49 protein-coding genes and 1 pseudogene (1 of these 50 only partly in view) are annotated in these 56,106 nt (G+C 73.0%); 20 read left to right on the top strand and 30 right to left on the bottom strand.

Annotated features, from left to right (window positions below; genetic code table 11):
* Positions 1-460 carry the 5' portion of a TetR/AcrR family transcriptional regulator gene (locus tag H0H10_RS24210; protein ID WP_188183201.1) on the bottom strand. 116 nt of this gene lie to the left of the window's left edge, so the window shows 460 of its 576 coding nt (coding positions 1-460); the start codon lies at positions 458-460; the stop codon falls past the left edge of the window.
* A 155-nt stretch (positions 461-615) separates the two neighbouring features.
* Between H0H10_RS24210 and H0H10_RS24205 the strand changes: the two genes are divergently transcribed.
* Complete coding sequence (locus H0H10_RS24205; protein WP_188183200.1) at positions 616-1,068, top strand: MmpS family transport accessory protein; 453 nt, start codon at positions 616-618, stop codon at positions 1,066-1,068.
* Positions 1,069-1,140: 72 nt separating this feature from the next.
* On the opposite strand, the gene htpG is transcribed toward H0H10_RS24205, so the two are convergent.
* Both htpG and H0H10_RS24195 read right to left on the bottom strand, forming a co-directional pair.
* A complete protein-coding gene (htpG, locus tag H0H10_RS24200) occupies positions 1,141-3,039 on the bottom strand; it encodes a molecular chaperone HtpG (RefSeq protein ID WP_188183199.1) in 1,899 nt (632 codons plus the stop codon).
* An 80-nt stretch (positions 3,040-3,119) separates the two neighbouring features.
* On the bottom strand, positions 3,120-3,764 hold the full coding sequence (locus H0H10_RS24195; RefSeq protein ID WP_188183198.1) for a CatB-related O-acetyltransferase: 645 nt from the start codon (positions 3,762-3,764) through the stop codon (positions 3,120-3,122).
* 186 nt (positions 3,765-3,950) lie between these two features.
* Between H0H10_RS24195 and H0H10_RS24190 the strand changes: the two genes are divergently transcribed.
* On the top strand, positions 3,951-4,937 hold the full coding sequence (locus tag H0H10_RS24190) for an adenosine kinase (protein ID WP_188183197.1): 987 nt from the start codon (positions 3,951-3,953) through the stop codon (positions 4,935-4,937).
* Positions 4,938-5,119: 182 nt separating this feature from the next.
* A complete protein-coding gene (locus H0H10_RS24185) occupies positions 5,120-5,992 on the top strand; it encodes an SGNH/GDSL hydrolase family protein (RefSeq protein WP_188183196.1) in 873 nt (290 codons plus the stop codon).
* 76 nt (positions 5,993-6,068) lie between these two features.
* Here the strand turns inward: H0H10_RS24185 and H0H10_RS24180 are convergent, their stop codons facing one another.
* Positions 6,069-6,995 carry a hypothetical protein gene (locus tag H0H10_RS24180; protein WP_188183195.1) on the bottom strand — a complete coding sequence of 309 codons (927 nt, stop codon included), beginning with the start codon at positions 6,993-6,995 and terminating at the stop codon, positions 6,069-6,071.
* Between the two features lie 22 nt (positions 6,996-7,017).
* The gene (locus H0H10_RS24175; RefSeq protein WP_188183194.1) at positions 7,018-7,410 is read right to left on the bottom strand and encodes a hypothetical protein; all 393 of its coding nucleotides are present in this window, start codon (positions 7,408-7,410) and stop codon (positions 7,018-7,020) included.
* An 80-nt stretch (positions 7,411-7,490) separates the two neighbouring features.
* On the opposite strand from H0H10_RS24175, the gene H0H10_RS24170 reads away from it, so the two are divergent.
* The 3 genes from H0H10_RS24170 to gap all read left to right on the top strand — a co-directional run bounded on the left by H0H10_RS24170 (position 7,491) and on the right by gap (position 13,608).
* On the top strand, positions 7,491-11,309 hold the full coding sequence (locus tag H0H10_RS24170; protein WP_188183193.1) for a CHAT domain-containing tetratricopeptide repeat protein: 3,819 nt from the start codon (positions 7,491-7,493) through the stop codon (positions 11,307-11,309).
* A gap of 240 nt (positions 11,310-11,549) precedes the next feature.
* Complete coding sequence (locus H0H10_RS24165) at positions 11,550-12,506, top strand: GlxA family transcriptional regulator (protein WP_188183192.1); 957 nt, start codon at positions 11,550-11,552, stop codon at positions 12,504-12,506.
* Positions 12,507-12,609: 103 nt separating this feature from the next.
* Positions 12,610-13,608: a type I glyceraldehyde-3-phosphate dehydrogenase gene (gap, locus tag H0H10_RS24160; protein WP_188183191.1), complete on the top strand. Its 999-nt coding sequence runs from the start codon at positions 12,610-12,612 to the stop codon at positions 13,606-13,608.
* Between the two features lie 32 nt (positions 13,609-13,640).
* Here the strand turns inward: gap and H0H10_RS24155 are convergent, their stop codons facing one another.
* The 3 genes from H0H10_RS24155 to H0H10_RS24145 all read right to left on the bottom strand — a co-directional run bounded on the left by H0H10_RS24155 (position 13,641) and on the right by H0H10_RS24145 (position 17,095).
* Positions 13,641-14,540 carry a class I SAM-dependent methyltransferase gene (locus tag H0H10_RS24155; RefSeq protein WP_223180347.1) on the bottom strand — a complete coding sequence of 300 codons (900 nt, stop codon included), beginning with the start codon at positions 14,538-14,540 and terminating at the stop codon, positions 13,641-13,643.
* A gap of 121 nt (positions 14,541-14,661) precedes the next feature.
* A complete protein-coding gene (locus H0H10_RS24150; protein WP_188183189.1) occupies positions 14,662-15,168 on the bottom strand; it encodes a GtrA family protein in 507 nt (168 codons plus the stop codon).
* A 394-nt stretch (positions 15,169-15,562) separates the two neighbouring features.
* Positions 15,563-17,095 (bottom strand): alpha/beta hydrolase, encoded by a 1,533-nt coding sequence (locus H0H10_RS24145; RefSeq protein WP_188183188.1) that lies wholly within the window; start codon positions 17,093-17,095, stop codon positions 15,563-15,565.
* Positions 17,096-17,188: 93 nt separating this feature from the next.
* Here H0H10_RS24145 and H0H10_RS24140 point away from each other — a divergent pair, with 93 nt between their 5' ends.
* The gene (locus tag H0H10_RS24140; protein WP_188183221.1) at positions 17,189-18,133 is read left to right on the top strand and encodes a helix-turn-helix domain-containing protein; all 945 of its coding nucleotides are present in this window, start codon (positions 17,189-17,191) and stop codon (positions 18,131-18,133) included.
* A gap of 45 nt (positions 18,134-18,178) precedes the next feature.
* Here the strand turns inward: H0H10_RS24140 and H0H10_RS24135 are convergent, their stop codons facing one another.
* Positions 18,179-18,706, bottom strand: a complete 528-nt coding sequence (locus H0H10_RS24135) for a DUF2269 domain-containing protein (protein ID WP_188183187.1) — start codon at positions 18,704-18,706, stop codon at positions 18,179-18,181.
* 269 nt (positions 18,707-18,975) lie between these two features.
* On the opposite strand from H0H10_RS24135, the gene H0H10_RS24130 reads away from it, so the two are divergent.
* The gene (locus H0H10_RS24130; protein ID WP_188183186.1) at positions 18,976-19,401 is read left to right on the top strand and encodes a hypothetical protein; all 426 of its coding nucleotides are present in this window, start codon (positions 18,976-18,978) and stop codon (positions 19,399-19,401) included.
* A 16-nt stretch (positions 19,402-19,417) separates the two neighbouring features.
* Here H0H10_RS24130 and H0H10_RS24125 read toward each other — a convergent pair whose 3' ends face one another.
* The 3 genes from H0H10_RS24125 to H0H10_RS24115 all read right to left on the bottom strand — a co-directional run bounded on the left by H0H10_RS24125 (position 19,418) and on the right by H0H10_RS24115 (position 23,857).
* Positions 19,418-20,422 (bottom strand): NADPH:quinone reductase, encoded by a 1,005-nt coding sequence (locus tag H0H10_RS24125; RefSeq protein ID WP_188183185.1) that lies wholly within the window; start codon positions 20,420-20,422, stop codon positions 19,418-19,420.
* A gap of 125 nt (positions 20,423-20,547) precedes the next feature.
* On the bottom strand, positions 20,548-22,182 hold the full coding sequence (locus tag H0H10_RS24120; RefSeq protein WP_188183184.1) for a fucose isomerase: 1,635 nt from the start codon (positions 22,180-22,182) through the stop codon (positions 20,548-20,550).
* Positions 22,183-22,378: 196 nt separating this feature from the next.
* Positions 22,379-23,857, bottom strand: a complete 1,479-nt coding sequence (locus H0H10_RS24115) for an FGGY-family carbohydrate kinase (protein WP_188183183.1) — start codon at positions 23,855-23,857, stop codon at positions 22,379-22,381.
* Between the two features lie 321 nt (positions 23,858-24,178).
* On the opposite strand from H0H10_RS24115, the gene H0H10_RS24110 reads away from it, so the two are divergent.
* The 4 genes from H0H10_RS24110 (at position 24,179) to H0H10_RS24095 (ending at position 28,586) form a co-directional block, all read left to right on the top strand.
* Positions 24,179-25,225, top strand: coding sequence for a glycoside hydrolase family 172 protein (locus tag H0H10_RS24110; RefSeq protein ID WP_309141882.1), 1,047 nt, complete (start codon positions 24,179-24,181; stop codon positions 25,223-25,225).
* 172 nt (positions 25,226-25,397) lie between these two features.
* A complete protein-coding gene (locus H0H10_RS24105; RefSeq protein ID WP_188183181.1) occupies positions 25,398-26,774 on the top strand; it encodes an ABC transporter substrate-binding protein in 1,377 nt (458 codons plus the stop codon).
* Positions 26,771-27,736 carry a carbohydrate ABC transporter permease gene (locus H0H10_RS24100; RefSeq protein ID WP_188183180.1) on the top strand — a complete coding sequence of 322 codons (966 nt, stop codon included), beginning with the start codon at positions 26,771-26,773 and terminating at the stop codon, positions 27,734-27,736. The genes H0H10_RS24105 and H0H10_RS24100 overlap by 4 nt, the downstream gene beginning before the upstream one ends.
* Positions 27,726-28,586: a carbohydrate ABC transporter permease gene (locus H0H10_RS24095; protein WP_188183179.1), complete on the top strand. Its 861-nt coding sequence runs from the start codon at positions 27,726-27,728 to the stop codon at positions 28,584-28,586. Before H0H10_RS24100 ends, H0H10_RS24095 begins: the two co-directional genes overlap by 11 nt.
* 140 nt (positions 28,587-28,726) lie before the next feature.
* Here the strand turns inward: H0H10_RS24095 and H0H10_RS24090 are convergent, their stop codons facing one another.
* Positions 28,727-29,755, bottom strand: coding sequence for a LacI family DNA-binding transcriptional regulator (locus H0H10_RS24090; protein ID WP_223180342.1), 1,029 nt, complete (start codon positions 29,753-29,755; stop codon positions 28,727-28,729).
* A 166-nt stretch (positions 29,756-29,921) separates the two neighbouring features.
* Between H0H10_RS24090 and H0H10_RS24085 the strand changes: the two genes are divergently transcribed.
* Entirely contained in the window at positions 29,922-30,296 is a 375-nt protein-coding gene (locus tag H0H10_RS24085; protein ID WP_188183178.1) for a GvpU-like protein, read from the top strand.
* Here H0H10_RS24085 and H0H10_RS24080 read toward each other — a convergent pair.
* The 4 genes from H0H10_RS24080 to H0H10_RS24065 all read right to left on the bottom strand — a co-directional run bounded on the left by H0H10_RS24080 (position 30,277) and on the right by H0H10_RS24065 (position 33,693).
* Positions 30,277-32,247 (bottom strand): ATP-binding protein, encoded by a 1,971-nt coding sequence (locus H0H10_RS24080; RefSeq protein WP_188183177.1) that lies wholly within the window; start codon positions 32,245-32,247, stop codon positions 30,277-30,279. The two genes, H0H10_RS24085 and H0H10_RS24080, sit on opposite strands and share 20 nt — an antisense overlap.
* A gap of 177 nt (positions 32,248-32,424) precedes the next feature.
* Complete coding sequence (locus H0H10_RS40180) at positions 32,425-32,718, bottom strand: hypothetical protein (RefSeq protein ID WP_223180340.1); 294 nt, start codon at positions 32,716-32,718, stop codon at positions 32,425-32,427.
* Between the two features lie 418 nt (positions 32,719-33,136).
* Positions 33,137-33,361 carry a hypothetical protein gene (locus tag H0H10_RS24070; protein WP_188183176.1) on the bottom strand — a complete coding sequence of 75 codons (225 nt, stop codon included), beginning with the start codon at positions 33,359-33,361 and terminating at the stop codon, positions 33,137-33,139.
* A 128-nt stretch (positions 33,362-33,489) separates the two neighbouring features.
* Positions 33,490-33,693 carry a cold-shock protein gene (locus H0H10_RS24065; protein ID WP_188183175.1) on the bottom strand — a complete coding sequence of 68 codons (204 nt, stop codon included), beginning with the start codon at positions 33,691-33,693 and terminating at the stop codon, positions 33,490-33,492.
* Between the two features lie 465 nt (positions 33,694-34,158).
* On the opposite strand from H0H10_RS24065, the gene H0H10_RS24060 reads away from it, so the two are divergent.
* Entirely contained in the window at positions 34,159-36,795 is a 2,637-nt protein-coding gene (locus tag H0H10_RS24060) for a SpoIIE family protein phosphatase (protein WP_188183174.1), read from the top strand.
* Between the two features lie 33 nt (positions 36,796-36,828).
* On the opposite strand, the gene H0H10_RS24055 is transcribed toward H0H10_RS24060, so the two are convergent.
* From H0H10_RS24055 to H0H10_RS24045, 3 genes are read right to left on the bottom strand one after another with little or no spacing between them, the layout of a single operon-like run.
* Positions 36,829-38,715: an alkyl/aryl-sulfatase gene (locus tag H0H10_RS24055; RefSeq protein WP_188183173.1), complete on the bottom strand. Its 1,887-nt coding sequence runs from the start codon at positions 38,713-38,715 to the stop codon at positions 36,829-36,831.
* Between the two features lie 53 nt (positions 38,716-38,768).
* On the bottom strand, positions 38,769-39,944 hold the full coding sequence (locus H0H10_RS24050; protein WP_188183172.1) for an acyl-CoA dehydrogenase family protein: 1,176 nt from the start codon (positions 39,942-39,944) through the stop codon (positions 38,769-38,771).
* Between the two features lie 29 nt (positions 39,945-39,973).
* The gene (locus H0H10_RS24045; protein WP_188183171.1) at positions 39,974-41,560 is read right to left on the bottom strand and encodes a class I adenylate-forming enzyme family protein; all 1,587 of its coding nucleotides are present in this window, start codon (positions 41,558-41,560) and stop codon (positions 39,974-39,976) included.
* A 149-nt stretch (positions 41,561-41,709) separates the two neighbouring features.
* On the opposite strand from H0H10_RS24045, the gene H0H10_RS24040 reads away from it, so the two are divergent.
* A complete protein-coding gene (locus tag H0H10_RS24040) occupies positions 41,710-42,306 on the top strand; it encodes a TetR/AcrR family transcriptional regulator (protein WP_188183170.1) in 597 nt (198 codons plus the stop codon).
* A 19-nt stretch (positions 42,307-42,325) separates the two neighbouring features.
* On the opposite strand, the gene H0H10_RS24035 is transcribed toward H0H10_RS24040, so the two are convergent.
* From H0H10_RS24035 to H0H10_RS24025, 3 genes are all read right to left on the bottom strand, one after another.
* Positions 42,326-43,657: an MFS transporter gene (locus H0H10_RS24035; protein ID WP_309141881.1), complete on the bottom strand. Its 1,332-nt coding sequence runs from the start codon at positions 43,655-43,657 to the stop codon at positions 42,326-42,328.
* 82 nt (positions 43,658-43,739) lie between these two features.
* Entirely contained in the window at positions 43,740-45,257 is a 1,518-nt protein-coding gene (locus H0H10_RS24030) for an MFS transporter (protein ID WP_188183169.1), read from the bottom strand.
* An 82-nt stretch (positions 45,258-45,339) separates the two neighbouring features.
* Positions 45,340-45,705: a transglycosylase family protein gene (locus H0H10_RS24025; RefSeq protein ID WP_188183168.1), complete on the bottom strand. Its 366-nt coding sequence runs from the start codon at positions 45,703-45,705 to the stop codon at positions 45,340-45,342.
* Positions 45,706-46,063: 358 nt separating this feature from the next.
* On the opposite strand from H0H10_RS24025, the gene H0H10_RS24020 reads away from it, so the two are divergent.
* Positions 46,064-46,582: an SMI1/KNR4 family protein gene (locus H0H10_RS24020; protein WP_188183167.1), complete on the top strand. Its 519-nt coding sequence runs from the start codon at positions 46,064-46,066 to the stop codon at positions 46,580-46,582.
* Positions 46,579-47,076 carry an SMI1/KNR4 family protein gene (locus tag H0H10_RS24015; protein WP_188183166.1) on the top strand — a complete coding sequence of 166 codons (498 nt, stop codon included), beginning with the start codon at positions 46,579-46,581 and terminating at the stop codon, positions 47,074-47,076. Before H0H10_RS24020 ends, H0H10_RS24015 begins: the two co-directional genes overlap by 4 nt.
* A gap of 3 nt (positions 47,077-47,079) precedes the next feature.
* On the opposite strand, the gene H0H10_RS24010 is transcribed toward H0H10_RS24015, so the two are convergent.
* Both H0H10_RS24010 and H0H10_RS24005 read right to left on the bottom strand, forming a co-directional pair.
* A complete protein-coding gene (locus H0H10_RS24010) occupies positions 47,080-48,582 on the bottom strand; it encodes a sialate:H+ symport family MFS transporter (protein ID WP_188183165.1) in 1,503 nt (500 codons plus the stop codon).
* 95 nt (positions 48,583-48,677) lie between these two features.
* On the bottom strand, positions 48,678-49,607 hold the full coding sequence (locus H0H10_RS24005; protein WP_188183164.1) for a dihydrodipicolinate synthase family protein: 930 nt from the start codon (positions 49,605-49,607) through the stop codon (positions 48,678-48,680).
* A gap of 153 nt (positions 49,608-49,760) precedes the next feature.
* Here H0H10_RS24005 and H0H10_RS24000 point away from each other — a divergent pair, with 153 nt between their 5' ends.
* The 3 genes from H0H10_RS24000 to H0H10_RS23990 all read left to right on the top strand — a co-directional run bounded on the left by H0H10_RS24000 (position 49,761) and on the right by H0H10_RS23990 (position 52,689).
* Positions 49,761-50,444, top strand: a complete 684-nt coding sequence (locus H0H10_RS24000) for a FadR/GntR family transcriptional regulator (protein WP_188183163.1) — start codon at positions 49,761-49,763, stop codon at positions 50,442-50,444.
* Positions 50,445-50,552: 108 nt separating this feature from the next.
* Positions 50,553-51,611, top strand: a complete 1,059-nt coding sequence (locus tag H0H10_RS23995) for a right-handed parallel beta-helix repeat-containing protein (RefSeq protein WP_188183162.1) — start codon at positions 50,553-50,555, stop codon at positions 51,609-51,611.
* A 49-nt stretch (positions 51,612-51,660) separates the two neighbouring features.
* The gene (locus H0H10_RS23990) at positions 51,661-52,689 is read left to right on the top strand and encodes a methyltransferase (protein WP_188183161.1); all 1,029 of its coding nucleotides are present in this window, start codon (positions 51,661-51,663) and stop codon (positions 52,687-52,689) included.
* 72 nt (positions 52,690-52,761) lie between these two features.
* Here the strand turns inward: H0H10_RS23990 and H0H10_RS23985 are convergent, their stop codons facing one another.
* The 5 genes and pseudogenes from H0H10_RS23985 to H0H10_RS23965 form a co-directional block, all read right to left on the bottom strand.
* Positions 52,762-53,019 carry an acyl carrier protein gene (locus tag H0H10_RS23985; protein ID WP_188183160.1) on the bottom strand — a complete coding sequence of 86 codons (258 nt, stop codon included), beginning with the start codon at positions 53,017-53,019 and terminating at the stop codon, positions 52,762-52,764.
* Between the two features lie 31 nt (positions 53,020-53,050).
* Positions 53,051-53,488, bottom strand: a complete 438-nt coding sequence (locus H0H10_RS23980) for a cupin domain-containing protein (RefSeq protein WP_309141880.1) — start codon at positions 53,486-53,488, stop codon at positions 53,051-53,053.
* A gap of 69 nt (positions 53,489-53,557) precedes the next feature.
* Positions 53,558-54,709: a SchA/CurD-like domain-containing protein gene (locus H0H10_RS23975; RefSeq protein WP_188183159.1), complete on the bottom strand. Its 1,152-nt coding sequence runs from the start codon at positions 54,707-54,709 to the stop codon at positions 53,558-53,560.
* 149 nt (positions 54,710-54,858) lie between these two features.
* Entirely contained in the window at positions 54,859-55,623 is a 765-nt protein-coding gene (locus H0H10_RS23970; RefSeq protein ID WP_188183158.1) for a class F sortase, read from the bottom strand.
* Positions 55,624-55,739: 116 nt separating this feature from the next.
* A pseudogene (locus H0H10_RS23965) lies at positions 55,740-56,106 on the bottom strand (hypothetical protein); the annotation flags it as partial.

Here is a 56,106-nt window from a genome sequence, read left to right as displayed (position 1 = left end):
CGCCGACGAGGACCAGGTAGAGCAGCCTGGCCATGGGCTCGACGTCGGCCTCCGGGCCGCCGAGTTCGCGCCACAGGGTGCGCAGGTAGTCGATGCGCGACCGGTCCACCCGTTCCTGGAGGGCGTGGACCTCGGGATCCTGCAGGGCCCAGGCCCGGATGGCGATCTCGACCGCGTCGCTGCCGCTCTTGTCGTCGAGGACGAGTCCGAGCAGGTGCAGAAGCCTGTGCCGGGCCGAGGCGCCGGCGCTTTCGGCGTCGGAGACGAAGCGGCTGGTGTGCTCGGTCTCGAAGTGGGTGAGCAGGTCGGTCTTGAAGCCCGCCATGCCCTTGAAGTGGTGGTAGAAGGAGCCCTTGGTCAGGCCGAGTTCACCGCACAGCCGCTCGATGGTCAGGGCCCGCGCGCCGTCCTGTTCCAGCACGGCGAGTCCGGCCTCCAGCCAGTCCCGTCTGCTCGCCATGGACCGACCGTACCATACGGAATGGTATGGAATTGATGCCGCCGTGGACGACCCCGCTGACCAGCAACTTCCCGCGGTTGATAACAAATTGACTTTGCTTCACCTTTACTGTTGTGTGCCGCTTGCACAGTCCGCGTGACCTGGGGGGTCATTCCATGAACCGCATCAGCCGCTCCATCGCCGCCGCGCTCGTCGCGGGTGGTCTCGTCCTCGGCCTCGGCGCCTGCTCGGACGTCGCCGACGAGGCCGCCGAGAAGGTCGAGGACGAGGTGGTCGAGGAGGTCGACAAGCAGCTCAAGGAGGAGTACGAGGTCACCTACGAGGTGACCGGCGCCGAGGTGGACTCCATCGAGTTCAACGCGGGCGGCGGCGATGCGGCGAACCCGAAGCTCGAGACGGTGAAGAACCCCACGCTGCCCTGGAAGAAGACGGTGACGCTGCGGGGCATCGAGGCGCCGACCGTCCTGCCGGTGGCCCTGGACGCCACCGGCGGCTCCGCCAAGCTCACCTGCAAGATCGTGTACAAGGGCAAGACCCTGGTCGAGGAGTCCGACGCGGGCGTGGTCTCCGCCGCCGGCTGCGTCGCCGTCTCCCCGATCGCCGGCTGAGCAGCGGCGGTGAGGGCCCGGGGTGGTCGGACGACCGCCCCGGGCCCTCACCGCGCACGCCGAACCGGCGTCCTACAGCGTGCGTTCCAGACGGTCCGCCACCAGCTTCACGAACCGCGCCGGCTCCTTCGGCTGGCCGCCCTCGGCGAGTACCGCCAGAGCGTGGAGCAGTTCCGCGGTCTCCGTGAGTTCCGTGCGGTCCTCGCGCTCCGTGTAGGCGCGGTTGAGGGCCTTCACCAGCTGGTGTTCCGGGTTGAGTTCGAGGATCCGCTTGGCCCGGGGGACCTCCTGGCCCATCGCCCGGTACATGTTCTCCAGCGCGGGCGTCAGGTCGTGCGCGTCGGAGACGACGCAGGCCGGCGAGACCGTGAGGCGGGAGGAGAGGCGGACCTCCTTGACGTCCTCGCCCAGGTGCTCCGTCATCCAGCCGAGCAGACCGGCGTACTCCTCGCTCTGCCGCTCCTTCTCGGCGTCGTCCTTCCCGTCGTCGCCTGCGCCGAGGTCGATGTCGCCCTTGGCCACCGACCGCAGCCGCTTGCCCTCGAACTCCCCGACGGCGTCGGCCCACACCTCGTCGACGGGGTCGGTGAGCAGCAGCACCTCGACACCCTTGGCCCGGAACGCCTCCATGTGCGGGGAGTTCTCGATGGCCTCCCGGGACTCGCCCGTCATGAAGTAGATGGCGTCCTGCCCGTCCTTCATCCGCTCCACGTACTGCTTCAGCGTGGTCGGCTCGTCGGTGTCCCGGGTGGTCGCGAAGGAGGCGACGGCGAGGATCGCGTCACGGTTCTCGGAGTCGGTGACCAGCCCTTCCTTCAGGACGGCGCCGAACTCCCGCCAGAACGTGGTGTAGCGCTCCGGCGCGGACGCCATCATGTCCTTGACCGTCGACAGCACCTTCTTCGTCAGGCGGCGCTGCATCATGCGGATGTGGCGGTCCTGCTGGAGGATCTCGCGGGAGACGTTGAGCGAGAGGTCCTGCGCGTCGACGACGCCCTTGACGAAGCGCAGGTACGGCGGCAGCAGTTCCTCGCAGTCGTCCATGATGAAGACGCGCTTGACGTAGAGCTGCACGCCCCGCTGGTACCCCTGGGTGAACAGGTCGTGCGGGGCGTGGGCGGGCACGAACAGCAGCGCCTGGTACTCGAAGGTGCCCTCCGCCTGCAGCCGGATCGTCTCCAGCGGTTCGCGCCAGTCGTGGCTGATGTGCTTGTAGAGCTCGTGGTACTCGTCGTCGGACACCTTGTCGCGCGGACGCGCCCACAGGGCCTTCATCGAGTTGAGCGTCTCGGCCTCACGGGACTCGCCGTCGTCGCCCGCTTCGGGCATCAGCCGGATGGGCCAGGTGATGAAGTCCGAGTACCGCTTGACGATCTCCTTCACCTTCCACGGTGAGGTGTAGTCGTGGAGCTGGTTCTCGGAGTCCGCGGGCTTGAGGCGCAGGGTGACCGCGGTGCCCTGCGGTGCCTCGTCGACCGTCTCCAGCGTGTACGTGCCCTCGCCCCGGGACGTCCACCGGGTGCCCTGCGTCTCGCCCGCGCGCCGGGTCAGCAGGGTGACCTCGTCCGCCACCATGAAGGCCGAGTAGAAGCCCACGCCGAACTGTCCGATGAGCCCGTCGGCCCCGGCGGCGTCCTTGGCCTCGCGCAGCTCCTGGAGGAACTTGGCCGTGCCCGAGTTGGCGATGGTGCCGATGAGCTGCGTGACCTCGTCGTAGGACATCCCGATGCCGTTGTCCCGCACGGTGAGGGTACGGGCCTCCTTGTCGACGTCGATCTCGATGTGCAGGTCGGTCACGTCGGCGTCGGGGGTGTCGTCGCGCAGGGCGGCGAGGCGCAGCTTGTCCAGCGCGTCGGAGGCGTTGGAGACGAGCTCGCGCAGGAAGACGTCCTTGTTCGAGTAGACCGAGTGAATCATCAGCTGCAGGAGCTGACGCGCCTCTACCTGGAACTCAAACGTTTCGGTCGGCATGGTTGGTGAGTACCTCACAGGTCGCAGTGCTGCACTGGTGGAGGCAACTTTAAAACAGCCCGGGTCGTCCGGGGCGGCCGTCAGACGTCGCCCGGGGCGGCTGCTTCGAGGTCGGCGATGCTGCCGGACATGATCGTCCGCACGTGGTCGGTGATGTGTTCCGCCGGCCAGTCCCACCAGGCCACGGCCAGCAGCCGGGCGATGTCCGCGCCGCTGTAGCGGGTGCGGATGAGCCGGGCCGGGTTGCCGCCGACGATGCCGTAGTCGGGGACGTCCGCGGTGACCACGGAACCGGCACCGATGATCGCTCCGTGCCCGATCCGCACGCCGGGCATCACCGTGGCGCCGTGACCGAACCAGACGTCGTTGCCCACCACCGTGTCCCCGCGGTTCGGCAGGCCGGTGAGCAGGTCGAAGTGCTCGGACCACGAGCCGCCCATGGTGGGGAACGGGAAGGTGGAGGGACCGTCCATGCGGTGGTTGGCGCCGTTCATGATGAACCGCACCCCCGTTCCCAGCGCGCAGAACTTGCCGATGACCAGCTTCTCGGGCCCGTAGTGATACAGCACGTTCCGCGTCTCGAACGCGGTCGCGTCGTCGGGGTCGTCGTAGTAGGAGTACTCCCCCACCTCGATCAGCGGGGACTTCACCAGCGGTCCGAGCAGGACCACCCTCGGCTGGTCGGGCAGCGGATGGAGCACCGTCGGGTCGGCGGGTACGGGCATGGCAGGCGTTTCCTCACGGGTTGCGTGTCGGCTCGCCGTCCATGATCGCTGCCAGGTCCCGGGTGGCACACCTGAATTACCGGACGCCGGGCCCCGACAGGGCTTGCAGAGAATTTCTGCAAGCACTTGCCACGGGCGTGACCGGCTGTTTGACTCGGCTGCCGACGACGGCCCGAGAGGACACCCATGACCACCGACACCGACGTCCTCGTCCTGGGCGGCGCGGGCGTGGACACGATCGTCCACGTTCCCGGACTGCCGCTCCCCTTCGCCGACAGCTACATGATCCGGCCCGGCATCGAGACCCGGCCGGGACAGAGCGGCGACTTCGCGGCGCTCGGGCTGACCGCCCTGGGACTGCGCACCCACCACCTCGACATGCTCGGCGACGACCACGAGGGGGACCTGGTCCGCGCCCTCCACCACGACCGGGGCATCGCCCTCACGGCGATTCCCCAGCCGGCGGGCACCAAGCGCGCGGTCAACCTCGTCGGTCCCGACGGACGGCGTCTGTCCCTGTACGACGCGACCCGCTCCCAGGAGTCCGACCGGCTTCCCGAGACGACGGTGCGCGAACTGGCCGCCGCCAGCCGGCACGCGCATGTGGTGATCACCCATCCGTGCGCACACGCCCTGCCCCTGCTGCGGGAGGCCGGGATCACCCTCTCGACCGATCTGCACGACTGGGACGGCGTCAACCCCTACCACGAGCCGTTCGCCCTGGCGGCGGACCTCGTCTTCCTCTCCACCACCGCGCTCGCCGACCCCGTCCGCACCATGCGGGAGATCGCCGAGCGCGGCCGGGCCCGGATCGTGGTCGCCACGGCGGGCGCGGAGGGGGCGTACCTGCTGGCCGACGACGTCCTGACGCACGTGCCGGCCGTCGCTCCGCCGGCACCGGTGGTGGACTCCAATGGCGCGGGCGACGCCTTCGCCTCCGCCTTCCTGTTCGGCTGGCTCGACGGGGAGGACCCGCGGCGCTGCGCCCGGTACGGGGCCATTGCCGGGGCCCACGCCTGCACCGTGCCGTCGACCCGCACCGACTCCATCGGCCGGGACGAACTGCTCGCCCGCGCGGCGGAGTTGGACGGCGCGGCGGTGCAGGTCATGAGCGTTTCAAGAAGTCCGGTCGCCGATGTTGACTCGCAGTCAGGGCGGGTGCAGATTACTTAACGGTAGAACCGCTCGGTAACCCACGTCCGGTACTCCGCGGCCGCCGACGCGCGTCCGTTCACCCCGACGCGACCACCGGCCCGCTTCCCCACCTGAGCCGCCGCACCCCCACAGATCAGCACTCAGCCCGGGCACCGCCGTGCCCGGCTCCCCCGTGCCCGCTTCCCGAGAAGGGAGAGCACATGCCGAAGCACGCCGCGCGTCGTGTCATGACCGCGACAGCAGCCGCCGTTGGCGCGCTGGCCCTCGGTTTCACCGCCACCCCCGCACACTCCACCACGTCCCTGGACTACGTCGCCCTCGGCGACAGCTACAGCGCCGGCTCGGGCGTCCTGCCCGTGGACACCTCCAACCTGCTGTGCCTGCGCTCCACGGCGAACTACCCGCACGTCATCGCCTCCAGGACGGGCGCCCGCCTCAAGGACGTCACCTGCGGCGCCGCCCAGACCAAACACTTCTCGCAGGCCCAGTACCCGGGGGTCGCCCCTCAGACGAACGCGCTCGGCGCGGACACCGACCTGGTGACGCTGACCATCGGCGGCAACGACAACAACACGTTCATCAACGCGGTGACGGCCTGCGGCACCGCGGGCGTCCTCAGCGGCGGAAAGGGCAGTCCCTGCAAGGACAGGCACGGCACGTCCTTCGACGACCAGATCGACGCCAACACCTATCCGGCCCTCAAGGACGCCCTGCGGAGCGTGCGCGCCAAGGCTCCCAACGCACGTGTGGCGGCCCTCGGTTACCCGTGGATCGTGCCGGCCACCGCCGACCCGGCCTGCTTCGCGAAACTGCCGATCGCCTCCGGTGACGTGCCCTACCTGCGGGGTATCCAGGCACACCTCAACGCCGTCGTCGAGCGCGCCGCCAAGGAGACCGGCGTGACCTACGTGGACTTCTCGGCGGCGTCCGAGGGCCACGACGCCTGCAAGGCCGCCGGCACCCGTTGGATCGAACCGCTCCTCTTCGGGCACAGCCTCGTCCCCGTCCACCCCAACGCCCTCGGAGAGAGGCGCATGGCCGAGCACGCCATGAGCGTCCTCGGCCTCGGCTGACACCGGCCGGCCGTCCCGCCGCCCCGGCCGCGGGGCGGTCGCCGTACCGCGATGGCGGCGCCGGCCCGCGCCCGGGTCAGCCCGCCTTCCGGAAGATCTCCGACATCCGGTCCCCCGTGTCACCGGCCAGCAGCCCGACCGAGTCCGGGGCGATCAGGCCGACCCGGGCGGCCAGTTCGCGGCCGTGGACGTCGACGGCGGCCTCGACGAGTTCCGCGAGCCCGTCCAGCGCGGACCGGGCACGGGACCGGGCCGCCACCGCGCAGCCGACGGCGGCCAGTGCGGCCGGCCACCACCAGCAGGCGAGCAGGGCGTAGCCCACCGCCCACGCGGCGAGGCGCGCCGCGGCCCCGAAGGAGTCGCGGGCCGACTGGATCTGCCGCCCGGCGGGTTCGGGCAGGATCAGCCACAACCGGGGCCACAGGGCGGCGAGGTCGGCGCCGTAGGCGGCCTCGACGCGGTCCGCCACCGCCTGCATGCGGTCGCCGTACCAGCTGGGCCGCGCCGGTACGCGCACCGCGATGCGGTCGCGGGCCCCGGTGAGGGCCTGAATGCTCGCCCAGTCTCCGGCCGGCACCGTCACCTCCCCGTCCGCCGCGTCACCGGTCGTGACGGCTCGGGCCAGCGCCTCCTCGACCTTCTCGTCCCTTTGCGTCCAGCGGCGCCGGCGCCACCGGGTGAGGGCGCGGGACAGAGGGTCCCCGCCGAAGCGCAGCCAGTACCGCTCGATCGCGCCGCCGAGGAACTGCGCGCCGAGTGAGGCCGCGGCGGCGGCGAGCAGGACCAGTGCCACCAGGAGTGCGGCGGTGCCGGTCCGGTCGAGTGCGGGGCGCGCGGCGAGGTCGTCCAGGGCGGTGCGCAGCCGGTCGACGTCGTGCCAGTGGCGGTGCCCCAGGGTGGTCCCGACGGCCGTGACGGCGAGGAAGAGGGCGCCGGGCAGCACCAGGAGGTTCAGCCAGCGCTCGGTGAGCTTGCTGCCCAGGGTGGCGAGGAGCGGGTTCATGGGGTCGGCGGCCCGGGCGCGTTCACCGGCCGGGGCGCAGGCGCGCCTTGTGCATGCGCGTGTCGTGGACGGCGCAGTGCGGGGCGGGCAGCAGGTCGCGGGCCCGCTCGGTCCGGCTGCAGCGCGCCGGGCCGGGGCACACGGCCACTTTCAGGTGCGGGGTGACGCCGGGGACCGCGGCACCGCGCGACCCGTCGAGCAGCCCGCCCGCGTACCCGGCCCGGCGCAACACGTGGTCGAGGTCGTCGAAGCACGCGGTGAGTTCGTCGGCGCCCGCGCCCGACCGCAGCAGGTCCCGCGCACGCTCGGCCGCCTCCCGGACTCCCGGCTGCCGCAGCTCCTCACGCGAGCCGAGCAGCGCGCACAGTGCCGCGGTCCGGTGCACGAGTCCGGAACGATCAGGGGATACGGTCATGCTCCAAGTGTGCCTGAGAACAGGCACAGTTGAGGGAGAGTCGCCACACCACCGGAGCCGATGACAGGGGGAGCGACAAGGTGAGGGACGACCGGGGCCGGCTCCTGGAGGCCGTCCGCGCACGACTCGCACGGGCCGGGACCGCGATCACGGGTGCGGACCCGGACGTGGTGTTCGGCCCGGAGGCCGACGCCGAACTGCGGGCTCTGCTGCGGACCGCCGACCCGAGGACCGACATGGAGGCCCGGCACGTGGCCGGCTGGCTCTGCGTCGCCCGCGCGACGGCCGCCCGCGGCCCGGAGGGCGGCGTCCACGGGGCCATGGCCGGAACGCTGCTGTTCCCGGTGTGGGTGGCCGATCCCCGGCTCGTACCGCCTGAGCTGGCGGCCGGTTATGCGACCACCGACCCCGCGGTCCGGCCCGACCCCGCGGGCGCCGACGGTCCCGCCGAGTGGTCGGCCCAGTCCGCCGCCGCCGTCATCGCCGCCGAGGGCCGGCAGCACCGCCCGCCACGGGACGCCGACGAGGCCGAGCTGCGCCTGTACGAACTGGCCGGACGGCTGGCCGCCTCGGCGCCCTCGCGCGAGTTCCTGCTCACCACGGCGGCCGGGCTGGCCGGCCTCGCCGTCCTCGCGACGCCGGAGCACGATCCCGCGTACGCGGCGCGGGTCGCCGGCCTGAACCACGTGCTGTCCCTCACCGGGCAGCCCGAGCGGCGGGCCGGCTCGGGCACGGACGAGGGGATCCGTCTCGCGCACCGCGCCCTCAAGCGCCTGCCGGCCGACTCCCCCGACCGGCTCCCCGCGCTCAGCAACCTGGGCATCCAGTTGCTGGACGGCTACCTGCTCTCGCACGACCCGGAGGATCTGTACGACGCGGTCGCCATCGCCCGTGACGTACTGGCCCAGCTGCCCGCGGACAGCCCGCATCTCGCCCACTGCCTGAGCACGCTCGGCGCCGCGCTGCTGGCGCTGCGGCACCGGGAGGGCGCCACGGCCGAGGAGTGCGACGAGGTGGTGGACCTGTTCCGCCGGGCGGCGCCCGCCGATCCCAAGGGCCCGTCCGCCGCGGGCCTCAACCTGGGTCTGGCACTCGTCCTGCGGTACCAGCGCACCGGCCGGGCGCAGGATCTGCACGAGGCGGTCGGCGTACTGACCGAGGCCCTGGCGGCGGCGCAGGACCCCGGACAGCGCACCAGTGTGCGCGGCCCTCTGGGCAACGCGCTGCGCGCCCGCTTCGCGCTGACCGGCGATCCGGCCGATCTGGACGCGGCGATCACGCATCTGACGGCCGCGGCCGGCGCGCCCGCGGAGGCGACGCCGCTCACCGTGACGCGGCTGGTCGCCCCCGCGATGGCCCTGCACGCCCGCTACAGGCTCGATCCCGACGGCAACGGCGCGGACCTGCCCGAGGCCCTGCGCCTGCTGCGGCGGGCCGAGTCGCTGCTGCCGCCGGGCCATCCCGAGCGGGCCGTGACGCTCAGCGACCTCGGCCTGGTACTGAGCAGCAGTCATCAGCGCACCGGTGACCAGCAGGAGCTGAACGAGGCGATCGGGGCCCTGCGCGAGGCCGTGGCGCTCACCCCCGAGGGGCACGAGATCCTCAGCGTGCGGCTGCTCAACCTCGGGATGGCCCTGGGGCTGCGCCACCGGTTGCTGGGGGACGGCGAGGACCTGCGGGAGGCCCGGGAGTGCCGGCGCCGTGCCAGGGAACTGCCCGGCCTGGGACGCGCGCACCGCGCGACGCTGCTCGGCTCGACGGCGATCAGTGTGATGACCGGCTACGAGCGGGCCGCCGACCCCGTCGCCCAACTCGACGAGGCGATCCGGCTCTTCAGGGAGGCGCTCGCGCTCACCCCCGCCGACGACCCCCTGCTGCCGCGCCGCCGCCAGAACCTGGCCTCGGCCCTGATGAGCCGCTGCGAGGCCACGTACCGGTCGAGCGACGTGCGGGAGGCCCGTGAGCTGGCCGACGCCGTCGTCGCGGCGCTGCCCCCGGACTCGCCCGAGTTGCCCGGCGCCCTGGCGGTGGCCGCCGAGGCACGTCTGGCGGGCCTCGGCTCCCTGATGTCCTCGGCGGTCCGCAAGGAGGCCGTCGCACTGTTCCGCCGGGCCGTCGAGGTCACCCCGCCCGGACACGCCAGGCGCACCCTGCGCCTGACCAACCTCGGCATCGTCCTGCGGGACCGTGGCACCGGCAGGGGCCGCCGCGCCGACGCGGCCGATGCGGCGGAGGTGTTCCGGACGGCCGCGCTGGAGACCCGGTGCCCGCCCTCCGAGCGTCTGAACGCGGCGCGGTACTGCGGCGACCTCTGGGCGGAACTCGGTGCCTGGGACCGCGCCCTGGACGGCTATGTGACGGCAGTCGACCTGCTGCACTCCGTCGCGCCCCGCCATCTCCTGCGGGACGACCAGGAGTTCCTGCTGAGCCGGACCGTCGGCCTGGGGGCCGCCGCGGCCGCCTGCGCCGTGCGCTGCGGCCGGCCCGCGTTGGCCGTGGGCCTCCTCGAACAGGCCAGGGGCGTACTGCTGTCCCACGCCTTCGACGCCGACAGCGATCTCACCCGGCTCCGGGAGGCCGCTCCCCGCCTCGCCGACCGCTTCGAGGAACTCCGCGCGGCGCTCGACACGGCGACCGAGAGCCGGGAGCGGCTCAGTGCCGAGTTCGCGGACGGACAGCCCCGGGACGCGTCGCACGCCGCCGAGGCCCGGGCGGACCGGCGCCAGCGGCTGGCCGCCGAATGGCGGGAGCTCACGAGCCGGATCCGCGCCGAGCACCCCGGGCTGGGACTGCTGCGTCCGGTGCGGGAGTGGGACGAGCGCGAACTGCGCGCCACGGCGGCCGCGGGACCCGTGGTCCTGGTCAACGTCTCCCCGTACGGCAGCCACGCCCTGGTCGTCACCGAGCGCTCCGTCGACGCGGTGCCGCTCCCCGGGCTCGATCCGGGGTCGACGGCGGCACGGCGGCGGACCTTCGAGGAGGCCCTGGTGCGCATCGAGGCGACCGGAACCCCGCGCAAGCAGTCGCAGCGCGCCCAGCAGGTCGTCCGGTCCACGCTCGCCTGGCTGTGGCAGGCGGTCACCGGCCCCGTCCTCGACCACCTGGGCGTCCCGGCCGCACCGGCCGGGCCGTGGCCGCGCCTGTGGTGGTCGCCCGGCGGGGCCCTGGGCACGCTGCCGCTGCACGCCGCGGCCCCCGCCGACGGCACGCCGGGAGCGCTGGACCGGGTGGTGTCCTCGTACACGCCGACGCTGCGCGCCCTGCATCACGCCCGGCAGCGCGCCGCCCGGCCGGCGGGCACCGGGACGCTCGTGGTCAGCGTCGCGGAGGCCGCCGGTGCCGCGCCGCTGCCCGGCGCACGCCGCGAGTCGGAGCACCTGGCCGCGCTGCTGCCCGGAGCCGCGGTGCTGGCGGACGCCTCCGCCACCCGCTCCGCTGTCGTCTCCGCCCTGCCCCGTCACGCCTACGCGCACTTCGCCTGCCACGCCCTGAGCGACCTGGAACGCCCCTCCGACAGCCGGCTGATCCTCGACGACCACACCGCGCACCCGCTGACCGTCCGCGACCTGGCCCGGCTGAGGCTGCCGTCGGCCCGGCTCGCGTACCTCTCCGCCTGCGACACCCTGCGCAGCAGCCCCGAACTCGCCGACGAGGCCGTCCACATCGTCAGCGCCTTCCAGATGGCGGGCTTCCCGCACGTCGTGGGCTCGCTGTGGCACGTCGTCGACGCGATCGGGGCCGAGACCGCCCGGAACGTGTACGCGGCCCTGCACACCGGCGACGGCGCGCTGGAGGTGTCCCGCACGGCCCGGGCCCTGCACGCCACCGTGCGCGCCCTGCGCGACACCTATCCCGACACCCCCAGCCTGTGGGCCTGCCAGGTGCACGCGGGCCCCTAGGGCCTGTCTGACAATTCCCGCCTGCCCCGCGACGCCATGCACGCTGCCCCAGAGGGGGTACCCCCACTCGCCGCACCGGGCGCAGACCCGAGTACGTCCAGTACGAGGGTCTGCGCGCGGCGCGCCGAGAGCACGCACCTGACGCCGCGGGGCCGCCCTCCGGCGACGACGGGAAGTGTCAGACAGGCCCCAGCCGTCGCGCCGGAGCCCCGTTCCCGCGTCCCGCGTACCCTGTCCTGCGTGCCAGCCTCCCGCCTGCGTCGTGTCGCCGTCCTGGTGCTCGACGGTGCGAAACCGCTCGACGTCGGCATTCCCGCGCAGGTGTTCACGACCCGCGCGAGCATGCCGTACGAGGTGCGGGTGTGCGGCGCCGCCCCCGGCCTCGTGACCGGCGGTGACGGCCTGTCGTACCACGTCGCCCACAGCCTCGACGCGCTGGCCTGGGCCGACATCGTCTTCATCCCCGGCTACCGGGCCCCGGACCGGGACGACCCGCCGCAGGCCGTCGTCGACGCGCTGACCGACGCCCACGACCGGGGCGCACGGCTCGCCGCCATCTCCACGGGGGCGTTCGCGCTCGCCGCCACGGGCCTGCTCGACGGCAGGCGCGCGACGACGCACTGGCACTACACGCGGGCGCTCGCAGCGAAGCACCCGCTCGTCCGGGTCGACGAGAACGTCCTGTTCGTCGACGAGGGAAGCGTGCTGACGTCGGCCGGTGCCGCGTCGGGCATCGACCTGTGCCTGCACATGCTGCGCGGCGACCTCGGGGTGGCCGCGTCGAACCACGCCGCCCGGCGTCTGGTCGCGGCCCCCTACCGCAGCGGCGGCCAGGCGCAGTACGTGCCGCGCAGCGTGCCCGAGCCGCTCGGTGAGCGGTTCGCCGCCACCCGCGAGTGGGCGCTGCACCGGCTCGGCGAGCCCCTCACCCTGGAGGTGCTCGCGCGGCACGCGGCGGTGTCGCCGCGCACGTTCTCGCGGCGCTTCGTCGAGGACACGGGCTGCACGCCGATGCAGTGGGTCATGCGCGCCCGTATCGACCTGGCCCGTGAGCTGCTCGAGCGGTCGCAGCGCAGCGTCGAGCAGATCGCCGCGGACGTCGGTCTCGGCACCGGTGCGAATCTGCGGCTGCACTTCCAGCGCATCCTCGGCACCACCCCCACCGAGTACCGGCGCACCTTCGCCCAGGGCGAGTAGCCCGCGGCACCCCCTGGCGCGATCCTTGCGAACCGTGGCACTCACGCCGCTGCCGCGGGCGCGTGCGGCGCGCGAACCTGGTGGCGAACGAAGGGACACGCACATGACTCGCATCGCCATCAACGGATTCGGCCGCATCGGACGCAATGTGCTGCGCGCACTGCTGGCACGCGACAGCGACCTGGACGTCGTCGCCGTCAACGACCTCACGGAGCCCGCCACCCTCGCCCGGCTGCTCGCCTACGACACGACGGCCGGCCGGCTCGGCCGCCCGGTGACCGTCGACGGGAACGCCCTCGTGGTCGACGGCCGCCGCATCACCGTGCTCGCCGAGCGCGAACCGGCGCGGCTGCCCTGGGGGGAGCTCGGTGTCGACATCGTGCTGGAGGCGACCGGCCGTTTCACGTCGGCGAAGGCCGCCCGCGCCCACCTCGACGCGGGTGCGAAGAAGGTGCTCGTCAGCGCCCCGTCGGACGGCGCCGACGTCACGCTCGCCTTCGGGGTCAACACGGGCGCGTACGACCCGGACGTGCACACGATCGTGTCGAACGCCTCCTGCACGACCAACGCGCTCGCGCCGCTGGCCGCGGTGCTGGACGACCTCGCCGGCATCGAGCACGGGTTCATGACGACGGTGCACGCCTACACCCAGGAGCAGAACCTCCAGGACGGTCCGCACCGCGACGCCCGCCGCGCCCGCGCCGCCGCCGTGAACATCGTGCCGACCACGACGGGGGCCGCCAAGGCGATCGGCCTGGTGCTGCCGAACCTCGACGGCAAGCTGTCGGGCGACTCGATCCGCGTGCCCGTTCCGGTCGGCTCGATCGTCGAACTCAACACGACCGTCGCCCGCGACGTGACGCGTGACGACGTCCTGGCGGCGTACCGCGCCGCGGCGCAGGGTCCGCTCGCCGGCATCCTGGAGTACTCGGACGACCCGCTCGTGTCGTCCGACATCACCGGCAACCCGGCCTCTTCGATCTTCGATTCGGCCCTCACCCGTGTCGACGGCCGTCACGTCAAGGTGGTCGCCTGGTACGACAACGAGTGGGGCTTCTCCAACCGCGTGATCGACACGCTCGAACTGCTCGCCGCCCGCTGACGGCACCGGCTGGCCGGCCGGGCGGCCGGCGCTCAGGGCCCGGTCAGCCGGAACTGCCAGATGATCTCCGCCGGCATTCCGGCCCGGGCCGCCTGTGCCGCTTCCGGCACGAGGTCGGCCAAGCACCACGGCCACAGCTCCCACGGCCCGAGCTCCCTCGCGGGCGCCGGCTGCCCGTCCTCGGTCTCGGGCCGTTCCGGGGCGGGGATCACCGGCTCCTCGCACCGCCGGACCTCGAACCCCGCCCCCAGCGCGGCCCGAAGGTAGTCCCCGGCCGAGTGGCGGTGGCTCTCCAGCCGCCCGGGCCGCCCGTCCGGCAGGCGCACCGGCGGCACCGCGCCGAGGGCCACCCGCTCCGGGTGGACGTCGGAGGTCAGCAGGTGGCCACCGGGGCGCAGGACCCTGGCGAACTCCGCCATCACCGGCCGCAGGTCGGGTACGTGTGTCAGCGCCAGCGAGCAGACGACCAGGTCCACGGCGTCGTCGGCGACGGGCAGCCGGGTCAGCTCGCCCAGCCGGAACTCGCCGCCCGGCACCCGTTGCCGTGCCCGGGCGAGCATGTCCGGCGAACTGTCGACGCCGAGCACCCGGTGTCCGCGGCCGGCCAGCAGGGCGGCCATGCGCCCGGTGCCGCACGCGGCGTCCAGCGCGGTTTCCGCCCGGATCCCGTCGACCATCTCCCCGATCAGCGGTTCGTCGATGTCGAACGCCGCGTTGGGGCCGTCGTACGTCGGCGACCAGATCCGGTACCCGTCGACCGTGCCGACCCGGGCGACCTCCACGGCCGCGGCCGCCAGTGCCTCGTCGTCGAGCAGCTTGCGGAGTTCCGCGAGGCGGGCCTCCACGAAGTCGCGGCCGTGTTCGCCGGTGAACGAACGCAGCAGGGCGAGCCCTTCGAGGCCGGCGAGGTACGCCAGTGGATTCTCGTACATCACGCCGGGACGCTAACGACGCCCGCGTCCCGGCGCCACCGAATAACCGCGCCCGGCAGGTGCCGGCGCCGGGATCGCCGCGACGGGACGCGTCGTCGGCGCTCACGGGCGTCGGCGGGACTCAACCCGCCGACGTGGCCGCGCCGCGCGGCGAGGGTTCGGCGTCGCCGCGGCCGGGACCACGGAAGACGGCCCACCGCAGCACCGCGAAGCGCACGACGGTGACCAATACCGACGTGGCCGCGAGCACCAGGGACTCGGCGGCTCGCGGGGCGCCGGGATCGACGTGCTTGAACGCCAGCACCGCACCGGACGTGACCAGGTAGCCGAGCAGGAAGAGACCGCCCGCTCCCAGGTGGGCGCGGACCGGTCGTGCGGCCGCGTGCCGGAACGTCAGCCGCCGGTTCGCTTCGGTGTTGAGCACGGTCAGGACGAGCAGGGAGACGAGGTTGGCGACGGCCGGCGGCCACCAGCCGCGCAGCGACCAGTAGAGCAGTGCCTGTCCGACGGTCGACGCGATACCGATCACGACGAACCAGCCGACCTCCCGCGACCAGCGCGCCCGCCGGCCGGCTGAGCGGAGCCCGACGGTGGCCCGGGCCTCCCCGGACGGCTTCGGCCGAGCCATGCGTCACGCCCCCCAGCAGTCCGTCGGTCGTGAAGTCACCACCGCCACCCAGTGAATGCGCAGCCTACTAGGTGCGGCACCCGCGGCGGGGTCCGGGGCCGCGCGGACGATCACGTCCGGAGCCGTCGTCTCGACGTCGACACCGGCCATCACCGCCCGCACGCCGATCCCGGCACGCCGTGCCGGCTCTCCGATCCGCGTCCGTGTCTCCTGCCGCCCACGTGCGACTTGCCTCTGACGCCGCACCACCCCGGACAGCGCCGCATGCTCCAGGCGGAACGCGGCCCGCCTCGCCGCCCGGGTCGGGGAGGTGACCCGGGCGCCGCGCCGGCTCGACGAGTTCGTGACCGCCGCCGAGCGGCGCGGTGGGCCACCGGTCCGACGCGGACCGGCGTCAGCGGGTCAGGTGCGCGAGCACCGAGCGCATCGCGCGGTGCACGGCCTCGCGGGACTCCTCGGTCGGGTCGAGGGTCTCGAAGCCGTGGTGGCCGTTGGGTACGTCGACCACCTCGACGTCCGCCCCGCAGTCCTTCGCCGCCGCCAGGAACTCCTCGACCGTCGCGGCGATCTCGGGCACCTCCAGCCCGACCCGGATCACGACCACGGGCAGCGTGCCCGCGCCCGCCACGGCCTCCGCGGGGCGGAACCGGCTGCCGTGGAGCCCCCAGTTCGGCAGCGGCGCCAGGACCGGGTAGTCGGCCGCCAGGCAGCGCAGCCATGATGGGGGCGCCGCGAGCCAGTCCGCCGAGAGGGGGCCGCCGCCGGAGAAGAACCACAGCGCGACCCGGTCGGCGTCCACCCGGGGGTCGGCCCGGACCGCCTCCACCGCGGCGGCCACGTCCGCCGCGGCCCGCTCGTAGTCGCCCACGTCGTGCAGGCGGTGGTCGACGGTCGCTCCCACCACGCCGTGCCCGGCCGCGTACCGGGCGTAGCCCACCAGGGTCGGCCAGTCCCTCGGGGTCGGCCGCGCCTCGGCGGGCACCGGGCCGCCGTGCACGAACACCACCGCCGGCCGCGGACCCTCGGCGTCGGGCAGGTAAAGGTCGAGGTTCCCGGTCCGCTCCCGTGGGATCTCGGGCACGTCCAGCAGGAACGGCCGCAGGTGACCGGGGGTCCCGTCGGCGTCGGCCGGCTTCAGCCGGTGCCCCTCGCCGGCCGCGGCCCGCAGCAGGACCTCCGCCAGTTCGCCGGGCAGGGACAGCATCGGCCAGTGGCCGGTGGGGAGTTCGAAGAAGGACACCTTCGGATCGGTCAGGGCCTGCAGGGCGGGGTCGCCGAACCCCACCAGCATCTGGACCATCTCGATGCTCACGCCGTTGCCGGTGCACAGCACCCCGGTGGTGGGCACCGAGCCCACCGCGCCGGTCAGCCGCAGCGGCTGGAGCAGGGTGCCCAGCGGCTGGGGCGCGGCGAGGGCGGTGAGCCGGTCGAGCGCCGCGTCGGGGACGCCCTCGGTGCTGCCCCAGCGCTGCCACTCGTCGCGGGCGGGCGGCGGCAGAACCCCGTCGGCCGCCTCGGCTCCCTCGGCCGCACCCGCGCCGGCCCGCCCGGCCAGCCGCTCGCGCAGCGACTGGTCGGGCACGGCGGCCAGGGCCGGGACGCCGTCCTGCGGCATGCCCGAGTCCAGGTGGACGATCCGGGTGATCCGGTCCGCCCGCCGGTCGGCGGCGCCCAGCACCGGGTGGATGCCGTAGTCGTGGCCGACCAGCACGATGTCCCCGGAGGTGACGGAGTCGATCGCGGTGAGCACGTCCGCGATGTGCGTCTCCAGGTCGATGCCGGCCCCTGCCGCACCGCTCGGGGGTCCGCCGAGCCCGGTGAGGGCCACCGGGTGTGCCTCGGCGCCCGCCGCGGCCAGTCGCGTGACCGTCTCCTCCCACACGTGAGCGTTGGTGAACAAGCCCGGCACCAGGACGAACACGGTCATGGCCGTCTCCTCGTACGTAGTCGTCCGCGGCCGCCCCGATCGGCCCGGCCGCGCTCGCCGGTACGGTAGAAACTCCGCTTGGGGGAGGTTCAAGTGTTCACGTCGTACGACGGTCTGTGCAGCATCGGCGAACTCGCCGAACGGGCGGGCGTCACCGTGAAGACCGTCCGCTTCTACTCCGACCGCGGTCTGCTGCCGGAAACCTCCCGCAGCACCGGAGGGCACCGCCGGTACGGTCCCGAGGCGCTTGAACGGCTGCGCCTGATCCGTTCCCTGCGCGCCCTCGGCCTGTCGGTGCCCGAGGTCCACCGTGTCCTCGACGAGGAGGACGGGCCGGGCGGTGCGCTGGAGGACGCCGTCGTCGGGCGGCTCGGTGAACTCGGCAGGGAGATCAAGGCGTTGCGCTGGCGGGAGGCCGCGCTGCGGCTGGTGCAGGAGTGTCCGCCCGGTGAGCGGGCCGACCGGCTGCGTGTGATCGGCGCGGTGTCCGCCCCGCCGAGCACGGCCCCGCTGGTCCGCTTCTGGCGCGGCTGGCTGCCGCCGCGGATGCCGTCCCGGGCCGTCTCCGCGTTCCTGGACGTGGCGGTCCCGCAGCCCCCCGACGAGCCCGAGCCGGCCCAGGTCCTCGCCTTCGCCCGGCTCAACGCCCTCACGCTCCGCCCGTGCGAGGGGGGCGGACAGCCCCAGCCGGAGGCGCACAAGGCGGGGGCCCGTGGGGCGGCCGTACTGTACGCAGGGCTGGCCGAGGCGTACGAACTGGCGGGGGCGGAGCTGCGCCGGGACCGGGAACCGCAGCCGGGCGAGGCCCTCGACTGCTTCGTGGCGGCCTACGTGAGCACGTACGGCGCCCGGGACACGGCGGACTTCCGCCGTCTGCTGGCGGGGCGGCTCGCGGCGGACCCGCGGCTCGACGGGTACTGGGAGCTGGTGGCCGAGGTGATCACCCCGCCCGGACACCGGCCGCAGCCGACGCCGGGGTCGGCGCACGACTGGCTGCTCGCGGCGCTGGCGACGCAGACGGCCGGCGCGGCGGCCTGAGCCGTCGCACGGGACCTGCCGGGCCGCCGGCCCGCGCCGACGCGCCTACGACGGGCCGGCGGCCGGGACCCGGCGGCGGGCGGCGCCGCGCAGCCTGCGGCCCCGCCGTGTCAGTCCCCAGGGCTTGAGGAGCGAGATCACCGTCATGAAGACGTAGGCGGACAGCGAGACGACCGGTCCGAACAGCACGTCGCCCGCGTCGGGAAGGGGCCCGCCCGCGGCGACGGCGGCGACCGCCGCGTTCACCCCGGGGCGCAGCGCGAACAGGGTGGCGGTGGTCGTCGCCAGGGTCAGCCAGAACTTCGTCCAGACCCACCGGTGCCGGGCCAGACCCCAGGGTGTGCCCAGGGACAGGACCACACCGCTGGCGAGGGTGAGGAACGCGACGGGGAGCAGGAGCCAGTCGGCGAAGAGCTTCATGGCGCGGACACCGGCTTCCAGGGTCGCTGCGGAGGCGGTGGTGGTCGCGGTGAGCCCGAGCGCCAGCAATCCGAGCGTGAGCCCGAGCCAGGCGGCGGAGGCGACGACATGGACGACGAGGAGGGCCCGGCGTGCGGGTCGGCTGAGTTTCACGCCCCCCACGCTGCCGGGCGACGGCCCCGAAGGCGTCCGGCGACGGGAGTAACCGCGTGTACGTGCGCGGGCGTACGCGGCGGGTCCTCGGACACTCCCCTGTGCGGAGCTTCGCCCGGGGCGGGTGCCGGGCGGCTGGACGGCAGCGCCCTCCCGCGCACACCTGCCCGGTACCGATCGGCGCAAGGCTCCTTCCGCCGCCCTGCGGGAGGCCACGGTGCGCCATAGGCTGCTTCACGAGAGTCCTCACCTCGCTGCCGGGAGTTCGCATGCGCCTGCCCATCGCGCCGAGACATGTGCCGCCTCGACTGGCCACCGGAGCCTTCATCCTCAATTCCGGCATGGCGAAACGCGGCATGGACGAGCAGAGCGCCACCCAGTTGCACGGCATGGCGAAGGCCGCCTACCCGTTCCTCGGCAGCCTGCAGCCGACGACGTTCGTCCGGATGCTGTCGGCCGGTGAGATGGCGCTCGGGGCCGCGCTGTTGCTGCCGGTCGTTCCGACGATGGTGGCGGGGATCGGCCTGACCGCGTTCTCCTCGGGGCTGGTGGGTCTGTACCTGCGCACTCCCGGCATGCACGAGGAACGCAGTCTGCGCCCCACCCAGGACGGCACGGCGCTGGCGAAGGACTTCTGGCTGCTCGGTACCGGGCTCGGCTTCGTCGTCGACGAGGCCCGGTGCGGGGCCCGTTGACCGTCCGCCCGGTCCTTCACGGCACGAGGATCAGCCGGCCGCGCACCTCGCCGGCCTCCAGCCTGCGGTGCGCCTGCGCCGTCATCGACAACGGCAGCCGGCCGGCGATGCGCGGGCGCCACGGAGTGCCGCGCAGGAGGCGTACGACGCCCTGGGCCGCCTCCGCGAGGTCGGCCGTGGTGGCGTTGCTGATGGCGAAGCCCACGATGCTCGCGTCCCGGGTGTAGAGGCGGCCCAGCGGCAGTTCGGACGTCCCTCCGCCCAGTCCCACCATCGCGACCAGGCGCCCGCCTCGCGCCAGCAGTTCCACGGAGTCGGCCAGCACCCCGTGCCCGGACGTGTCCAGATGCACGTCGTAGCCGTCGGGCGCGGCCCGGCGCATCCGTTCGCCGAGGTCGGGTGCCCGGTAGTCGAGGACCTCGGCGGCGCCCAGGTCACGCACCGCGGTGGCGTCCTCGGCACGCGCCGTCGCGACCACCCGTGCCCCCGCCGAGGCGGCCAGGGCCACGGCCGCGCCGCCCACGTTGCCGGCCCCGCCGCCGACGTACACGGTCTCCCCGGCCCGTAGCCGCCCGTGCCGGAGCAGGGCCAGCCACGCCGAGGCCGCCGGGTGGGCGGCTGCCACGAGATCCTCCCCGGTGATGTCGGAGGGTGCCGGATACAGCCGTTCGGCGGCGACCGCCGCGTACTGGGCGCACGCTCCCTGTCTGCCCGCGTGGCCCAGGCTGTTGCACCACACGCGCTGCCCGGCGGCGAAACCCACCGCGCCGGGACCGGCCATCACGACCTCGCCCACGAGGTCACGGCCGACGACGAAGGGCAGCGGAAGGGGTGTGGCGTAGGCCCCGGAGCGTACGAAGGTGTCCACGGGGTCCACGGCCACGGCCTCGACCCGCACCAGGACGTCCGTGGGACCGGCCGACGGCACGGGCAGCTCGCCCCAGCGGATGGCGTCGGCCGGACCGACGGAGTCGATGTACGCGGCCCGCATGGTGCCGGGGACGGGAACTGTGCCGGTCATGACCTCATGCTACGGACCGGCCGTCGGTCCGGCGGGGCGCAGCGCCCTGGTGGGGTAACCCGGACGGCCGCGGGCGCGCACACCGGTGGTGCGGCGCCCGCGGCCCGGTGCCGTCGCGGCGTCGGCTAGAGCTCGACGTCTCCGCACAGGTGCACCTCGACGCCCAGTTCCGCGAAGAGCGCGGCCTTGGCGCGCAGTGCCTTGTCGGCGGTCGCCGCGTCGGGGGCGTAGGCCACGTTGAGGTGGTTGGCGCGGTGGCGGGCCATGAACTGGTCACGGGTGACGCCGTGCAGCACGGCGTGCATGATCGGCCACTGGTGGTTGGTGGCCTCCAGCCTGCGGCGGGTCTCCTCCTCGGGCAGTTCCACCGAGGTGGCGCGACCGAGGTCGACGTGCAGCCGGCCGTCCATCAGGAACACCCGTGACCACACGATCTCGCCCGGCTTGGACACACCGCTGAGCGTGCCGCCGCCGAGGGGGAAGAACATCGGCGGCTGGCGCATGCTGTACGACTTGTGGTAACCGCCGTTGTGGGAGGCGGGCACCGAGCCGGAGATCTCGAAGACCCACACGAACCGGCCGTCGTACTCCTCGCCCCAGCGGATGTCGTGCAGCGTGGTGGCCGGGTCGAGGCCCATCGCGGTCCAGATCCGGTTGGTGACGAGGGAGTCGACGGCGACGCCCTCGTCCACCTCGTTGAAGTGCGGCAGGGGCGCGCCGGGGTAGAGCTCGCGGGCGCCGTCGCGGCTGAACACCGGCGGACGCTGGACGTTGTTGAGCAGGCCCTCGGCGAGGTCGCTCGCCGGGACGGTGTCCTTCAGGCCCTGCTGGTACTGGATGCCGACCGCGTCGAGCCCGAAGTCGTCGGAGATGCGCAGCGCGGCGATGTACATCTTGAACTGGCTGAGCAGCTGGGCGTCGGTGAGTTCGGTGGCCTCGTCGGTGCCGGTGTGGAAGGTCATGCCGGCGTGGTCGAGCCAGGCGCGGACCGCCTGGGCCTCCTCGTCGGAGACCTTGTTCATCTCGGCGACCAGCGCGCTCTGGGAGAGGCGTTCCTTGTAGATGCCGAGGGGGTTGAGGAGTTCGTCGTCGATGATGGCGTTGTACATGCCCATGCAGCCCTCGTCGAAGACGCCGATGATCGCCTTCTCCTCGCGCAGCTGCCGGGCGAGGGCGACGCCGAGTTCGGTCTCGGGGTCCTCGGGCAGCGGCGGCAGGGGGCGGACGTGACTGGTGTCGTGGGTGAGCGTGCCCGTCTCCAGCCAGGTGCGCAGTCCGTCGCGGGCCCAGTCGTCGGTGAAGTCGGCGCTCCACAGGACGGAGTAGTCGCGTCCGGCCTTCGTCAGGCTGCCGGCGAGGTTCAGCAGACCGACCAGGCCGGGGAATTCGCCGCTCCAGTTGGCCACCACCAGGATCGGGCCCTCGTGGCTGCGCAGGCCGGCCAGGACGTGGTGGCTGTACTGCCAGACGGCCTCGACGACGATCAGCGGGGCTTTCCGGGGGATGTTCTTGAAGACCTCGACACCGGCGCGCTGGCTGTCGATGAACCCGTGGCCCTTGGCGTCGTCGACCGGGTGGCCGCGGCGGATGCGCCATCCCAGGTCCGTGACGGCGGCCGCGAGGTCGCTCTCCAGCTTCTCCTGGGTGGGCCAGCAGGTGACGTTGGCGGCGGGGCGCAGGTCGCCGCTGGCCACGGTGTAGACGGTGTTCGGCTCGGCGGCGGGCGGCTGGTGGGGTGCGGGCAGGGCGTAGCTGGTCATGCGGTCTCCGTTGGTTGTGCGTGCGGCCCGTGGTGGGGCCGGCGGGGGTCGGGCAGAGTCGGTCGCCGCGCGGCGGCCGTGGCCGGCCTGCCGTCGGTGCGGGTGGCCCGGCGGTGCGGCGGACGGCGGTGGCGTCGGCGAGTGGGGCGGGCGGCCCGTGCGGGACGCGGGAGTGGCCGGCCGGGGCGTTCGGCGGTCAGCGTTCCTGCATGCCGGCCAGGGTGTGGACGAGGTCGGAGGTGGCCGGGTACAGCCGCCGGTACAGGGCGTACAGCTCGTCGTAGCGTGCGGTGTGCGCGGCGTGGGGCGTCACCGTCTCCCGTACCGGGTTCCAGTCGTCGACGGAGGCGTCCCCGACGAGTTGCGCGGCCAGCAGCGCGCCGCCGTAGCTGGCGCCGATGGTGGTGGTGCGCAGCTCCTGCGGACGGCCGGTGACGTCGGAGACGATCTGCGTCCACAGCGAGCCCTGGGTGCCGCCGCCGACGGCGACGACGCGGCGGATGTCGCCGCCGGCCGCCTCGATGACCTCGATGTTGTGGCGGACGCCGAAGGCGGTGGCCTCCAGTGCGGCCCGGTACAGGTCACCGCGGGTGTGGGAGAGGGTGAGCCCGGCGATCACTCCGCGGGCGTCGGGGTCCATGACCGGGGTGCGTTCCCCGGAGAAGTACGGCAGCATCAGCAGGCCGTTGGCTCCGGGCCCCGACTTTGCCGCGAGGCGGGTGAGGCCGGCGTGGTCCCCGTCGGCGAACAGGTCGCGCAGCCAGTTGGTGACCGCGCCGGAGGTGGCCATGCCGCCGGCCAGGTTGCGGGTGCCGGGCAGCGCGCCGACCGTGCCCCACAGGGACGGGCTGGTCAGCGGCTCGGGGACCGTGTGGACGAGGAACATCGTGGTGCCGTACATGAGCATCAGGTCACCGGTGTGCTGCGCGCCCACGCTCAGTGCCTCGGCCCAGGCGTCGATGGTGCCGGTGGTGACGGGGATGCCCGCGGGCAGGCCGGTCTCCCGGGCGGCCTCGGCCGTGACGGTGCCGGCCGCCTCGCCGGACCAGCGCAGGGGCGGCAGGTCGATGCCCGGGGCGACCTCGGCGGCCCAGGGGGCGTACCACTGGCAGGTGTGCGTGTCGTACAGCGGCGTGCACTGGCTGGCCGAGTGGTGGTCCAGGACGTAGGCGCCCGTGAGTCGTGCGACCAGCCATGAGCTGGGCATGTACAGGCGGCGGGCGCGGGCGTAGAGCTCGGGCTCCTCCTCGGCGATCCAGGCGATCTTGGGCCCGGCGGCCTGGGTGGTGAGGGCGGAGCCGCCGCGGCGGACGATCTCCCCGGCGCCGAGACGGGTCTCGATCCGCTCGATCTGGCGGACCGAGCGGGTGTCCACGCCGTAGAGGATCGCGGGCCGCACCGGGGTGTCGTGCTCATCGGTGAGCAGGACGCAGGGCCCCATGCCGCTGACGCCCACGGCGATCACGGTGGCGTCCCCCGGGGCGGTCAGCTCCCGGGCGATTTCGGTGAACTCCCGCCACCACACGGCGGCGTCCATCTCGAAGCGGCCGGGACCCGGCCTTGCGGGGGTGTGCTCCCGTACGGCCGAGCGGATCAGGGTGCCGTCGAGGCCGACGAGCACGCCTTTGCTGCTCGATGTGCCGATGTCCACACCGATGACTGCGTTGCGAGGCATGGCGAGCACGCTCGCAGAAATCGATTTCAGCGTCAAGGGCGCACACAGGAGCTGCCGTTCATCCAGAGGAACACCACGTCAGACGGATGCTTCAGAGCGCCGCACGATGGACACATCTCACCTCTTGACACCCCCTGGAGGCCCCTCTACGTTTCGGTGAAATGGATTTCACAGACGTTGCGCCGGCATGACGACGGCACCACGTCTCCCCCGCGCCACGACGCCCCCACCGGGCTCGCGGCGCGCTCCGTACTCCACCCACGAGGGCAAGACACGATGACGACCTTTGGACTCGACGGCATCTCCCGCAGGACGCGTGCCGTGAGCCGTTCCATCAGCGCCGAGAACTTCACCGGCGCCAAGTCCGGCGGCGGCCGCGCCACGGAGGGCACCGGAGCGGTGGCCGCGAGCCGGCTGGGGCCGGGCTGGAAGATCTCCCCCAGCATCGACATCCCCGCCGGGGAGACGGCGGTGCTCGCCGACATCGAGGGCCCCGGCACGATCCGCCACCTGTGGTGCACCACCGACCCGCACACGGCCTGGCGGGGCACCCTGCTGCGGATGTACTGGGAGGGCGAGGAGGACCCGGCCGTCGAGGTCCCGCTCGGCGACTTCTTCTGCAACGGCTGGAACACCTTCAGCCAGGTCTCGTCCGTGCCCGTCGCCGCGAACCCCAACGGCGGCTTCAACGCCTACTGGCCGATGCCGTTCCGCCGCAAGGCGCGCATCACCCTGGAGAACCTGACCGCCGAGAAGGTCACCCTCTACTACCAGGTGGACTACGAGCTGGACGAGGTCGGCGAGGACGCCTCCTACTTCCACGCCCAGTGGCGGCGCAGCCACCCGGTGCCGTTCGGCGAGGTGCACACCCTGCTCGACGGCGTCACCGGCGCCGGCAGCTACGTCGGCACGTACATGGCGTGGGGCGTCAACAGCCCCGGCTGGTGGGGCGAGGGCGAGCTCAAGTTCTACCTCGACGGCGACGACGAGTTCCCGACGATCTGCGGCACCGGCACCGAGGACTACTTCGGCGGCGCCTGGAACTTCGACGTCCCCGGCCAGGGCTACACCGCCTACACGACCCCGTACCTGGGCCTGAACCAGATCCTGCGCCCGGACGGGCTGTACCGCAGCCAGCAGCGGTTCGGCATGTACCGCTGGCACATCCTGGACCCGATCCGCTTCTCCCAGGACCTCCGCGTCACCGTGCAGAGCCTCGGCATCGGTCCCGGCCAGGGCAACGGACTGCCGCACCGCTACCGGCACACCAGCGACGACATCGCCAGCACCTCGCTCTTCTACCTGGACGCCCCTAGCTCCGCGTCCCGTCCGGCCACGCCGGACCTGCTCACGCTCGAAGTCGACTGACCGCCGCACGACCGGTCGTCCCCGGGCAACCGCGCGTCTCGGCACGCCCGGTCGCCCAGGATCCGTCCGCCGGGTGACGAGGGCGGCCCCGTCACGAGGCCGCCGCACCCCGGGCCCGCCCCCCAGGATCCGCACTCCCCAAGCCCCATCCCACTCCGACAGGAGCGCACGCATGCTCCAGCACGGCAACGACGCCGGGCACCCGGCTCACTCCTCCGGCACCTCGCGCCGCCGATTCCTCACCGCGATGGCGGGCGGTGGCGCGGCCGTGGCGGCCCCGGCCCTGCTCACCGGTTGCGGCTCGGCCCAGGCGAAGGGGGGCAACCTCCAGTTCTGGAACTTCTACGGCCCCCAGCGCTCGCCCGACCCGGCGATCAACGCGCAGTCCAAGTGGTTCACCGACATGGTCGACAGGTGGAACGCCACCCACTCGACCAAGATCGACCTCGTCTACCTGCCCCAGCCCACCTACCTCAACGGCTTCAAACTGCCGTCCGCCTTCGCCACCGGCGAGGGCCCCGACATCTTCCTGTGCTCCCCCGGCGACTTCCTGCGCTACTACAACGGCGGCGTCCTCGCCGACCTGACCCCGCACATGGAGAAGGCGGCCGTCGACGACTTCGGCTCCACGCTCGACAGCCGCAAGGTCGACGGCAAGGTCTACGCCCTCCCCATGGAGGTCGAGCCGCTGGCCATGTTCTACGCCCAGGACGTCTGGGAGAAGGCCGGCCTGTCCGAGGCCGACATCCCCACCACCTGGGACCAGATGCTCGACGTCGGCGACAAGCTGCGCACCAAGACGCGGGCCGGTCTCGTCTTCGAGACCAACCCCGGCTACTACCAGAACTTCACCTGGTACCCGTGGATGTGGCAGGGCGGCGGCGACGTCCTGGACGAGCGGGGCGAGGTCGCCTTCGACTCCAGGGCCACCCGCCAGGCCCTGGCGCTGTGGCAGGACGCCGTGCACCACGGCATCGCCCCGCGCACCGTCCCCGCGGCGGGCGACGTGATCGGCGGCTTCAAGGGCGGCAACGTCGCCCTGTGGCAGCAGGGCATCTGGAACGTCTCCAGCTTCAAGGCGTTCGCGCCCGACTTCCCGTACGGGGTCTTCAGGCTGCCCGTGCCCCCGGGCGGCAAGTACGTCACCGCACTGGGCGGCTGGTCCTTCTGCGCCAACGCGCAGGGCCGCAACCCGGAGGCGGCGGCCGAGTTCTGCGTCTGGGCGCTCGGTTCCATGAAGGACGAATCCATCGACCGGATGGTCGACTGGTGCGTCGGCGCCAAGTCCGACGTGGCGCCCCGGGACACCGCCCTGGAGCGGGGCGCCGCCAAGGGCGGCTACGACTCCGAGGTGATGAGGAAGTTCAAGGACGAGATCTTCCCGGGCGGCCGCGCGGAGCCCCGTTATCCGCCGGTCGTCTACAAGGCGATCTCCGACGCCATCCAGGGCACGATGCTCGCCGGCCGCGGCGTGGACGGCGAGACCGAGCGGGCCGCCCGGTCCATCTCGGCCTACACGAAGAGCTACAAGGGGGCGAGTCTGGTATGAGCAGCGTCGCCGCACAGGAGCAGCGCCGGGCCACCGCGGCCCCGGCGCGGGCATCCGCCGCGTCCAAGGGTCCGAGGCTCAGCCGCAAGCACCGCGAGTGGCTGGCCGCCGGCCTGTTCCTCGCCCCCGACGTGCTCGGGCTGCTGGTCTTCGTCGCGATCCCGATGGTCCTGTCCATCGTGCTGAGCTTCTTCCAGGTCAGCGGCTTCGGCTCCTACGAGTGGATCGGGCTCGGCAACTACCGGCGGATGATGGACGACCCGCTGTTCTGGGACTCCATGAAGATCACCGGCCTCTACGTCGTGGTCCTCGTCCCCGTCCTGTTCTGCGTGAGCCTCGCCCTGGGCCTGCTGGTCAAGCAGAAGCTGCCCGGCATGGGGATCTACCGCACCGCGCTCTTCCTGCCGTACGTCATCAGCCTCGTGGTGGTCGGCGTGCTGTGGAAGTTCCTGCTCGACGAGCAGACCGGAGCGGTCAACCGGGCCATGCGGGCGGCCGGGTTCGACGGCGAGTCCTGGCTCGGCAGCCCGTCGCTGGCCCTCGGCTGCGTCATCGCCGTCATGGTGTGGGTGATGATGGGCTACTACATGATCATCTTCCTGGCGGGGCTCCAGGAGATCCCCAAGGAGTTCTACGAGGCCGCGAAGCTCGACGGCGCCGGGCCCTGGACCGCCTTCCGCACCATCACCTGGCCGCTGCTGCGCCCCACCAGCTTCTTCGTCCTGCTGATGTCGACGGTCGCCGCCATCACCGGCGGCCTCGACCTGATCTTCGTCCTGACCAACGGCGGTCCCGCCAACGGCACTTCGCTGGCGATCTTCTACATCTACCAGCAGGCCTTCGGATTCGGGGAGTACGGCTATGCGTCGGCCATGGGCTCGTTCCTGGTGCTGATCATGGTCCTCATCTCCGCGGTGATCTTCAAGTTCACGAGAGGCGGGAGGTTCGACGATGGCGAGTGACACCCTGGCGACCCGGGCCGGCGCCGCGGCCGGCCGGCGCCGGACGCTCTCTTCGCGCGCCTGGCTGACGATTCTGGCCGTCGTCGTGTCGGTGATCAGCGTCCTGCCGGTGCTGTGGATGGTGACGTCGTCCTTCAAGACGCGCGCCACCGTCACCGACGGCAACCTGATCCCGCGTGAATTCACCTTCGACAACTTCGTCTACGTCTTCACGGAGGTGCCCTTCGGGCGCTATCTGTGGAACAGCTTCCTGATCTCCGCGGTCATCACCGTGGCGGCGCTGTTCTTCCACTCGATGGCCGCCTACGCGCTGGCCCGGCTGAGGTTCCCGGGCCGCGAGAAGCTCTTCGGGGCGATCTTCGCGACCCTCCTGGTGACCGCGCCCGTGGTGCTGATCCCGCTGTTCCTGGTCGCGCGCGAGCTGAACCTGCTCGACAGCTACGCCGGCCTGATCATTCCGGCGATCTTCAACGCCTTCGGCATCTTCCTGCTGCGCCAGTTCTACCTGGGGCTGCCCAAGGAGCTGGAGGAGGCGGCGGTCATCGACGGCTGCGGCCACTGGCGGGTCTACTGGAACATCGTCCTGCCGATGTCCCGGCCCATCCTCTCGGCGCTGGCGATCTTCTTCTTCCTCGCCAACTGGAACGCCTTCGTCTGGCCGCTGGTCGCCACCAACGACCAGGACCTGACGGTGGTTCAGCTCGGCATCGCCTCGTTCCAGACGCAGTACACCTCCAACTGGAACTACATCCTGGCGGCGGCGACGGTGGCCGCGCTGCCCATGCTGATCCTGTTCTTCGTCTTCCAGCGGCAGATCGTGGAGTCCGTCAAGACCTCCGGCCTGAAGTAGCCCGCACCGGGCGCGGCACACACGGGTGTGGCCCGCTACCGGCCGATCGGCCGGTAGCGGGCCACACCCGTGCCGCGAAGACGGCGGACGGACGGAAGGACGCCTCCGGCGCAGCGCCGGAGGCGTCCTTCCCGCTGTGCTCAGGCCCCTCGGGCCGCGGCCGGTCCGCCGGTGCTCTCGCGGACCTGGAGCGTGGTGCGCAGGACCACCGTCTGCAGCGGCGCGGCACCGCCGTCCATGCGCTGCAGCAGCAGCTCGGCCGCGGTGCGCCCCAGTTCGTACGAGGGCAGCTCGACGGCCGACAGCGAGGGCCGCACCAGCGACGCCCAGGGGACGTCGCCGAAGGAGAGCACACCGACGTCGGGCGGTGTGCGGCCGGCCTCGCGCAGGGCGTCCAGGACGCCGATGGTCATGAGGTTGTTGGCGACGAAGACCGCGTCGGGGGGCTCGGGCAGCGACAGCAGTTCACGCATCGCCGCCCGGCCGCCCTCGACCCGGAAGTCGGCGTGCCGTACGTAGGAGTCGTCCGAGGCTCCGGCGCCCTTGGCGGCGGTCAGCGCGGCGCGGTAGCCGGCCAGCCGCTCCTCGGACGTCGAGGCGCCCTCGGGTCCGGTGACGCAGGCGATCCTGCGGTAGCCGGCCTGGAGGAGATGACGGGTGGCCACCTCGCCGCCGTGGTGGTCGTCGACCCTGACCGCGTCCACCTCGGCGTCCCGTGGCCGGCGGTCGACGGCCACCACGGGCACGCCGCGGGCGGTCAGGGGTCCCAGGTCCGTCTCGTCCCGGGAGGCCGCCGCCACGATCACGCCGGCCATCTGCTCCCCGAGGGCGACCTCCAGGTAGCGCCGCTCCTTCTCGGTGTCCTCGTCGGAGTTGCACAGCACGACCGAAAGGCTGGTGCGCTGTGCGGCGTCCTCGACACCGCGGGCGAGCGAGGTGAAGAAAGGATTCTCGATGTCCGGGATGATCAGCGCGATCACACTGGACCGCTGCTTGCGCAGCGACCGCGCCACGCGGTTGGGCGCGAACCCGAGAGCCGCCGCGGCCCGTTGCACGGACTGGGCCCGCGCCGGTGTGACATTGCCGCCGTTGAAGACGCGTGAGACGGTCGCCGGGGATACCCCGGCTGCTCGCGCCACGTCCTGGATGGTCACCACCTGCGCCCGCATCCTTTCACCGTGTGTGAGGCCACCCTACCCTGCCGCTGAAAAGGATTTCACCCCTGAATTGCAAGGTGGTCACCTTGATCGCGGTGCACCGGGGGCCGCCGTTGCGGCCGGATCCGGTATGCGTGCCGCTCGGCGGCGGGCGGGCGGCTGCATAGAATCCGCTGTCATGCCGAACACTGACGAGCTTCTCGTCGCCATCTCCGCCATGGTGGAGTCCGAGCCGAGCAATCAGATGTCGCTGACCGTGGTCGCCGGCGGTGCGGTCATCACCGGCCGACTGGCCCCGGAGGCCATGTGGAGGGAGCGCGTGTCGGAGGTCCTGCGGAGCTCCGACAGCCTCGGTCCGTTCGCCGGCGTCTTCGCCGTCGACGGGCGAGAGGACCGGCCTGACGGCGGCGCCGAGCCCACCCATCTGCACTTCCACCTGGCCCGGATTCTGCAGGGCAGCATCGGAATGCCGGAGACGGGGGGAATGTACCGGGTCGCGATCAAGGACGTGAGCGCCTGGACCGTCGGCGACCTCAGCTACTCGGACCAGTGAGCCGCGCCGCCGCGTCGGGCACGCGCCCGGCCCGGGGCGGCGGCACGTAGGGAAGGCGCCGCCGGCCCGGGGATCCGGACTCGATGTCCGCGATCAGCTGCCGCAGCGCGGCGCAGACGTGCGGGGCGGGAAGCTCGGGGTCCAGCGCGGCCAGCGTGCGCCGGGCCCGCTGCCGGGCCCGGCCGCTGTGACCGCTGCGGTGGTCGGCGTACGCGCCGGCGCAGCGGGCGACCGCCGTCGCCCAGGCGTCGTCCCGGACGCCTGGCACGGTGAGGGCGCGCCGGGCGCTGCGCTGCGCGCGGTGAGGGGCGAAACCCGCCTGGGCCACGGCCTGCGCGGCGCGGCTGACGGCGGCGGAGGGGCCGCCGGGAGCGTACGGCGGGATGATGTCCGCCGCGTGCCGGAAGTGCTCGGCCGCGGCCCGCTCGTCGTGCCGGTGCAGCGCGAGCAGTCCCTCGACGTGGGCGAGGCGTCCGATCACCGCGTCGTCCCCGGCGAGGACGGCGCTCGGCCAGGCCCGGCCCAGCAGCACCTCCGCGGCCTGCGGATCGCTGTGCGCCGTGAGCCACGCCGCCAGCCACAGTCCGCGCATGTTCAGCGCGCTGCCGGCGTCGCACACCGGCAGCAGCCGCGTCAGGTGGTCGCGGCCCTCCGCGGCGTTGTCGTACACGCCCCACCAGAACCACAGGTTCACCACTGTCTCCAGGGCCGTTCCGGCGTGGTCGGGCTGGGTGCGGGCGTGCCGCAGCATGGCCGTCAGGTCGTCCCGCTCGTTCTGGAGGAGCCGTACGGCCTGCCGTTGGCCCCCCGTGGACCAGAGGTTCGCGGCGACGGCGGCCACCCGGCGGCAGTGGCCGAGGCGCCGCTCGGCGGCCACCGGGAACTCCCCCGCCTCCCTCAGCCGCGCGGAGCCGAACTCGCGCACGGCACGCATCATCCGGTAGCGGGGCGGGCGCACCCCGCCCGGGTCGCCCACCGGCTCCAGGACGCCCCGCGCGGCCAGCCGGGCCAGGCATCCCGGTACGTCGTGGGGCTCCACGCCACCGCCCGCGCACAGGTACACGGCCGTGGACTCCGCGAAGGAACCGGCGAAGATGCTGACCCGGGCCCACACCACACGCTCGGCCCGCTCGCACAGTACGTAGCCGGCGCCGACGGCGTCGCGGAGCGAGCGGTGCCGCCGCAGCCCCGAGTGACGGCCGGTCAGCCAGCTCTGGTGGTGCTCGAGCTTCGCGGCGAGTTCCCGCACGGAGTGACGGGCCAGCTGACCGGCGGCCAGCTCGATCGCCAGGGGCACTCCTTCCAGCGTCCGGCACATGTCCTCGACGGCCGCCAGGTCGGCGCCCGCCGCGCGGAACCCGGCCACCACCGCACGCGCCCGCCGCTCGAACAGCTCCACGGCCGCGGGCAGGCCGTCCGCGCCGTCCGGTGTCTCGACGCTCAACGGGCCGAGGGCCAGCACGTGTTCGTCCCCGAGGCCGAGGCAGTGCCGTGACGTCACCAGTACGCGCAGCGTGGGAGCGGCCATCAGCAGGTGCTGCACCAGGCCCATGCATTCGGCGTGGACCGGGTCGACGTCGTCCAGGAAGAGCAGCGTCGGCTCCGCGGGCAGGCTGCGCACCACGGCGCCGGCGTCCGCCGTGTGCCGGTCGGGCCGCACCCCGGTCAGCGCCCCGACGGCCGCGGCGCCGAGCGCACCGGGAGCACCCTGTCCCCTGCCCTGCCAGCGGACGGTGACGACCCGCCGCCACGGGCCCTGCGTCATCGTGTCCGTGACCGCTGAGGCCAGGCGGCTCTTGCCCACCCCCGCACAGCCCGAGACCGTCACCAGCCGGTGCCCGGCGAGAAGAGCACGCAGTTCCGTCTGTTCCCGCGCCCGGCCCACCAGTCCCGCGGGCTCCCGGCCCCTGGCCTCGTTCAGCACGCTGACCCCGCCGACGTACGACCACACAGCACGACTCCCGTAGCGTTCGCTGTTGCCCGCCCGGGACCGCCCGGCGGTCCCGCGATGCAGAACCGTCACTGCCGCCCCGCCACGGGTACCCCAACGCCATATCGGGGCGCCGGGTGGCGCCCGCGCGCCCCGGACCACACGCGGCGACGACGGCTCGAACGTGCGTCCGCACGGCTAGCCCGACACGATGCGGAGGAGCGCCGTGCCGTCCTCCCCGGCCACGGCCCGGATCACCACGGAGCCGGGCTCCGCGCTCGGCCCGGCACCGACCGGACCGCCGCACGAGTTGCCGCCGCCGTTGACGCGCAGGACCGTGACGCATCCTTGGCCCGGGCCGCTCGCCCCGGCTTGGGACCGGTTGCTGCCCGACGTCACGGTGTACGCCACGCGGTTCGGACCGACCTCGGTCACGGACAGGGTCGCCGGGCCGCCGGGGCCCGGGAAACGGATCGTGACCGGATCGGTCACCGCCCACCTCGCAGGTGCCGTCCGCGCAGGCGCCGACGTCCCGCCCGTCCGCGGCCGCCGGAGCGGAGGGCCGCGCCGGCGCGGTGCGACCGCCGGCAGAAGAGTCCGGGGGCTGCGTGGACCGGGACCGCGGCGCCCGCTCCCCGCCCGGGGGCTCGTCACCGCCGTGGTCCTCGGGGCCGCCGCAGCCGACCGCCGTCACGGCGGTCAGGACCGCCAGCAGGAGTCCGGTCCCCGGCCACCGCCCGTACGCCGCCCCGCGTGTTCCGCGTGCGCCATGCGCCCTGTGTGCCGATGTGGTGGCGGCCATGTTGCTCCCGTGCCCGGCGTGCCCGCTCCGGCGTTCGGCGGCAAGTCTTCCCCCGTGACGTGGCCGGCACTCCCCCGCCGGCGCGGGCCGGGGCTCCGTGCCGTCCGGTCAGAACAGCCGTTCCTGGCCGGCGGACGAGGTCCGGCGCCGCCGGGCGCGGTGGGAACCGCCGCGTGCGGGTGCCGTGTCGCCGAACAGCGGTGCCGTGCCGCACTCGTCGGGCTCGGCCGGAACGGCGACCGGTCCGGTGCCCACGTTCAGCCTCAGCGGAGCGTCCCGGTCGAAGTCCCCCGGCGTCATCGCCGCCCAGTCCCGGTCCTGACGCTCACCCAAGCACCGACACCTCTCTCGTGTCGCCCGGACTCGGCCGGGCCCCTGCCGTCCGCACACCGTTGCGCCACCCGCGTACGGTGCCCCGGGAGCGGGCGCTCCCGGGGCACCGTACGGGTGGCGACGACGGGTCAGACGGGGTTGATGTTCTCCGCCTGCGGGCCCTTCTGGCCCTGGGTGATGTCGAACGTCACGGCCTGGCCCTCGTGCAGCTCACGGTAGCCGGTGGCGTTGATGTTCGAGTAGTGCGCGAAGACGTCGGGACCGCCGCCGTCCTGCGCGATGAATCCGAAGCCCTTCTCGGAGTTGAACCACTTGACGGTTCCGCTGGCCATGCCGGTGCCTCTCTCGGGTCGATGACGGGTCCGCACCGCGCGGACCCGGAGGTGATCGTCCTGGTCCTCAGGCACTGCACAGCAGACTGCCCGCACCACGGCGCGGGCAGGTACGGCGAACCACGACATCTGCCGGTGACGCTACACGGCGAAGGTGCCCGCCACCAGTGAGTAAGGGCCGTTGGACGGACCGGTGTTGCGGACGGACGGCTCCCGGGCGCCGTCGGACGCCCGCCGCGTGCCCCGCCGCACCGGCGGTGCCGCCGGACGGACATGGTGCGGCCCCGCGTACGGGGGAGAACGCGGGGCCACGCGAGCAAGCTACCGAAGTACGCCCCCGTCCACCAGACCCGCGGCCCCGTGCCCGCGGACCCTCACCCGGCCGGCGGACAGCCGTACCGCCCCTGCCGGGCGCGGGCGGACGGCGGGCTGCGCGGCGGGCCGTGCAGGGCACACACTGGGGGCATGGGACACCCAGTTCGGCCGGAGGCGGCGGCACGGCGTTTCCCGGGGAGCCCGCGGAGCGCGGGGTCGGCCAGGCGGTTCGTGGGCGACGCGCTGGGCGGCGTCGCCGCCGACCTGGTCGACACCGCTCAGCTCCTGGTCAGCGAGCTGGTCACCAACGCCGTGCTGCACGCGCGCACCGACGTGGACGTCGGGGTCTCCGTGTGCGGCGGCCGGGTGCGCGTGAGCGTCGGTGACCGCCGGCCGGGCCGCGGCCCGGTGCCGCACGCCTGCCCGCCCTACTCCGGGACGGGACAGGGACTGGCCCTGCTGGCGGACCTGGCGTCCCGGTACGGGGTCGACGTCGGCGACGAGCACAAGACGGTGTGGTTCGAGCTGTGGTCCGACGGTCCGCCGCCGCCGTCACCCGGGTGGCGGACCGCCGTGCCGCCGTGCCGCTCCGGGAAGACGGTCACGCTCGTCGACGTGCCGAGGGCCCTGTACGCGGCGAGCCAGCAGCACCGCCACGCCCTGCTGCGGGAACTGACGCTCGCGGCGGCGGCCGGAGGCCCGCAGGTGGTGTCCCCCGGGGACCTCACCGTCGCCGTCGACACCAACAACGTGATCAGCGCCTGCATGACCGCCGCGTTGGAGCAGCCGGTCCCCGACCCCGACCTCCGCTCCGTACGCCTGCGGCTGCCGGGTGACGCGGCCGGCGCGGTCCGCACCCTGCGCCAGGTGCTCGACCTGGCCGAGGACAGCGCGCGGGAGGAACGCCTCCTCACCCTGCCGGTCCTGCCGCGCGGCCGTGCCTTCCAGGACTGGCTGTTCGACGAGATCACCGAACAGCTCGCCGGGGGCACTCCCAGCGCGTGGACCGTGGTGCCGCGCGAGCCCGAGGTCAGCGCCTCGGACCTCGTGCCGTGGGACACCGACCAGGTGAAGGCCGGCCGGGTCCCGACCATCGCCGCCGACGAGGGCAACCGGATCATCGCGGCGAACGGACCGGCGGCGGAGCTGCTCGGCTGGGATCCGGACGATCTCGTCGGACGCAAGCTCACCACGCTCATCCCCGAGCACCTGCGGCAACGGCACACCGCGGCGTTCGGCTCCATGCTGCTCACCGGCCGCACCCGCATCGTGGGCCGCTCGGTGCCGCTTCCGGCGCTGCACCGTGACGGCCGGGTGGTCCCGGTCCGCCTGTACATCCAGATCCAGGAGACGTCCGACGGCCGTCCCGTCTTCGTCGCCCAGCTCACGCCCCGGGCGAGCACGTCCATCGACACGCCGAGGACTCCCGACAGGAACCGGCAGGCGGTGGTCCCCGAACCCGACGAGGTCCGCAGGCAGGCCCCCTCCGGTCACGGTGCGGGAACCGGCGAGGGCGACGGCGGCATGTCGACGCTGGACCGGCTCTCCCTCCTGGCCGACATCGGTGCCGAGCTGAACAACACCATGGACCTGGACGAGGGACTGCAGAGCGTCGGCCGGCTCCTCACACGGCGGCTGGCCGACTGGTGCGTGGTGGACCTGCTCACCGGGCACACCCAGGTCGACCGGGTCTGCGTCGTGCACCGGGACCCCCGGGGACTGCGTACCGCCGCGTACGAGGGCAGGCTCCCGCCGGTCTCCGAGACCTCGCGGGGCCCGCTGGCCCGTGCCCTGCGCGGCGCCGGACCACTGCTGCTCGGCGGTGTTCCGCCGCCCGGGCAGGCCGAGAGCGCGCTGGACCGGGACTACCTCGAACTGTTCCGGAAGCTCGGGGCCGGCAGTGCCGTCGTCGCCCCGCTGAGGGCCCGCCGGGAGATCTTCGGTGCCCTGACCGTGACACGTACGGCCGGAGGACCGCCGTTCACCGAGGAGGACCTGTCCCTGGTCGACGACCTCGTCCACAGCATCGCCCTGGGGGTGGACAACGTCCGTCTGTACCAGGACACCCGCAACATCGCCGAGCAGCTCCAGCTCTCCCTGCTGCCCGCGCTGCCGGACGTCGAGAACCTGCAGCTGGCCGCCCGGTACGCGGCCTCCTCCACCACCGCGCAGGTCGGCGGGGACTGGTACGACAGTTTCGTCGTGCCCAGCGGCGACACCGCGGTGGTCATCGGCGACGTCACGGGACACAACCTGGACGCGGCCATCGCCATGAGCCAGCTGCGCAGCATGCTGCGCGGGATCGCCGTGGACCGCCAGGAGCCCCCCGGCGAGGTGCTGCACCGCCTGGACCTGGCGAACCACAGCCTCTACCGGGAGGCCACCGCCACCTGCATCTACGGCGTCGTCAAGGGTCCCCCGGACGGCCCCTGGGAGCTGCGGCACTCCTCCGCCGGTCATCTGCCGCCGCTGCTGACCACCTGGGAGGGCGACACCCGGTACCTCGAGGAGGGCGCCGGCCTGCTCCTCGGCATGGACACCGACGTGCCCCGCCGCACGGGGTGCAACCTGCTGCCGCCGCACTCGACCCTGCTGCTGTACACGGACGGTCTCGTCGAGCGCCGCGACGAATCCCTCGACGACGCCCTGGACCGGCTGCGCCGGCACGCCGCGGCCCTGGCCCGCGAACCGCTCGACACGTTCTGCGACGAGCTGCTGATCGGTCTGGGGGCCGACAGCGCCGACGACATCGCCGTCCTCGCCATCCGGCCCGCACCGCCGCCCTGACCCGGTACGGCGGCCGGTGCGCCGGGCGGCGGATCACGGCGTGACGATGGGGAACCGCGGATCGGGTCGCTCCATGAGCCCGCCCAGGGTCGTCAGGGCCGTGACGTCGCCGTCCACGATGATCTCCCCCGCCGCGATCGCGTCGGGGAAGGTGGTCGCGCGGCCGGCGACCGCGTCGAGCGTGGCCCGGCTCAGGGTCAGCGTCAGGTGCGGGGCCTCCCCGCGGGGGGCGTCGCCGGGCATCGGGGTGAGCGCCCCGTTGGACAGCAGCAGCGTCCAGACGTCCGGGCCGGGGTTGCGCGTGCGGTCGTCGGGGTCGGTGATCTCCCAGCGCAGCAGCAGGCGTCCGGCCGCCGCGGCGCGGGGGCCGTCCAGCCGTACGGCCATGGACTGGAAGATCTGCTCCACGCTCAGCGCGGCGACGATGCCGGACGCTCCGCGGCCCGGGGCTCCCCGGACGCCGCCGCGCAGCTCGGCGGCGCCCGTCAGGTAGAAGTTGCGCCAGGGGCCGCACTCGGACCCGTGACCGAGCCGTTCGAACGTCTCGGCCTGGAGGGCCCGGGCCTCGGCGTGTTCGGGGTCGGCGAACAGGACGTGGTTCAGTACTTCCGCGACCCAGCGCAGGTCGCCGCGGTCGAAGCACACGCGCGCCTTGGCGACCACGGCGTCGGCTCCGCCCATGAACTCGGTGTACCGGCGGGCCGCTTCACGCGGCGGGTGCTGCCACAGGTGGGCGGGGTTGCCGTCGAACCAGCCCATGTAGCGCTGGTAGACGGCTTTGGCGTTGTGGCTGAGCGAGCCGTAGTGGCCCTGGACGTGCCGGCGCTTCTCCAGGCCGGGCGGCAGGCGCAGTTCCTCCGCGATCTCGGCCCCGGTGTACCCGGCGTTGATGAGGCGTACGCACTGGTCGTGCAGGTAGGCGTAGGCGTCGCGCTGTTCCTCCAGGAACCGCACCGCCCGGTCCTGGCCCCAGGTGGGCCAGTGGTGGGAGGCGAAGACGACGTCGGTGGTGCCGGCGAACAGCCGGAGGGTCTCGGTCAGATAGCGCGCCCAGGCGCTGGGGTCGCGGACGAGTGCGCCCCGGAGGGTGAGCACGTTGTGCAGGGTGTGGCAGGCGTTCTCCGCCACGCAGAGCAGCCGAAGGCCGGGGAAGTGGATGTTCATCTCCGCCGGGGCCTCGGTGCCCGGGGTGAGCTGGAAGACCATGCGGACGCCGTCGACGGTCTCGGTCTGGCCGGTGGCGCGGACGTCGAGGTTGGGGGCGATGAGGCCGGTGCTGCCGAGGGAGGTGGTCTGGCCGAGGCCGCAGCCGATCTGCCCCGCGGGGCCCTTGGGCAGGGCGGCGCCGTACATGTACACCGAGCGGCGGGCCATCGCGGGGCCGGTGATGACGTTCTCACCGGCCGCGTGGGCGAGGAAGCCGGCCGGTGCGATCACCGGCAGGCTTCCGTCGGCGGCGGCGTCGGGGTCGGCGACGCCGTGGACGCCGCCGAAGTGGTCGATGTGCGAATGGGTGTAGAGGACCCCGGTCACCGGGCGGTCGCCGCGGTGTTCCCGGTACAGGGCCAGGGCGGCGGCCGCCACTTCCGCGCTGATCAGCGGGTCGATCACGAGGACGCCCCGGTCGCCCTCGACGAACGTGATGTTGGACAGGTCGAGGCCGCGGACCTGGTAGACGCCGGGCACGACCTCGTACAGGCCCTGCCGGGCGGTCAGGCGGCTCTGCCTCCACAGGGAGGGGTGGGCGGTGGGCGGGCAGTCGCCGTCGAGGAACGCGTAGGCGTCGGCGTCCCAGACCGTGCGGCCCGCCGCGTCCCGCACCACGCCCGGCCGGAGCCGGGCGATGAATCCGCGGTCGGCGTCGGCGACGTCCTGGTCGTCGTCCGGGTGGGGGTCGGGGGTGGGCGTGGTGCCGGGCATGGCGGGTCCTTGTCGGGGTGGGGTCGCGGGTCGGGTCGGCGGGCGCGGGCCGGTCAGGCCAGGGTGGCCAGGCCCTTGGCGATGCCGTTGCGCTGGATCTCCGAGGTGCCGGTGAGCACGCGGAACATGCGCATCTTGCGGAAGAGGTACTCGATCTCGTGGCCCTGGGTCAGCCCGTCCTTGCCGTGGATCTGTACGGCCTCGTCGAGGAGGCGGAAGGCCGACTCGGCGACGAAGAGCTTGCACAGGTACGCCTCGGTGCGCACGTCCTCGCCGCGGTCCAGGGCGGCCAGCGCGGCGTAGGTCATGCTCCGGGCGGCGTACAGGTCGGCGGCCATGTCGGCGAGCTTGTGCTGGATGGCCTGCAGGGCGAGCAGGGGCTTGCCGTTCACCGTGCGGGTGAGGGCGCGGTCGCGGGTGAGCTGCAGGGCGCGGCGGGCGGCGCCGACGGCCGACGGGCAGTGCAGGAGGCGGTTGACGGTGACCCGGCCCAGGGCGATGCGCAGGCCCTGGCCCTCCTCGCCGAGCAGGTTGGCGGCCGGGACGTGGCAGTCCTGGAGGATGATGTCGCTCTCGATGTGCTCGCCGGACATGGGTGTGGCGCCGTCGGTGACCCGGCAGCCGGGGCTGTCGAGGTCGACGAGGAAGGCGGAGTACGACTCCTCGGTGCCGGCCATGCGTGCCACGACGACGGCGAAGTCGGCGAACGGCCCGGCGGAGCTGAACACCTTGTGCCCGGTGAGCCGGTAGCCGTCGCCGTCGCGGTGGGCGGTGGTGCGCATGGCGCGCACGTCGGACCCGGCGTCCGCCTCGGTGAGGGAGAAGCAGCACGCGCGTTCGCCGCGGACCAGGGGCAGCAGGTAGGTGTCGAGCTGGTGGGGGGTGGCGTGGCGGAGGATGTCGCCGGCGCGCAGCGGGCCGCCCATGTCGCCGAGGACGCTGTGGCCGAGGACGCGTCCGCCGGCTGCGACCTCTTCCTTGAGGACGCCCAGTTGGGTGTACGTCAGGGCCTGGCCGCCGTACTGCTCGGGGAGGTGGATGCCGTAGAAGCCGAGTTCCCGGCAGCGTTTCCAGACCGGTTCGAGGTCGGCGCGGGTGAGGCGGGACGTGTGGGTGATGCCGTTGTCGTGTTCGTACTGGGCGAGTTCGCCGTCCAGGTACTCGCGCAGGCGGCCGACGAGTCCGGCGAGGTGCGGGTCTGCCGGGACCGGGCGGAAGGAGAAGGTCATGACGGGGTGCTCCGGGTCGTCGGTTCGGTTCAGTGGACGCGGCGGGTGGCGCTCGCCCAGTAGGGTTCGCGGACGGCCTTGCGGTCGAGCTTGCCGTTGCGGTTGTGCGGGAGTTCGGCGACGAAGTCGACCGAGCGCGGCTTCTTGAAGCGGTCCAGCCGCAGGGCGCAGAAGTCGGCCAGTTCCTCTGCGGTGACCGGGGTGCCGGGGCGGGTGACGACGACGGCCTTGACCGCCTCGCCCCACTGCTCGTCCGGGACGCCGATCACACATGCCTCCTGCACGGCGGGGTGCTCGTACAGGACGGTCTCGACCTCGGTGCTGTAGATGTTGAAGCCACCGGAGATGATCATGTCCTTCTTGCGGTCGACGAGGAACAGGTAGCCGTCCTCGCGCATCCAGGCGAGGTCGCCGGTGTGCACCCAGCCGTCGCGGAAGGTCCGGGCGGACAGCTCCGGTGCCCGCCAGTACCGGCGGACGCAGTCGGGGCCGCGCACGATGATCTCGCCGACCTCGCGGGGCGGGAGTGTGCGCCCCTGCTCGTCGACGATCCTCACCTCGGTGTCGTAGGCGGCGCGCCCGCAGGACTGGAGGAGTTCGGGGTCGTCGGTGACGGCGCGGGCGATGTCGGCGCCGGACAGGCCGGCCACCACGCTGGTGGTCTCGGCGAGTCCGTAGCCCTGGGCGACCACCGGGCCGAACAGGGCGACGGCGTCGCGCAGGCGCTGCGGCGAGACGGGCGCGCCGCCGATGCGGACGCTGGTGAGGCTGGACAGGTCGCGGTCGCCGGCGCCGGGGTGGGCGAGCACCGTGTTGAGCATCGCGGGGACGAGGAACGTGGCGGTGATCCGCTCGCGCTCCACGGTGTCCAGGAACGCCTGCGCGTTCCAGCTCGGCAGCACGTACGTGGTGGAGCCGCCGAAGACTCCGGCCAGCAGGACCATGCCGGTGGCGTGCGTGATGGGGCCGCAGGCCAGGTACCGGGTGTCCGGGCGCGGGCGGGACTCGTCGTTCATCAGGGTCTTGCGCATGTTGGCGAGCCGGTTGCCGAAGGTCTGCACCGCCGCCTTCAGCGCTCCCGTGGAGCCGGAGGTGAAGTTGAGCACGGCGGGCGCGTCCTCGGCGACGTCCACGGCCACGGGAGCGGCGTCGCCCTCGGTGATCAGGTCGTCGTACGGCAGGGGCGCGCGCGCTCCTGCCGCGGGCGCTCCTGCCGTGGCCGCCGCCGGGTCCAGCGCCACCGGCAGACAGCCGGTGCCCGCCGCCGCGATGGCCGCCAGGGCGTCCTCGCGGTGCGCCTCGTCGAAGACGAGCATCCGCACCGGGGCGTCGCGCAGGATGTGCTCGATCTCGCCGCGGCCGAGCCGGGCGTTGACCGGCACCCGGATCAGTCCCGCCTTGTACAGCGCGAACTCCACCTCGACGAGTTCGCCCCGGTTCCAGGCGAGGGACGCCACCGCGTCGTCGGGCCCCAGTCCGCGCCGGACGAGCGCCGAGGCCAGCCGGTTGGCGCGCTCCTCCAGGCGGGCGTAGCTCCAGGTCCGGTCGTCACAGACCAGGGCGGGGTGTCCGGGCCGGTGACGGGCGCTGCGCGTGAGGTAGATGCCGAGATTCAACGACGGACTCCGATCTGTACTGACTGAATGTTTCCAGACACATTGTTCGGTAACGCATCGCGTGTCAAGAGTACGTAGACTGACGGCCGCCCCGGCGGGCACGGACCGCCGCGCCGAGCGCCACGGGAAGAAGGAGACGGAAGACGGGGATGGCCGAGGACAGACGCATCCGCAAGACGCGCAGAGCCCTGCGCGACGCCCTCGTGGGGCTCGTGCTGGAGAGGGGCTTCACGGCGCTGAGCGTCGAGGACATCACCCAGCGCGCCGACGTGGCACGGGCGACCTTCTACAGTCACTTCCGCGACAAGGACGAGCTGTTCGCGCGGGTCACCCGGGACCTGCTCGACGAACTCGACGAACGGCTGCGCCCGGCGGTCACGGAGAGCGCCGTCGGTTTCACCGGCAAGCCGGTGCTGGAGATGCTGCGCCACGCCCGGCAGGAGCGCGACCTGTACCGGATCGTGCTGCGCGGCGAGGGGGACGGGAAGCCGCTGCGGATGTTCACCGAGGCGTGCGCCCGGGTGGCCGCGGAGGAGTTCCGGGGACGGTCCGAGCGCAACGACGTCAAGCCGCGCATCGACGCCGACCTGCTGGCCCGGGTCTGGGTCGGGGAACAGGTGTCGGTGCTCCAGTGGTGGGTGGAGCACGAGGCTCCGCCGATGCCGGCCGAGGAGGTCGTGCGCATGCTGCTCGACCTCGCCCTGCGCGGCCGCTACTGGGCCACGGGGTTCGACCGGCCGGCCTGACCGCGGCCGGCCGGCCCGCTCAGCCCTCGCCGCCGAGGGCGCGGGCGTCGCGCTCCGGCCGGATCGCGGCCATCGCCACCGCGCCGCACACGGCCATCACGGCCGCGGAGAGCAGGAAGGCCATCGTGTAGCCCGCGGCCTCGGAGGCCGCGCCGTCCACCATGCGGCCGGTGAGGTACGGCACGAACATGCCCGGCAGGGTGCCGGTCGCCGCGACCACCCCGAAGACCGCGCCGCGCCGGGCCGCGGGCACGACGGCCGCCGTCGTCACGTAGTGCAGCGGCAGGGCGACCGCGTGGCAGCCGAACGCCAGGGCCACCAGCACCAGTTGCAGCGGGCGGGGCTCGGTGAAGGGCAGCAGGGCGAGGGCCCCGCCGGAGACCAGGACCGCCAGGCCCTGGGCGAGGCCGTCGGTGGCCCGCCCCGCCCGTCCCCGGCGCTTGCGCCGGTCGACGAGCGCGGGCACGGTCAGCAGCAGCACGAGGCTCAGGGCGGACACCGCGCTGATGGTCACCGACGCCCGCCCGGCGGCCATGCCGAGATGTGTCTGCAGGTAGACCGGCAGCCAGGCGCTGGACAGGGCGAGCGCCCAGTGCGAACCGAAGGCGCTGAGGATGCCGCCCACGACCGTGCCGTTGCGCAGCATCCGGGACAGCGGGGCAAGGGGCGCCGCGGGCCGGGAGCCGTCCGGGGGCCGGAGTGCGGGGGCCGCGGGGGCCGCTCCGCCGTACGGGCCGTCCTTGCCGACGGCGTACCAGACGACGCACCACGCGGCACTGGTGATCGACAGGGCGATGAAGGCGGAGCGCCAGCCGAAGTCCACGATGAGCCAGGTCAGCAGGGGCGCCGAGACGGCGGTACCCAGGGCGGCGCCGCCGATCTGCAGCGCCGAGGGCATGCCGCGCCGGCCGGGCGGGAACCACCCGTAGAGGGCGTGCATGGACATGGACGCGGCGGGCCCTTCCGCGGCCCCCAGCAGCAGGCGCCCCGCGATCAGGGCCGGCACCGACGCCATCAGGGCGGGCAGTTGGGCCACCGCCCACAGGGCGGCCATGACGAGCAGCAGGGTGCGGGTCGACCAGCGCGCCGAGAGCAGCCCGACGACCAGGCCAGTCACGCTGAAGAGCGCGTAGAACGCGCCGGAGACCAGTCCGTAGGTGCTCTTGTCGATGCCCAGCTCGTCCATGAGCGGTACGGCGGCGAGGCCCAGGACGGACTTGTCCGCGTAGTTGATCATCATGAACGCGACGACCATCACGAGGGTCAGCCACGCCCGGGACCGGTCGAACGGCGGCGGTTCCACGGCCCGCCGGTCCGAGGAGGGGCGGGACGGGAGAGGACGAACGACCACAGCGACTCCACGGCTCGTTACTGAACGAAGTGTCCATTAACTTTCTTCTCGTTCGGCAACGTAGTTCGCGTCGCTCGCGGGGTCAACGGTCGCGACAGGACCGTTCGCCGGGACGTTCGCAGGCCGCCTCCAGCGGCGGCGCCGACACTCCGCAGTGCATACGGCACTCGGTGCGGGCCCGGGCGGGCTCCTCCTCGGGGCCGGCGCCGGCCGGGGTGCGGACGGCCGCCCAGGCGATCAGGGCACCCAGGACCAGCAGCCCCGCACACATCGGCATGGCACGCCGGAAGGTGTCGCCGAACTCCTCGGCCGAGCGGTAGGCCTCCGGGCCCATGCCGGTCAGCAGGGGAAGCGCCGCCACGGCCATGAGCCCCGCCGCGCGGGCGGCCGCGTTGTTGATGCCGCTGGCCAGTCCGGCCCGGCCGGTCTCCACCGAGGCCAGGACGGTCGCGGTGAGCGGGGCCACCAGGGTCACCATGCCGAGGCCCAGGACGACGAGGGCGGGCAGCACGTCCCGCACATAGGAGGCCCCCTCGCCCACGCGCAGCATCAGCAGCAGTCCGGCGGCGCACAGCAGGGGTCCGGCGGTCAGCGGGATCCGGGGGCCGATCCGCTGGGCCAGCGCGCCCGAGCGGCCGGACAGCAGCAGCATCAGCACGGTGGTGGGCAGCAGCGCGGTGCCCGCGCCGAGCGCGGAGTAGCCGACGACGACCTGGAGCTGGAGGGCGGCGAGGAAGAAGAAGCCGCCGAACGCGGCGTAGACGCACACCGTGACCAGGTTGACCGAGGTGAACAGCCGGGACCGGAAGATCGACGGCGGCAGCATGGGGTCGGGCCGGCGCCGCTCGGTCAGGACGAAGACGGCACCGACCACGACGCCGGCCGCCCCGGCGACGGGCACGCCGTCGATCAGGGCGTAGGTGACGAGCGCGAGCGCCACCGCCCCGAGAACCGCGCCCAGCACGTCGAAGCGGCCGCGCCGGTGCGTGTCGCGCGACTCGGGCACGTGCCTGAGCGCCACCGGCACGCACAGGGCCGCCAGCGGCACGTTCAGCAGGAACACCCAGCGCCACCCGGCGCCGTCCACGAGCCAGCCGCCCAGGAAGGGGCCGACCGCCGCACCGACCCCGCCCAGGCCGGACCAGATCCCGACGGCCCCGGCCCGGTCGTCGGGATGGAAGGACGCCTGGATGAGGGCCAGGGAGCCGGGGGTGAGCAGCGCCCCGCCGACACCTTGGAGCGCACGGGCGATGATCAGCACGCCGGTGTCGGGGGCGAGGCCGCACAGCAGCGAGGCGAGCGCGAACCACACCACGCCGACGACGAAGACCCGCCGGCGCCCGTACCGGTCCCCCAGCGCGCCGCCCAGCAGGATCAGCCCCGCCAGCGTGAGCATGTAGCCGTTGACGGTCCACTGCAGCGCGGCCAGGTCCGCGTCGAGGTCACGCCCGATGCGGGGCAGCGCCACGTTGACCACGGTGGAGTCGAGCATCGCCATGGTCGAGCCGAGAACGGTCGTCAGGAGCACCCAGCGGCCGACGGCCGTCCCGGTCCGCACCGTGCCCGCGGCACCGCCGCGCCCGTCGCTGCCGTTGCCCATATGGGGATCATCCCTCGCGTACCACCCGCAGGGCCGGCCGCGGGCGGGAGGATCGCGTGCCCGGCCGCCCGCCCTCCCGGCGTCAGGCGCAGGTCCAGGCCGACATCCCCTGGAGCTCGGCCAGCCGCTCGGCGACGATGATCTGCTCCTTGCGGGTGGCCAGGTCGGCCCGCGGGGCGTACTTGAGGCCTCCGGCCGCTTCCCAGCTGGACTGGGTGAACTGCAGTCCGCCGTAGTGGCCGTTGCCGGTGTTGGCCTTCCAGTTGCCGCCGGATTCGCACTGGGCGATGGCGTCCCAGTCGGTTCCCCGCGGGGCCGACGGCGAGGCCGCCGCTTCGGTGGTCGCGCCCAGAGCCGCCGCGGCGATCACGGCCACGAGGGCCGTACGGATCCTGCGACCGCCGAGGCCGCGCGCCGCTGACATATCAGCGTTTTGGCTACCAATCATATTCAGACAGTTACACCATGTGACGACCCGTTGCCGCGTTGTGTGCCCCGGCAGTACGCCGGACGGGGGCATGCGATGACCCGTCAGGGCGGACGAACGGCGTCGCGGCGGCCCCGATAAGGTCGGCCCGGTGAAACCAACCAGCGTGCGTCGCCGCAGTGTTGTCCTCGCCGCCGTCGGCACCGCGACGGCCGTCGCCGCGTGCGACGGCCCGCGGCAGCGGCGCACACCGACGCACCACCGATCGACAGGGGGCCGGAACATGGACTCGCCGGCGGAGGTCATACATCACTGGGGACGCATCACCTCGTGGTTGAGGCACCATGCCCCCGCGACCCACGCACGTCTGCGGCCGCCGGTGACGGCTCAGGCCCTGGAGTGGTACGAGCGGCGCATCGGCATGCCGGTGCACGACGACCTGAGGGCCCTGTGGAGGCTGAACGAGGGAAGCTATGTGTTCACGTTCCCCGGGTTCCTCGACGGCTACGCGCCGCTGAGCATCGACGGCTCCTTCCTGTGCAATCCGTTCGAGGCCGCGGAGGAACGCGGGTGGGAGCGGTCATGGGTGCCGTTCGCGTGCAACGACCCCACCGACCCGTACTCCGGTCTGTTCCACGACGCGAAGACCGGTCTGGTCGGGCACTGGACCGAGGCGGAGCTGCCCCAGGTGTCGCCCGGCACGTCCCTGGGCGGGTACCTGAAGCAGCAGGCCGACGCCCTGTACAAGGCGTCCCGCCGGCCGCACGGCGGCGATGTGCCCGGCGTCTGGGACGGCTTCCTGGTCTGGGACGATCCCGGCCACCGGCTCCACGACGAACTGGAGGGGTGGCGGCCGGTCCACCGCGAGCACCACGGGGACGAGGGGGCCGCGCGATGACGGACGAGCAGGCGGTACGGCTGGCGTGGGACCGCATCCGGCAGGTGATCTCCCGGAGTCCGGACGCCTACCCGCCCTTGCGGCCCCCGGCCCCGGCATCCGCGCTGGGCGCGTTCGAGGAGGACCTGGGTACGCCGGTGCCTCAGGCGCTGCGCGCCCTGTGGGCGATCCACGAGGGCGCGTACGACGTACGGGACCGGGGCCTGCGGTGGGACTTCATGGACGGTCACGCCTTCATCAGCCTGGACGAGGCCCAGCAGATCCACCGGTCGTTCACCGTGCCCCTCAACCACGGCCTCTTCCTGGAGCAGTGGGGCCGGGCCTGGGATCCCGCATGGGTCCCGGTGACCTCCCGCAACGACCGGACGATGTACCAGTCCGGGTACTTCGTCGACGCCGACGGGCGCGTCGGCTCGTGGGACGACCACTCCCTCGTGGCGGCCCGGCATCCGTCGCTCGCGCACTACCTGGACCAGGTCGCCGACCGCATGTGACGGTCACGTGCGGCAGCCGTCACCGTCCTTCGGCCGCACGGCCCGGGCGGACACCTCGCCGGGGCCGGCCGCGGCCGCCTCGGCGGCGAGGTAGTCCGGTACGGCGTCGGGGTCGACGAGCCGGTTGAGACGGCTCGGGACGTCGAAGCCGATCAGGAGGATCACGACCAGGGTCAGCGAGAAGGTGAGCACCGCCAGCGACTGTCCGAGCGACATGGCCGAGGCCAGCTCGGCGCCGAGCACCGGGGCCACGGCGCCGCCCAGCGCCCCGACGTTGTAGGTGAAGCCCAGCGAAGCGGCCCGTGTCCCGGTGGGGAAGTGCCCGGCGATGAACTTGGGCAGCAGCCCGGAGATGCCCTGCATGCAGGCGAGCATGAGGAAGAGCAGGACGCCCAGCACGACCGGGCTGTCCCGGACGGCGAAGACCGGGAAGACGAAGGCGATGCCGACCAGCAGGGTGAAGCCGTACGCCTTGCGGGTCCCGAACCGGTCGCCGACGAAGCCGGTGACGACGCACCCGGCCATCGTGCCGAAGCCGGCGTAGTAGAGCGCGTCGCTGACCTGCTCGGGCGTGAAGCCCAGCTCGGTCTTCAGGTAGGTCGGGAGCAGGGCCTGGACCGGCCAGCTGTAGAGGAAGGCGCAGAAGACGGTGACGCAGAGAGCGACGAACAGCAGCCACCGCCGGCGGCCGCCCAGCTGGACGGCGAACGCGACCAGGCAGGCCGCGGCGACGACGGAGAGCACCGGCACCGCTCCCGCGCCGAGCGGGGTGAAGACCGCGAAGAGCGACCCCGTGGCGACGACCGTGAGCGCGGTGTTGACCGCGGCCCGGCGCCGGTCGGCGAACAGCGGCCGGAACGGGTTCGGCCGTTCTCCGGCTGCTGCGACCTGCTCCTCCCAGTCGTCGGCCTCCGGCAGCGCGCGGCGCACCCACAGCGCCACGACCACCGGGAACAGGCCGATGTAGAACAGCCAGCGCCAGCCGTGGGAGGGGACGACCTGCTCGTAGACCTCGGCGGCCAGGACGCCGCCCAGGGAGAATCCCGAGATCAGGAAGCCGGAGGCGCGATTGCGCAGCCGGGCGGGCCAGCTCTCCAGGACGTAGGTGGCGCTGGCGCTGTACTCGCCGGCCATGCCCATGCCGATCAGGAGGCGGGCGGTGAACAGGCTGGTGTAGTCCCAGGCGAAGCCGCAGGCGAACGTGCCGATCGAGTACAGCAGGATGCTGACCACCATGGCGCTCTTGCGGCCGAAGCGGTCGCCGAGCGCGCCGAGCACCGCGCCGCCGAGCCAGCGGGTGATGAAGGCGCCGGAGACCAGGCTCGCGGACTCGACGGTGGACAGGCCGAAGTCGTCGGCGATCTCGGTCAGCACGAGGGTGATCAGGACGAAGTCGAAGCCGTCCAGGAGGTAACCGATCCAGGCGGCGAAGAAGGACTTCCACTTCTCCCGGCCGATCTCGCGGTACCAGGGCGGGGACGCGGGGGTGGTGCGCGCAGATGACATGACGGATCCAATGCGGGTGAGAAGTCGCGCGTCGGGACAGGGGCCGGGTGGGGGCCCGGATCACAGGGGTCCGGCCCGGGGACCCGGCCCCGGGGTCACAGGAGTCCGGCCTCGGCGAGGTGGGTGCGGACCCGGGTCACCGCCGCCGCGTCGAGCGGTACCTGCGGCGCGGCGGTGGCGGGGCAGTCGATGAGGCCGAGCAGGTGGGCCGCGGCCTTGAAGGCGCCGAGGGCGGAGGAGCCGGCCCCCATCACGGCCGGGTCGCCGGCGTCGGTGAGGGAGAACAGGGCCGCCAGCCGGTCCTGTTCGGCCCTGGCCGCGGCCCAGTCCCCGGCCCGGGCGGCCTCGTAGAGGCGTACGTACCCGAGGGCGTCGACGTTGCCGAGTCCGGGCACGACGCCGTCGGCGCCCGCGAGCAGCGCGCCGTCGACGGTGAGCTCGGAGCCGGTGAGCACCGAGAAGTCCGGTGTGCGCCGGCGCAGTTCGACCAGCAGGCGGCGCAGCGAGCCCTCGTCGCCGCTGGAGTCCTTGAGTCCGGCGAGGGTGCCGTCGGCGGCGAGGTCGAGAACCACGTCACGGGGCAGCTTGGTGTGCACGGCGACCGGGATGTCGTAGGCGAACAGCGGCAGGCCGGCGCCGGAGCGGATGCGGCGGAAGTGGTCGGCGATCTCGACGGGGTGCGTGCGCGTGTAGAAGGGGGCCGTGGCCACGAGCGCGTCGGCGCCCGCCCGGACGGCGTCGGCCGCCCGTTCCAGTACGCGGGCGGTGGTGGTGTCGATGACACCGGCCAGCACGGGGACGCGGCCGGCCGTGGTCTCCACGGCCGCCTCCAGGGCGGTCCGCCGTCGGCCGTCCGTGAGGTGGGCGGCCTCGCCGCTGGACCCCAGCAGGAACAGCCCGTGCACGCCGGCCCCGATCAGGTGCTCGGTGAGCCGCCGCAGCGAGGGCACGTCGACCTCGCCCGAGGGTGTGAGGGGGGTGATGACCGGGGGGATGACGCCTCGCAGAGGCGTGGGGAAGGACATGCGGTTCTCCAGGTCGTGCTGTTGCCCGGCCTGGGCAGCCGTGGGCCGTGCGGCGGCGTTGTCCCAGGTCAGGCAGGACGTAGGACGTCCTACGTCCCTGGTAGAGTGAGTCATGCCAACGCAGGGATGTCAAGGGTCGAGAGGGGACGGCGCATGCGATCGGTCGCTGCCGGCGCGGAGGAGAAGATCAAGGAACTGATCGTCGAGCAGGGGCTCGGCCCCGGCGACCCGCTGCCCACCGAGACCGAGCTGATGGAGCGCTTCGGCGTCAGCCGGAACTCCCTGCGCGAGGCGCTGAAGTCCCTCCAGGCCATGCGCATCGTCGAGATCCGGCGCGGCTTCGGGACCTACGTCGGCACCATGTCGCTGGAGCCGCTGATCGAGGCGATGGCGTTCCGCACCGTGGTCGGCCACCGCCAGGGCCGGGGCAGCCTGCTCGAACTGCTGCAGATGCGCGAGGCACTGGAGGCCGGGCTCATGCACCGGCTCGCGGGCCGGCTGCCCGAGGAGGACCTCGCCGAGCTGGACGCGCTGGTCGCGCGGATGCACACGGAGGTGCGCGAGGAGGGGGAGATCGCGGCCCGCACCGACCGGGCGTTCCACCGCGCCCTCCACCGCTCGCTCGGCAACGAACTGCTCAGCGAACTCCTCGACGCGTTCTGGAGCGCCTTCCACCGGGTGCGCGCTCAGGGGCTGGGGACGGCCGCCGACGGCGAGGAACTGGCCCGTATGCACGCCAGGATCGTGGAGGCCGTCCGCGCCGGTGACGCCGAGGCCGCGGAGGCGGCCGTGCACCGGCACTTCGACGACATCCGCGGCCGCCTGTCGCGGCACTGACGTCCCGTCACGGGGCGGTGGCCGGCGGGGCCCCGCCCCGGGGCGTGACACGCCACCGGATGGCCCATGCTCCCTGTCGGCGGACCTTCCGGACATAGTGTGCAGGATATGAAGAAATGCCATGTCGCGTATCTCGCGTGTACCGCAGCGCTCGTCGGGGCCGGTATCGGCGCCGCACCTCCCGCCGCCGTCCATTCGACCCACGTGGTCCTTCCCGGCGACTCGATCCAGCAGGCCGTCGACGCCGCCGAACCGGGCGACACCGTCCTCGTGACCTCCGGCACCTACTACGAGAGCGTCACGGTGACCACGCCCGGCATCACCCTGCGCGGCATGGGCCGCAGCACGGTGATCCGGCCGGCCGCGAAGAAGGCCGCGGACGACTGCGCCGAAGAGGGCAACGGCATCTGCGTGAAGGGCACGGAGAACCAGGCCCTCAAGGACGTCACGGTCTCCTCCCTGACCGTGACCGGCTTCGCCCGGACCGGCCTGCTCGCCGTCTCCACGGACCGGCTGACCGTGCGGAACGTGACGGCTGACGACAACGGGGTGTGGGGCATCGCCCAGGAGCGGTCGGAGCGCAGCCTCATCCGGGCGAACACCGCCCGCGGCAACGGCGACGCGGGGCTGTTCCTCGCCAACACGATCACGGCCGAGGAGGGCGCCGCGGACACCCGGGGCACGGTGGTCGAGCGCAACCGGCTGGAGGACAACCGGATCGGCGTCACCGTACGGCGGCTGCGCAACCTCGACGTGGCGGGCAACCGCATCACCGGCAACTGCGCCGGGATGTTCGTCGTCGGCGACGAGAACAAGCCGAAGGCCGGCCACCTGACCGTGCGCGGCAACCTCGTCACCGAGAACAACAAGTCCTGCCCGAAGACCGAGCGGCTGCCCGAGCTGCAGGGCTCCGGCATCGTCCTGACCGGCGTCGAGAAGACGCAGGTGACGAAGAACGTGATCAGGGACAACACCGGCTCCGCGCCGATGTCGGGCGGCATCGTCCTGTTCAAGAGCATGGTGGGTGTCACCAGCGAGGACAACAGGATCAGCGACAACGTGCTGCGCGACAACGCCCCGGCCGACCTCGTCAACACGGAAACCGGCGGTGGCAACACCTTCGCGGGCAACGCCTGCCGGGCCTCCAAGCCCGCGGGACTGTGCTGACCGGCACTCCGTAGCCATCCGTGGACCCGAGAAGGAAGGAAAGCGGCACATGACGACCGCACAGACCGCCCCGCCGCCGCCCATGCGGCTCAGGGAGCTCGTGTTCGGGGCGGCGTGTGCCGCCGCCCTCCGCGCGGCCGCCCGGCTGGGAGTCGCCGACGCCCTCGGTGAGAGCCCCATGGCAGTGGAGGACCTCGCCGCCGCCGTGAAGACCGAGCCCAAGCCGCTGCGCCGGCTGCTGCGGGCCCTGACCTGCTACGGCGTCTTCACCGAACGACCGGACGGGACGTTCGCCCACACCGACATGTCCCGGCTGCTGCGCGAGGACGACCCGCACAGCCTGCGCTACATCACCCTGTGGTGCACCGAACCGTGGACCTGGGACGCCTGGCCGATGCTGGACGAGGCGGTGCGCACCGGCCGCAACGTCGTCGAGGACCTGTACGGCAAGGAGTTCTTCACCTACCTCAACGAGGACGCCCCCGAGTCCGCCGAGGTCTTCAACCGCGCCATGACGACCTCCAGCAGGCAGTCGGCGCGCGACGTCGCGGACCGCCTCGACCTGTCGGGGAGCACGTCGGTCGCCGACATCGGCGGCGGACAGGGGTTCGTGGTGGCGAGCCTGCTGGACAAGTACCCGTCGATGCACGGCACCCTGCTGGACCTGCCGCGGGTGGTGGAGCACGCCGATCCACGCCTGCGCGAGGGAGGCGATCTCGCCGGGCGCGTCAGCATCGTGCCGGGCGACTGCCGCGCGGCCATCCCGGTCAAGGCCGATGTGTACATCGTCAAGAACATCCTGGAGTGGGACGACGACAGCACCGCCCGGACGCTGCGCAACGTCATCGAGGCGGGCGGCCCCGGAGCGCGGGTCGTGGTCATCGAGAACCTCGTCGACGACACGCCGTCGATGCGGTTCAGCACCGCGATGGACCTGCTGCTGCTCCTCAACGTCGGCGGGGCCAAGCACACCACCGAGAGCATGGCGGACCGGCTGACCGACGCGGGACTCGTCATCGACGACATCAGCCCGGTCAACCCCTACCTGCACGCTTTCGACTGCACCGTGCCCCAGTGACCCGGCGGCGCACTGCCACCGCACGGGCCGGCGGCCCCGCGACTTTCGCGGGGCCGCCGGCCTGTGGTGCTGTCACGCCTGTGCCATCAGGGCGCTGTTGGCGAGGTCGAGGAACTGCCGGGGGGACCTGCAGCGCTCGGCGTCGGGCGGCATCGGCATGCCGTACCGGTTCTCCAGCTCGCCGACCACACCGAGCAGTCCGAGCGAGTCGATGCCGAACGTGTCGAACCCAAAGTCGCCGCGCTGCCGGAACTCTTCCGGGGACACGGTGACCCCGGCCATCCTCCTCACCAGCTCGGCCAGCTCTTCCACGGTGATGCGGTCGTTCATGCGTACTTCTCCTTTGCTCTGCGGCGCCCCGTCAGGAGGCGCCGGCCGCGAGAGGGGACTCCTGCTCGGCGGCCGGGGCGCTGTCGCACCCCTCGGTGTCGACGTGGCCGAGCGGCGGCCTCGGGGCCAGCGGGCCGAGGTGGAAGACGATGCGGGCCTCCACGTTGCCGACGTTGCGGAAGCGGTGCCGCACATGGGTGGGAATCATCAGCCCCTGCTCGGGCTGCAGCGGGTGGGAGACGCCGTCCAGGTCCACCTCCAGCTGCCCGCAGACGACGTACACGAACTCCTCGGAGTAGGGGTGGTAGTGCTCGGCGATGCGGTCCCCCGGCTGGACGATGGCCACGCCCATGAAACCGCTCGTGGAACCGACCGTGCTGGGGGTCAGCATGGCGCGCACGTCACCACCGCGCCGGATGTTGGGCTCGATCTCGCAGAGATCCACGATTCTGGGACGGGGCTGGGTCACGGGGATGCTCCGATCGTGTGGGGTGTCGGCATGGGGCGATGACTGGGCCTCACGCCCTGGACGACGGTTTCAGGCGTCGGGCGCGCGGCGGTCGGTGACGAGGTCCATACGTGCGTGTTCGAGCAGCCGCGCCAGTTCTCCGTCCTGCGACCCCGCCGCGTCCGCACCGCTGCCCGTCGGGAGCGTGGTGAGTTCGGCCGCCCGGGCGGCGTCGGGGAGGCCGAGGGCCGGCGCGAGGTCGGCGGCGTCGAGGCCGCCGCGTACGTCGATCAGCCGCACCACGACGTCGTCGCGCTGGAAGATCGTGCTGCACAGGACCGGGTTGCGCGGGTCGTCCGCCGCCGCCTCGTCCTGCTGGGCGAGCAGCCGGGCGAGCCGCATCCCGCAGCCCGGCCGGGCCGGGTAGTACAGGGCGTGCCGCTCCGCGTGCGGTTCCTCCCGCCCGGCCGTCACATGGTGGACGGCCGGCAGCGCCGCCCGGGTGTAGAAGACCCGCGCGGACTCGGGGTCGCCGAGGTCCCGGTGCTGCTCCAGGTACGGGTTGATGGCCTCCTCCACGGCACGCACCTCGGGCTGCCGGGCGACGTGGTGCAGCGCCGCGAGCAGGTCGCCCCGCACCTCGATGGCCCGCACCACCCGGTTGCCGTGCATGAACAGGGAGGTACGGCACAGCCGGGTGGTGTCGTCGACCTGCGGCTCGGGCGAGCCGTAGTCGGCGAGGAGCTCGGCGACGGCCGCCTCGCTGCCCGGCTTGACCGTGAAGGTGAGCGCGTGGCGGATCACTCCGTCACCGATGCGGGGGGACGCCTGGAGATCGCCCTTGCCGGTCTCGGCGGCCTCCTGGCCGCTGGTCTCGCGGACGACGTGGAAGCGCAGCGAGCGGGTGTCCCGGACGCAGCTGTGCAGCGGCTTCACCATCCGCACGTGCTCCTCGCTGCTCACCCAGTCGAGGAACGGCGGGGCGCTCTCCCATTCGCTGGTGATGAGCCACTGGGAGGGGTTCTCGATGGACTGGCACAGCTGTTCGCTGATGTGTCCGGGAACGGACTCGACGTGGCTGCGCAGTTGCTCGTACGTCTCGAGGAACTGCTGCTGGGCTCCGTCGTACACGTCCACCAGCAGGACGACCCGGAGCCGGGAGCCGTCGAACACGGACTGGGAGACACGGTGCGACGTCTGTCGCGTCAGCGGTTCTGAAGCAGGGGTGGACGTAGTGGTCATCCTGCGCACATCTCCTTCGCGGGGGCGGAACTGAACGTCGGCCGCGGTGATGCGACGCCAGCGTGCCTCGATCCTGTGCCCGCCCTCACCGGGGCGCGACTCGTATGAACTACGCGGGTGACCAGCGGGTCGCCGAGGCCTGGCAGGGGTCAGGTGAGGTGCGCGAAGACCACGAGGTTGTCCGTGTAGTCCTGGGCTGCGCGGTCGTAGTCGCCCGCGCAGGTGATGAGCCGCACCTCGGCCCGGTCCGTGTCGTCGTACACACGGCTGCTGGGGAATGCGTCCTTCCCGAAGGTCTCCACGCTGTCGACCGTGAAGGACGCCGTGTCTCCGTCGGCCCGCCGGACGTGGAAGACGTCTCCGCGCTCCAGTGCGGAGAGGCCGACGAACACGGCCGGGGAGGTCTTCGTGTCGACATGACCGGCGATGATCGAGGTGCCCCTCTCCCCGGGCGAGGGCCCCTTGGCGTACCAGCCGACCAGGTTGGTGTCGTCGGGGGGCGGAGCCTCCAGCTGCCCGTTGGCGCCGATGTCGAGGTCCGTGAAGGGGGCGTCCACGGCGATCTTCGGGATCAGCAGGCGTACGGGCTCCGACCGCGACATGTACTCGGACTCCGAGTCCCGGTCGGGCGTGGCCGACGGGGTCTCGTAGGGCACGGCCGACGGACTCTCGTCGGGTGTGGCCGACGGGGTCTCGTAGGGCGTGGGCGACGGGGTCTCGTAGGGCGTGGCCGACGCACCCGCCCGCGGAGGGGTCGGGGGGCGGTAGGCGTCCGACGACGTGTCGTTCCCGCCGAACAGGGTCACCGCGAGGAGTACGAGGGCCGCGGCCAACAGCATGGTCAGGCCTCCGCGCGCCCCGTGGCGGGCCGGCGCCCGCTGGTCGTCGGTGGGGGAAGGGGAAGGGGCTGCCATCGAAGACCACCTCACAAGTGCACGGCAGCTGGGCGGACGGGGCGGATGGGCGGGCCGGCCGGGCCGCCACACGGGGTACGGGGTGGCGGCCCGGCCGCTATCACGCCCGGCACGGCTCAGACCGTCCCGGGAGCCGTCTTCTTACGCCGCACGGCGTACAGACCGGTGCCGGCGACGGCCAGGGCCGCCAGGCCACCCGCGGTCACGGCCGGCGTCGCGGCCAGAGCGCCGCCGCCGGTGTGCATCCCGCCGCGGGGCTTCTCGTGGTCGCTGCCGCCCCAGGAGCCCTTGCCGCTGTCGTCCTTGTAGCCGCTCCCGGAGTCCTTGTAGCCGTACCCGGAGTCCTTGTAGCCGCTCCCCGAGTCGCCCTTGCCGGAGCCGCCCCAGTCGTCCTGGTTGACCGAGGCGAGAGCGCCGCCGCCGGTGTGCACGCCGCCCCAGGGCTTGCCGTGGTCACCCTTCGAGTAACCGTGGCCCTTGTCG

It is taken from the genome of Streptomyces griseicoloratus (genome assembly GCF_014534645.1).
GTDB lineage: Bacteria > Actinomycetota > Actinomycetes > Streptomycetales > Streptomycetaceae > Streptomyces > Streptomyces griseicoloratus.
The sequence above is the reverse complement of the archived record's forward strand: the minus strand, read 5'-3'. Positions and strand labels throughout refer to the sequence as shown.

What these genes read in the sequence shown, in the direction of transcription:
- H0H10_RS24180 (WP_188183195.1), bottom strand. Translation starts at nt 6,995, where the DNA reads ATGAACCCGCTCCTCGCCACCCTGGGCAGCAAGCTCACCGAGCGCTGG.
- htpG (WP_188183199.1), bottom strand. Translation starts at nt 3,039, where the DNA reads ATGCCGACCGAAACGTTTGAGTTCCAGGTAGAGGCGCGTCAGCTCCTG.
- H0H10_RS24095 (WP_188183179.1), top strand. Translation starts at nt 27,726, where the DNA reads ATGGCGAGTGACACCCTGGCGACCCGGGCCGGCGCCGCGGCCGGCCGG.
- H0H10_RS23970 (WP_188183158.1), bottom strand. Translation starts at nt 55,623, where the DNA reads ATGGCAGCCCCTTCCCCTTCCCCCACCGACGACCAGCGGGCGCCGGCC.
- H0H10_RS24130 (WP_188183186.1), top strand. Translation starts at nt 18,976, where the DNA reads ATGCGCCTGCCCATCGCGCCGAGACATGTGCCGCCTCGACTGGCCACC.
- H0H10_RS24015 (WP_188183166.1), top strand. Translation starts at nt 46,579, where the DNA reads ATGACGGACGAGCAGGCGGTACGGCTGGCGTGGGACCGCATCCGGCAG.
- H0H10_RS24025 (WP_188183168.1), bottom strand. Translation starts at nt 45,705, where the DNA reads ATGATTGGTAGCCAAAACGCTGATATGTCAGCGGCGCGCGGCCTCGGC.
- H0H10_RS24100 (WP_188183180.1), top strand. Translation starts at nt 26,771, where the DNA reads ATGAGCAGCGTCGCCGCACAGGAGCAGCGCCGGGCCACCGCGGCCCCG.
- gap (WP_188183191.1), top strand. Translation starts at nt 12,610, where the DNA reads ATGACTCGCATCGCCATCAACGGATTCGGCCGCATCGGACGCAATGTG.
- H0H10_RS24155 (WP_223180347.1), bottom strand. Translation starts at nt 14,540, where the DNA reads ATGTACGAGAATCCACTGGCGTACCTCGCCGGCCTCGAAGGGCTCGCC.
- H0H10_RS24085 (WP_188183178.1), top strand. Translation starts at nt 29,922, where the DNA reads ATGCCGAACACTGACGAGCTTCTCGTCGCCATCTCCGCCATGGTGGAG.
- H0H10_RS24125 (WP_188183185.1), bottom strand. Translation starts at nt 20,422, where the DNA reads ATGACCGGCACAGTTCCCGTCCCCGGCACCATGCGGGCCGCGTACATC.
- H0H10_RS23990 (WP_188183161.1), top strand. Translation starts at nt 51,661, where the DNA reads ATGACGACCGCACAGACCGCCCCGCCGCCGCCCATGCGGCTCAGGGAG.
- H0H10_RS24050 (WP_188183172.1), bottom strand. Translation starts at nt 39,944, where the DNA reads ATGACCTTCTCCTTCCGCCCGGTCCCGGCAGACCCGCACCTCGCCGGA.
- H0H10_RS24120 (WP_188183184.1), bottom strand. Translation starts at nt 22,182, where the DNA reads ATGACCAGCTACGCCCTGCCCGCACCCCACCAGCCGCCCGCCGCCGAG.
- H0H10_RS24190 (WP_188183197.1), top strand. Translation starts at nt 3,951, where the DNA reads ATGACCACCGACACCGACGTCCTCGTCCTGGGCGGCGCGGGCGTGGAC.
- H0H10_RS24175 (WP_188183194.1), bottom strand. Translation starts at nt 7,410, where the DNA reads ATGACCGTATCCCCTGATCGTTCCGGACTCGTGCACCGGACCGCGGCA.
- H0H10_RS23985 (WP_188183160.1), bottom strand. Translation starts at nt 53,019, where the DNA reads ATGAACGACCGCATCACCGTGGAAGAGCTGGCCGAGCTGGTGAGGAGG.
- H0H10_RS24195 (WP_188183198.1), bottom strand. Translation starts at nt 3,764, where the DNA reads ATGCCCGTACCCGCCGACCCGACGGTGCTCCATCCGCTGCCCGACCAG.
- H0H10_RS24005 (WP_188183164.1), bottom strand. Translation starts at nt 49,607, where the DNA reads ATGTCCTTCCCCACGCCTCTGCGAGGCGTCATCCCCCCGGTCATCACC.
- H0H10_RS24150 (WP_188183189.1), bottom strand. Translation starts at nt 15,168, where the DNA reads ATGGCTCGGCCGAAGCCGTCCGGGGAGGCCCGGGCCACCGTCGGGCTC.
- H0H10_RS24055 (WP_188183173.1), bottom strand. Translation starts at nt 38,715, where the DNA reads ATGCCCGGCACCACGCCCACCCCCGACCCCCACCCGGACGACGACCAG.
- H0H10_RS24185 (WP_188183196.1), top strand. Translation starts at nt 5,120, where the DNA reads ATGCCGAAGCACGCCGCGCGTCGTGTCATGACCGCGACAGCAGCCGCC.
- H0H10_RS23995 (WP_188183162.1), top strand. Translation starts at nt 50,553, where the DNA reads ATGAAGAAATGCCATGTCGCGTATCTCGCGTGTACCGCAGCGCTCGTC.
- H0H10_RS24065 (WP_188183175.1), bottom strand. Translation starts at nt 33,693, where the DNA reads ATGGCCAGCGGAACCGTCAAGTGGTTCAACTCCGAGAAGGGCTTCGGA.
- H0H10_RS24030 (WP_188183169.1), bottom strand. Translation starts at nt 45,257, where the DNA reads ATGGGCAACGGCAGCGACGGGCGCGGCGGTGCCGCGGGCACGGTGCGG.
- H0H10_RS24000 (WP_188183163.1), top strand. Translation starts at nt 49,761, where the DNA reads ATGCGATCGGTCGCTGCCGGCGCGGAGGAGAAGATCAAGGAACTGATC.
- H0H10_RS23975 (WP_188183159.1), bottom strand. Translation starts at nt 54,709, where the DNA reads ATGACCACTACGTCCACCCCTGCTTCAGAACCGCTGACGCGACAGACG.
- H0H10_RS24090 (WP_223180342.1), bottom strand. Translation starts at nt 29,755, where the DNA reads ATGCGGGCGCAGGTGGTGACCATCCAGGACGTGGCGCGAGCAGCCGGG.
- H0H10_RS24145 (WP_188183188.1), bottom strand. Translation starts at nt 17,095, where the DNA reads ATGACCGTGTTCGTCCTGGTGCCGGGCTTGTTCACCAACGCTCACGTG.
- H0H10_RS24115 (WP_188183183.1), bottom strand. Translation starts at nt 23,857, where the DNA reads ATGCCTCGCAACGCAGTCATCGGTGTGGACATCGGCACATCGAGCAGC.
- H0H10_RS24010 (WP_188183165.1), bottom strand. Translation starts at nt 48,582, where the DNA reads ATGTCATCTGCGCGCACCACCCCCGCGTCCCCGCCCTGGTACCGCGAG.
- H0H10_RS24060 (WP_188183174.1), top strand. Translation starts at nt 34,159, where the DNA reads ATGGGACACCCAGTTCGGCCGGAGGCGGCGGCACGGCGTTTCCCGGGG.
- H0H10_RS24105 (WP_188183181.1), top strand. Translation starts at nt 25,398, where the DNA reads ATGCTCCAGCACGGCAACGACGCCGGGCACCCGGCTCACTCCTCCGGC.
- H0H10_RS24040 (WP_188183170.1), top strand. Translation starts at nt 41,710, where the DNA reads ATGGCCGAGGACAGACGCATCCGCAAGACGCGCAGAGCCCTGCGCGAC.
- H0H10_RS24205 (WP_188183200.1), top strand. Translation starts at nt 616, where the DNA reads ATGAACCGCATCAGCCGCTCCATCGCCGCCGCGCTCGTCGCGGGTGGT.